Here is a 50103-nt window from a genome sequence, read left to right as displayed (position 1 = left end):
GCCGCCCTGCGTTCTTCAGGCAGGTTTTCCTTGTGTTTTGCGGATGGGCTCTGATGGTCCTTCATTATTTTGCTCCAGTGGCTCAGAAAGCCGGCATAACGATATTATTGGCAAGTTCTGTGTGCTGCCAGATAGCGAAAGCCTGGATAATTTATGCACATCGTCGTAACTTGACCTCAACGTAACATCAGGTGTCGCCTGCGCCTCCCCCGAGATAAAAATAACTGTAAATTATTGAAAATAAAAATAAAATAAACTGGTTAAAAATTAACCAATCTGTAGGCTGGCGCGGATATCAAGGGTTCGACGGCGTTGCCCCGCAATTTTCAACAGGGTTATCCACAGATTCCGTGGAAAAGGTCACAACACCTTAACGCTACAGACATTTAGCTGTCATATAAGTGCAGTATGGCGATGCTGTGGAAAAGTTCCGGTATACTCCGCGTCATTCTCGATCAGGGAGATTCTGTATGTATGGCATTATGCGCGAATTGCTGTTCCGGTTGCCACCGGAAACCGCCCATAATCTGACCTTGTCCGGCCTGGACATCGCTGGAAAGTTCGGGATGCTGAAAGCCTTCGTTGCCCAGCCGCAATCCTTGCCCGTGCGGGTAATGGGGCTGGATTTTCCCAACCCTGTTGGCCTTGCAGCAGGCCTGGACAAAAATGCAGATCATCTGGATGCGCTCGGAGCTCTGGGCTTCGGGTTCATCGAGGTTGGCACGGTTACTCCGCTTGCGCAGCCAGGTAACCCAAAGCCGCGCATGTTCAGGCTTTCAGAGCACCAGGCGATTATCAACAGGATGGGTTTCAATAACCACGGCCTTGAGCACCTGTTGGACCGGGTGGACAGGCGTCATTACTCCGGCGTTCTTGGCATCAATGTGGGCAAGAACAAAATGACGCCCAATGAGGAATCCGAATCGGATTATCGTAAAGGTATCGAGGCCGTATATTCCCGAGCTGACTACATTACCGTTAATGTCTCGTCACCCAATACGCCGGGATTGAGGGATCTCCAGTTTGGCGACTCATTGAAAAGCCTTATGCACGCGATCAAGGACGAACAGGCCCGTTGTGAAAAAGAACACGGTCGCTATGTGCCGCTGGCGGTGAAAATCGCCCCGGACATTGACGATGCCGGTATTCGGTTTGTTGCGGCTGCATTGAAGGAGTCGGGGCTCGATGGAGTCATTGCAACGAATACAACCATCAGCCGCGACGCCGTTGCCGGGCACCGGCATGCCGAAGAGGCGGGTGGATTGAGCGGGGCGCCGGTGCGGGAGCCTTCAACCCGGGTGATTCAGGCACTTTATGCAGAACTGGGTGAGTCGCTGCCGATCATCGGGGTAGGGGGCATAACCGATGGCAACAGCGCAGCAGAAAAGATTCGTGCCGGGGCAAAGCTGGTGCAGGTGTACACAGGATTTATCTACCGCGGGCCAGCGCTGATCAGGGAGTCGGTGGAGGCCATTCGACGGCTAGGGTGAGAACTCCGTAAGTGCAGTGCCGGAACTAAAGTGGGCCCGCTTAGCGGGCCCGTGCGGGGAATGAACCCCGTGGCGTTTCATCACATGGTACGGGTCGGGAGGACCCGTTTGGGTTGCTCTGAGTACTGCGTCAAATTGTGTATTATCAAAAGATCAGATTAAAGATTCGGGGCTCTGGTAAACGTCGTCATGCCGTAACGTTCGCCAGCTTGTGGATACCGGAAACGCCGGTCATGCCCTCCCATTGATCTGTGCGGCCTTCTCGCCACCCGTTCAGCCATTCCTGGCGAACTTCCGGTTGTTCCAACGGGCAGCTGTCTTTTGCTTTACCGGACACGCCGGCCAGATAACCCCGTTTGAATGCACGAGCGTACATATCTCTTTTCTGTCTTTTCATGCCGTTCCTCACTAATGGATTAACAGAACAAGCGTGTACACATCTGCAGTGGCCGAGACTCGGAGCAACCCTTCCGGGGTAACCCACTATTGTCAGGTGTGGCCAGAGCAGTCAGGATCCTGTTAACAGAGAGCCTTTTTTTCGGCTCCCCGGAACGACGCGTCACTTACAAGGTAAGACTAAGCCAGCGCCCTTGTACACTAATTATTTCATCTAGATGAAGCTTCTCTTATAGTTCTGTGACATAACAAATCCGTGAAAACCGGGAAGCCGTGCTTAACCACCGGCCCCAGCTACAAAAGAAACGACTCAGGAGTCGCACTTGTCAGACCTTAACTTTTTCGTAACCTGCCCGAAGGGCCTGGAGTATCTGCTTGAGGACGAACTGCAGACCTTCGGCATGGACCCGGTCCGCAATGCCCCGGCAGGCGTCTGGACCAATGGTACTCTTGAGAGCGGCTATCGTGCCTGCCTGTGGTCGAGGCTGGCAAATCGGGTCATTCTTCATCTTGCAGACGTGGATGCCACCTCTGGCGACCAGATGCTTGGCGGTGTTACCGATCTGGATTGGCAACAGCATATTCCGGTCAACGGCAGTTTCCGCGTCAACTTTGTGGGCCAGAACGAGGCCATTCGCAACACCCAGTTCGGTGCCCAGCGGGTCAAGGACGGTATTGTGGACCGTTTGCGCAGCGCCAGCGGCCAACGGCCTTCGGTGGATGCGAAAAATCCGGACGTTACCGTGTCTGCTCGCCTGAACCGCGGCACACTGTCAGTGGGTATTGACCTGAGCGGTGACAGCCTTCACAAGCGGGGCTATCGCACAGAAAAGGGCGCAGCGCCGTTGAAGGAAAACCTGGCGGCAGCCTTGCTGACAAGGTGTGGCTGGCCAGAGATAGCGAAGACAGGTGGTGATTTCATCGATCCCATGTGTGGTTCCGGCACCCTGGTGATTGAAGCGGCCATGATGGCCCTGGACCTGGCACCGGGCCGCAAGCGCGAGCGCTTCGGGTTTGAGCGCTGGCCGGGGCATCAGCCTGACATGTGGCTGGCGCTTCGCCAGGAGGCCGAGAAGCGTGCTTACGAAGGTAAGCAGGGCGTGGATGGCCGGATGCCCTTGTTCCTCGGTTTTGACCAGGACAGGGGTGTAATCCAGACCGCCAGGAATAACCTGCAGCGCGCCGGGCTCGAGAGCATCGTGACCGTTGAGCAGCGTGCCATCAACGAATTCAGCCGAGGCCAGCACTGGGCCAGCAATGGCCTGGTGTTGGTCAATCCGCCTTATGGTGAGCGCCTGAGCGAGCGCAAGGAACTTGGCAGTCTGTATCGTCACCTCGGTGAGGCGGTCAAGGGTGCCTTACCTGGCTGGCGGCTGGGCGTTTTTACCGGCGCGCCTGAATATGGCAAATCCATTGGTTTGCGTAGTTACAAGCAGTATCGCCTCTATAACGGTAAGTTGCCTGCACAATTGTTGCTGTTCAACGTGGATGACGTCAGTTCCATGACGCCCCGGGAGCCCGACGTACCCGGCGAGGTTGCGCCTCGGATAGCCAATGAAGAGCGTGCCGCCATGTTGCGCAACCGGCTGAAGAAAAATCTGAAGACAGTTGGCCAGTGGGCCCGCAAACAGGGCATTGGTTGCTACCGCCTGTACGATGCGGATATGCCGGAGTTCGCCCTCGCCATCGATATTTACGAGGGGCGCGTTCACATCCAGGAATATGCGGCTCCCAAGTCCGTGGACGAGCGTTCTGCGCGGGAGCGGCTGGCCGAGGCACTGGCAGTGATTCCCGAGGCGATAGGCGTGGAGCGGGAGACGATTATCTGCAAGCAGCGCCAGCGGCAGGCGGGCACCAGCCAGTATGAGAAACAGGCCGTCAGCGGCGAGTTCTTCAACGTCCATGAGCATGGTTGCGTGCTCAAGGTGAACCTCAGGGACTACCTGGATACGGGGTTGTTCCTGGATCACCGGCCGGTGCGGCACTGGATTCAGCAGAATGCAGCGGGCAAACGGTTTCTGAATCTGTTCTGTTACACCGGCGCTGCCACGGTTCATGCGGCAGTGGGCGGAGCGACCCGTTCACTGAGCCTGGACATGTCGAGGACCTATGTGAACTGGGCCCAGGAGAATCTGGCCCTCAACCGCGCCGATGCCTCCCACCACCGGGTGGAGCAGGTGGATTGTCTGGCATGGCTGGCAGCCAAACCAACCAGTGACCAGCGGTTTGATCTGATCTTCATGGACCCGCCCACCTTCTCCAATTCAGCCCGCATGGCCGGGGTACTGGATATCCAGAAAGATCACGGCCGGCTTATCCGGCAGGCGATGCAGCGGCTAACCTCCGAGGGGCTGTTGATTTTCTCCACCAACTTCAGACGCTTCAAGCTGGATGAGAGCCTGGAAGAAGAGTTTGCCATTGAAGAGGTAACCAGAGACACGCTTGACCGGGATTTCCAGCGCAATACGCGGATTCACCGCTGCTGGCATATCAGAACTCATATCTAGCGGGAAAATCCGAAATGGGCATAAGCGTTGGCGTAGTCAGTAATGGGATAATACACGCCGATGTACCAGCTGGCGAAGTACTCGATGTCCAGCTCCAGCTCGTTGTCGAACTCGCTGTTTGTGGTGCCGGCGCCAGCGCGAATTTCCACGTCGAGGGCGGTTGTCAGCACCCCGGCATGGGTCATGCCTTCGCGGGGCTGTTTATTCTGGGCGCTACTCGATCAGGCCCTCTTCCCGGGCAATCAGCAGCAGCGCATAAACACCGTTCTCCGGCAGTTGGGGTTCGAGGCCCTCGTCGGAAAGCAGTTGCCGGCGACGATCGTCCAGGTCTTCCCGGGGCATGGTGGTAATGAGTTCTTCCACGCCGGCGATCTCGAAGGGCGCGTCCATGCTGACAGCGGTGAAAATAAGGTCCACAAGGATTTCATCCGGGTCCATGCCGTCCACGTAGACGGTCTGGTCGGGCAGGTCCTGATGAAGTTCCTGTGCCAGCTCAATCAGCGGAACGCCCTGTTCTTCCAGGTAGAGCAGGTCGATGTCGCCCAGGTCGGCGTCTTCCGGTATCCATTCGTCGGCCGGAGCGATCACGACGGTTTTCATCTGTCCGTCTTCCAGTGACCAGGCCATGGCTACGGGAAACAGAACGTCGTCGGTCTGGCAGTATTCGATATCGAGAAAACGTGGTGCGGGCAAGGTACACTCTCCGGTTAACCGGGCTGCGCACTGGCAGCCGTTTTGTACGGATATGACGTCCGGCGTCATCATGCCATACTGGCGCCGCAATTATCAGTTTATCAGGGACACCATGGAACACGCTGAATTTAACAACGATCTGCTCGAATTTCTGAATGCTTCACCCACCCCCTGGCACGCTGTCGCTAGCATGAAACAGCGGCTGGATGAGGCCGGGTTCCAAGCACTCGATGAGAGAGAGGACTGGAACCTGCAGGCCGGTCAGGGCTATTACGCCATTCGTAATGGTTCCTCCATCATCGCCTTCCGCGCCGGTAGGCGCGATGTGGCCGAGGCGGGCATACGCATGGTGGGTGCCCACACAGACAGCCCTTGCCTGAAGGTAAAGCCGAACCCGGAACTGCGCCGCAAGGGCTTTTTCCAGTTGGGCGTAGAGGTTTACGGCGGCGTTTTGCTGAATCCCTGGTTCGACCGGGACCTGTCACTGGCTGGCCGGGTCACCTACGTCGATCAGTCGGGCCACGTAAAGGACACACTGGTCGATTTCCGCAAGGCCGTGGCCTACATTCCCAGCCTGGCTATTCACCTTGACCGGGAGGCCAACAGCAATCGTACTGTGAATCCGCAAACGGACCTGCCTCCCGTACTGATGCAGGTACCCGAGGACGACACGACCAGCTTCGCGGACCTGCTCACTGAACAGCTGGTTGATCAGCAGCCAGGTATCAGTGTTCGCAAGATCCTGGGCTATGAACTGGGCTTCTACGATGCCCAGCCTGCGTCAATCGTGGGGCTGCGGGATGATTTCATCGCCTCGGCAAGGCTGGACAACCTGTTGAGCTGCTACATCGGATTGCAGGCGCTGATCGAGTCGTCGGGGAACGAACCTGCATTGCTGGTATGCAACGACCACGAGGAAGTCGGCAGCATGTCCGCAGAAGGCGCCCAGGGGCCATTCCTGTCGACGGTTCTGGACCGTTGGTGTGGCAAGGGCAGGGCGCGTGCCATTGCCCGCTCGATGATGATTTCGGCAGACAACGCCCACGGCATTCACCCCAATTACATGGACCGACACGATGAGAATCACGGCCCCATCCTGAACCGGGGCCCGGTGATCAAGGTCAACCATAACCAGCGTTATGCCACCAACAGTCGTTCCGCAGCCGTGTACCGTCATATCAGCGATGAACTGGATCTGCCATACCAGACCTTCGTGGTACGCAGCGACATGGGATGTGGCAGTACGATCGGTCCATTGACCGCCGGAAATCTGGGCGTGACAACGCTGGATATCGGCGTGCCGCAGTTTGGCATGCATTCCATTCGGGAGATGGCTGGAACCGGGGACAGCGTGACGTTGTTCGGGGTTCTGCGGGAATTCATGCAGCGGGGGGAAGTGCTGTAAGTGGCTCCCCGAGCTGGGCTCGAACCAGCGACAAACGGATTAACAGTCCGTTGCTCTACCAACTGAGCTATCGGGGAACAAAGTCGGAATGGCGCGCATAATAGGGGCTTTCCCCGGTGCCGTCAACCCCATGAATTGAAAGGTTAAATTTTGCACTACCCGTTGATGGATTACAAACCACCGCTGTGGCTGCGCAACGGCCATATACAGTCGATATGGCCGACACTGTTCCGCAAGGTGACCATTATGGAGCCAGAACGGGAAGTGCTTTCTACCGATGACGATGATGAATTACACCTTGACTGGTATCGCCAGGGTAGCGACCGACTGGCGGTGTTGTCCCATGGCCTGGAAGGGCACAGTCAGCGCCCCTATATGCAAGGGTTGGCCCGCGCACTGCTGAATGAAGGCTGGGATGTGCTGTCCTGGAATTTTCGCTCCTGTGGCGGGGTGATGAATCGTCAGCCCCGCTTTTACCATAGTGGCGCGACAGGTGACCTGGACCGGGTGGTTACCCATGGCTTGGGAAAGGTGTATAAAACGGCCTTCCTGTGCGGTTTCAGTATGGGTGGGAATCTCACGCTGCTATACCTGGGTCAGAAGTCCGAGCAGTTGGACAGCCGCATCTGCGGCGCCATTACCTACTCCGTGCCCTGTGATCTCGCAGGTAGCGCCGATACCCTGGCATTGCCCAGCAGGCGCATCTATATGCGGCGCTTCTTGCGGGACCTTCAGGTCAAGATGGAAGAGAAGGCACGGCGTTTTCCTGACCTGATCGACGTTAATGGCTTTGAGAACATTCGCAGTTTCCATGAATTCGATGACCGTTACACGGCGCCACTGCACGGGTTCCGTGATGCACAGGATTATTGGGCGAACTGTTCGGCTCTGTGGAAACTGAAAGACATCCGCGTGCCGGCGCTGATTATCAATGCGGCCGATGATCCTTTCCTGTCCCGACAATGTTTTCCCGAATCGCGCGCGCAGCTCGGGGCTCACGTTCGGCTGGAATCGCCGCGCTGGGGGGGGCATGTGGGTTTCGTCGAGCATGCCCGGGATGGCTACTACTGGTCTGAGCGTCGGGCCGTGGCCCACGCTGCGGCGCTTTTGGCATAAACCGGGAAATTACTGTCGCAGCATGGGTTCCAGTACCGGCCAGACGTTGTCAAGCAACTGGCCCTGGGCCTCGGCCGTCGGGTGGATGTCATCATCCTGCATCATGCCTTCCTGATCAAAGATGCTGTCCAGGAAAAACGGGACCAGCTCGGTTTCGTGCTCCTCGGCCAGCTCCGGGTAGATGTCCGCGAAGGCACGAGTATAGCGTTGGCCATAGTTCGGAGGTATCTGCATCCCTACCAGCAATGCTTTGGCGCCAGACTCATTCACCTGTTCGATCATGCCGGCCAGGTTGCTGCGGATAACGTCCGGCGGAAAGCCCCGTAGCCCGTCGTTGCCACCAAGCTCGAGTATGACAATGTCCGGCTGGTTTTTATCCAGCAGGTCCGGCAGGCGACGCAGCCCACCATCGGTGGTTTCACCGCTTATACTGGCGTTTACCACCTGCCACTGATCAAGGCCTTCTTTGTCGAGGCGCTCCCTGAGTAGCGCGACCCAGGCTTCCTCGGTTTGCACGCCGTAGGCTGCGCTGAGACTGTCGCCGTATATCATCAGTGTGCTCTGACTGGCCTGTACTTGCAGTCCGATACAAATTAAAGCTAGGAAAACTATTGATCTCAGGCGTAAAAATACCGTATGCATAGAGGTCCTGTTGCCAATAAAACCGTTGTGGAGAACCCGTGAACGACCTAAGTGATCACAAACCGGATAGCCGGCGCCCCATGCTGAAAGTCAGTAATCTGACCCACAAGGTTAGCCTGGAGACTGATACGTTGACGATCTTGCAGGGGGTCAGTCTGGAAATCAACCGCGGTGAATCCGTGGCGATCGTCGGGCGCTCGGGTTCTGGCAAAACGACCTTGCTGGGCCTTTTGGCGGGGCTGGATACCCCCTCGGAGGGCACGGTTGAACTCGACGGCTCCGTGATCAGCCAGCTCAGTGAAGACGAGCGGGCAAAACTCAGGTCCCGCCGGGTCGGTTTCGTGTTTCAGTCATTCCAGCTGTTGCCGGCACTGACGGCGCTGGAAAATGTCATGCTGCCCCTGGAACTGGGCGGTTTCGACAGCCCGGACGCAAAAGCACGGGAGCTGTTGCAGCGGGTGGGCCTCGGTGAGCGGCTTTATCATACCCCCAGACAACTTTCGGGCGGCGAGCAGCAGCGTGTAGCCATTGCCAGAGCCTTTGCCTCAGAACCTGCCATCCTGTTTGCCGACGAGCCCACGGGTAACCTGGACAACCGAACCGGCGCGGATGTATCAGATCTGTTGATGACGCTGAACCGTGAGCAGGGCACCACGCTGGTCATGGTGACTCACGACGAGCGTCTTGCCGCCCGTTGTGGTCGCCAGTTCAACATCGAGGCGGGTATCCTTACGGAACCCTCAACATCTGAACAGCCGGAAGCGGTAAACTGATGGCTGCATCGAAGAAGCTGATGTCAGTCAGGCGCGACTGGCGCGAGAGGGACGTGCGGGTTGTCCTTTCGGCGCTGATTATCGCAGTTGCCACTGTTGCTACCATTGCGCTGTTTGCCAGCCAGTTACAGCGAACGCTGGTTTCCTCAGCCAGTTCGTTTCTCGCTGCTGACCGGCAGCTGGAAGCGGAGAATGGCCGCCCGGTTCCGGAAGCCTGGATGCAGGAGGCCCAGCAGCGGGGCCTGGAAACTGCTCGCATGGTTGAGTTTTCCACCATGGTCTACGGCGCTGACAATTTTCAGTTGGTATCGATCAAGGCGGTCAACAAAGAGTACCCGTTGCGTGGCCAGGTGGAATACCAGGAGGGCGCGGACGCACCCAGGCAAACGGTGTCCAATGGGCCTGCGCCCGGAGAGGTGTGGATAAACCCGCGCCTGTTGCGGTTACTGGAACTTGAGATTGGTGACAGTCTGGAGGTGGGCAACCTCGAGCTGAGCATTTCGGGCCTGCTGGTTCGCGAGCCTGATGGCGGGTTCCGCATGTCGTCACTTGCACCCAGGGTGATGATGCACCTGGACGACGTGGAATCCACCGAGGTGATTCAGGAAGGCAGCCGGGTGGAGTATGTCTATCTCTTCGCTGGCGAAGAGCCTGCCCTCGACGACTATTACAGCTGGCTGCAACCGCAACTGGAGCCCAGCCACGAATGGGAAGGGGTGCGTGACGGTGAAACCTTCTCCCAGTCCCTCGAGCGCGCAGAGCGTTTCCTCCTGCTGGGTGGCAGCCTCGCAGTAATGCTGGCGGCGGTTGCAGTGGCGGTGGCCAGCCGCCAATATGCGCTGTCCCAGAGGGATACGGTGGCCTTGCTGAAAACCCTTGGCGTAAGCAGCAAAGGCATTGGCAGGTTATACATCCGCCGGCTGGCTCTCTGGGGTATCGTTGGCGCTGTTGGTGGACTTTTTGTTGCACTGCCACTGTACTGGCTGCTTTCCAGCGTGCTGGGGGATGTGCTGGAGCAGCAGATCGATTACCAGCTCGATCCCAATGCACTGGCGCCGGCACTTCTGACCGCACTGGTGTCCCTGTTCGCGTTTGCCTATCCGCCAATCCGCCGATTGCGCAATGTGCCTGCCATGCGGGTGTTGCGAAGCCAGCCCGGTGAATCCGGCCGCGAGGCTATCCCCGATCTGATCATTGCAGTGGTGGCGATATTCGGCCTGGTGTGGATGTATGCCCGCGAGATTTCACTGGTTCTGTCGCTTCTGGGCGGGCTTGCTTTGCTGCTGGGTACACTCGCTCTTCTGGGGTGGCTGATGGTAAGTACGCTGCGCAGGATAAGTGGTGGCGGCAATGCCTGGCGGCTTGCGCTGGTCGGGCTGTATCGCCATCGTCGCGCCAGCCTGTCCCAGATTGCCGTGTTTGCCATGACGCTGATGCTGGCGGCCACACTGATTCTGGTCAGAACGTCGCTGCTGGACGACTGGCAGGCGCAGTTACCAGAGGATACTCCCAACCACTTCCTGATCAATATCTCACCCCAGGCGGTGGAGGAGGTGGATGAATTCTGGTCAGAGCGCGGGCATCCACTGGAGCAGTTGTACCCCATGGTTCGCGGTCGGCTGACAGAGCTCAACGGGAAATCCGTCAGGGAGGCCGTGACCAAGGAAGAACGGGTTGGAGCCCTCAACCGCGAGTTAAACCTGACCTGGATGGATGAATTGCCCGACGACAATGAGATTGTGTCAGGCGAATGGTTTGAAGAGGGCCAGACCGATGGCGTATCCATCGAGGCGGAGCTCGCCGGCAAACTCGGGGTCAGCGTGGGTGATGAGCTTGGCTTTACCATCGGTTCCGACAAGGTGACCGAAACGGTTACCAGCATACGGACTGTTCAGTGGGACAGCATGAAACCCAATTTCTACATGGCGTTTCCGCCTGGAGGCGGGCTTGAGGATATGCCCGCCACCTGGATCACGGCCTTTTTCCTGCCCGGGGATATGAAGGGGGAGCTCAACGACTTTTCCCGTAACTTCCCCACGGTTTCGGTACTGGAAATCGATCACGTGATTGAGCGTATTCAAGAGATTGTGCGCCAGGTAACCCAAGCTATTGAGGCAATACTGGCGCTGATTCTGGCGGCGGCGCTGGTGGTGATGGCTGCCGTGGTCAGTGCCACTATGCAGGATCGGCAACGGGAAGGCGCCCTGTTGCGAACCCTGGGAGGCAGGCAATCGCTACTGGTGAGAAGCACCATGCTGGAATTTGCCCTGCTGGGATTCTTTGCCGGGATTCTGGGTGTTGCGGCCGCGGAAGGTGCTGTATGGGCTCTCCAGTTCAGGATGTTTGAAGGTGAGTTCCGCTGGCACTGGCAGGCCATTCTGCCAATTCCGCTGCTGAGCGCCCTGGTGCTGGCGCTGTTTGGTCGCTGGCAGCTGAAGCCGGTGCTGAGTGTGTCACCAATGCTGCTGCTCCGGCGTCTGGAATAGTCAGCGGGGCAGCGCAGGCGGGTTAACGGTATTTGGCCAGAATCTTGTCCAGTTCGCCGCTCTCCCTCATGGCTTCGAGTTCGCGGTTGAAGGATTCGGCAAAGCTCGCCCAGTCTTTTCTGAGCATCAAACGGAATCCGTATTCACTCAGTGTCGTTGACGTGGTGCGGAACTGGTTCTGCATGCCTTCGTTCAGCAGAATCCACCTGCCAACCAGCCGGTCGGCAACGGCGGCGTTCATGTCATTGCCATGCAGGACATAGTTGAACATGTCTTTGTCACGGGATACATCGAAACGAGTGATGTTTCCTGATTCGAAATGGGTCTCCAGCGCCGGATAGTGATAGCCCAGATGGGTTACCAGTGTGCGCGAAAAAAGGTCCTCGGGCGTTTCGAATTGCAGGTCTGATCCTTCGGGCACAAACAGCACTTCTTCAATATTTACTACCGGATCGGTAAAAGCGAACTCATCAGGATTGTCCGTCCATTCCTTCGCGCGGGTCGTGGCATCGATGTAACCCTGGGCAAGCATCTGATCAACGCGCTTTCGTGGAATCTTCTCGGGAACAACCTCGTAGTCCAGCCTGTCGGCGATCACGGTGACTACGTCCCACATGATGCCGGACTGCTCTCCCTCCTCGTTGATCAGATAGGGCGGGTAGCCGTTGGGAGAGACGTTGAACCGGAAAACCCGGTCCGAATCCTGTGACGCGGCATTTTCCGCGGCGAGTGTACCTGTTGCTGACAGGGACGAAAGTACGAATGTCAGTGAGGCGATAGCTATCGGCAGGTGCAGGCTGGATGATGCGTGGCGCATAGATGCAAGGCTCTGGATTCATCAAAAAATTAACCCGGCTACATCCCTGCCAGTGTGAAGGAATTGTCACTTTTTCCTGTGTTGTTTTCAATGATTTGAATGGAATGTTTTGTAGCAAAGCGTCGCAGTTTTCACAGCCCGTAAACGGCTGACGCCCGGTGCTGTCCGGGCATCAGGGTCATCAGGTCAGGCCCAGGCTTTATTCAGGACCGCCCGCGCGTCCTCCAGTGTGACTTCTTTCGGATTGAACATCATGGAGCCATCGTCCATTGCCAGCTCGGCAATGGTGTCCAGCTGGTGCTCTTCGACACTTCCGGTTTCCTTGAGGGTACGGGGCAGCTTGCAGCGCTTGTACAGTTCATCGCGCAACTTGCGAAGTGCAGAGATACTGGCCTCGGCGCGCCGGCTGGCGGGTGTGGCGGCATAGACTTCCGGGCCTTCGAGATAAAGGAGCAGTTCGCCCAGCGGCGCACGGATGGCCTCCAGGTTGTATTCCAGCACATAAGGCAGGTACAGGCTCATACACAGCCCGTGGGGCAGATGACAGATCGCGCCGGTGGCATGTCCGAGGGCATGAACCAGGCCTACCATGGAATTGGAGAAGGCAATGCCAGCCATGGTGGACGCCTGCGCCAGCTCCAGGCGGTTATCGCTGTCTTTGGGGTTATCCATGACCTTCAGCAGAGAGGTGCTGACCTTTTTGATCGCCGCCGTTGCATAGGCGTCACTCAGCGGGTTCTTGGCCATGCAGGTGAAGGCTTCGGTGGCATGGGTCATGGCATCCATGGCTGTGGCGGCGGTTATGTGCGGTGGCAGTGTCAGGGTCATTCTCGGGTCGATTACCGCCGCGTTGGGCAGCAGGAACGAGGACGAAAATGGCAGTTTTACTGACTTGGCTGTATCGGTGATCACCGCAACCGAGGTGACTTCAGACCCGGTCCCGGCGGTGGTCGGAACCACCAGGAACGGCTTCAACGGGTGCTTGATAATGCCCGCGCCGCTGTACTCGGCGATGTTGTCACCACCTTCTGACACCAGGATATTCACCGCCTTTGCGGTATCGATGGCGGAGCCGCCCCCCACGGCAATGAGAGAGTCACACTTTTCCCGGCGATAGATTCCCGCAATATCCTTAACCACGCCGGTAGAGGAGTCCGGCGGTACATCATCATAAACACTGATGATTTCCAGCCCGCTTTCCTCGCAGGCCGCAATCACCGGATCAAGCAGTCCGGCGGCGCGCACGCCCTTGTCGGTCACGATCATCGGGCGTTTTGCGCCCAGGCCGGTGAGCTCATAGGGAATGTGTTCCAGCGCTGCTTTACCGGCAATCACCTTGACCGGGCAGAAAAACTCATAGTATTGGTTGCTCATTATGCTCTCACCGTCTCGACAAAATTGGTTGCTACCTTGAGGTAAATACGCGCCGCACTGAGGAGTTTCTCGGGCAGGTGCAGGTTCGAGGGGTATTCTTTTACCGCACGTTCGGCGACCAGTCTGGGCAGGATGAAGGTCTCAAGCCGGTTCAGGATCCGCGTCATTCGAATGGCATAACTGATATCGCCGTCCACCAGCATGCGGTCATTGGCGAAGGCGACCGACGTCTTTTCCTGAAACGAAAGCACCAGGAAGGCATGGGCGATGTGCTTGAACTGGATGGACAGGTTTACCGGCCGTGGTGCCGAATCGCCATGGTAGTGGAAACGGCCATCGCCAATATGTTCTATGATCAGGCGGGAGCCGTCTGGCATTACCATCATTTCAAACAGGAAGCCTTCGGGCAGGCCCCGGGCTTCCTTCTGTACCTGGTCATCAACTTCGCTGACGGCCTGAAGCGCGCGCCCCATGACCTGGAACATCAGCTCTACATAAAGCCTGCGGGCCTGGAAGACCATCGGCTGGATACGTTTCGCGAGCATGGCAATCGTCCGATTGTTGTTTCGATACCCCGATTTTTAGAGTTATTGCTCTAAAAGTCAATGCGAACGGTGACGTTAGTTCTGCGTCAGTTGGGCCAGCTTCTGTTTTGCCTCCTGCGCGATCTCACCTTCAGCCTCAGCCGCGGTGCTGTAATACTGGATAGCGTCGTCCCGGCGATTCTGGCTGACGGCAATGTCACCCAGGCGCAGATAGGCAATGGAAGTGGGCACGGTCTCGTTGGCCTTGCTCAGCCGTTCTTTCGATTTGTCGAGCATGTTCTGCTCCAGCGCGTTGAGGCCGCTGTGAAGCTGGTAGGTAAACATTTCCGGATAAAGGGACGTAGCCTTGTCAAAGTCTGCACCGGCTTTTTCCGGATTGTCCTGTGCCTTGTAGATCCGGCCGCGCAGCGAGTAGAAAGCAGCTTCTTCCGGCTCGATCCTGATGGCCTCGTTTACCTTGGCCAGTGCCTCATCAAGTTTGTCGTCACTGGCCAGCTTCATGGCTTCATCGTGGGCGTCGTAGGCGGGCTGCAGGCTGCGCAGAAACTCAGTTTTCTGCTGGTACTCTTCACGGCCGCGAAATCCGCCAGCGCCAATCTCGTCCACCAGTTCCTGGTTTTCCCGGACCCGTTTCCGTGACGGCGGGTGAGTCGCAAACATGCCTTCGATAAAGCTGGTTTCCCGGCCCTCGGAGAGTTTCACGAAGAGTTCCTGAAGTTCCACCGCTGCCTGTGGGTCGTAGCCAGCTTCTTTCATGTAGCGTATTCCGTAATGGTCCGACTCAAGTTCATCCCCCTGACTGTACTGTGCCAGGGCAAGCTGGGCGCCCATGGCTGCGCCACCCATGATCAGCCCGGCCCATTCGTTATCTGAGAGCGCAAAGCCCAGTCCCGCGACACCGGCACTGATCAGCATGCCCTGCTGCATTCTTTGCACACTGTGGCGTGCGGCTGCATGCACAATCTCATGGCCAAGAACCGAAGCCAGTTGGGCCTCATCGTCAAACTCTGTCAGCAGGCCGCGGTTGATCGCGATCTTGCCGCCTGGCAACGCCCAGGCGTTTGGCACGCTGCTGTTCAGAACCACAAATTCGTAGGGGAGGTCAGGCCGGTCGCTGACCTTCGCCAGCTTCTGACCCACTTCCTGAACGTATTGATTGAGATCCGGGTCGAGATAGAAACGGCCACCCTGGGTCTGCTGGGTTGGCTTGTACTGTTCACTTCCGATAGACAGTTCCTGGCTTTCAGGGATCAGTGAAAGCTGCTTTTTCCCGGTAACCGGATTGACAGCACACCCGGAAAGAATAACCAAGAAAATAATAAAGGTCAGGTATCGAAATCCAGCATGGGTATTCACGGATAAAACTCCTTGGTCGGTTTCCCTGGGCGAGCCTGCCGGCTGCGTCATCTTTTCTACAGATCTGTTACGTTTATACCATATCGCCACCGGAAGCTGTGTTACCACAGTACGGAGCCCTCCGTATGGAGGTGGCCCTGCCATTACGTTAACATTGGTCCCCGTTAATCCTCTCTATTCATCGATATCCGGACCCCTCATGGGCATTTACCTGGAGCTGATAGCACTCGTCTGGTTTCTGGTTTGCTGGCTCGGTTACACCGAGTACTCCAAGCGCAAGGCCAATGACCGTCCGTGCCTTTCCAATACCCTGGATCTATACCGGGAAGACTGGATGCGGGTGATGCTGAGGCGGGATAACCGTATTTCCGATGCGTCCGTGGTAGGCAACCTGGAGCGCAACGGTGCCTTCTTTAAATTCACCTGGTCCATGAGGATGTATAACTTCGTGGCAGTGCTGATCGGTAGCGCGCCTCTGACAACTGACACCAAGGCCAGCCCCGCCTCGCGGGAGGCATTCGCCAGGAGTGCCGGTCAGGTCTGCAACATGGCGGGGGACGCTTTCAACCTGGGCTTGCGCTCTTACTATTACGCCCTGGCTGTTGTGTCCTGGTTTATCCATCCGGTGGTATTCATGGCTGCCTCCACACTGGTTGTGATCGTCCTGTACCGTCGGGAATTTCGTTCAGCCGCACTGTTGGCACTGCGCTCAGGCAAGGTGTTCGAGGAGCCTGCGCCAAAGCAGGAAACCGACAAAGAAACTCAAAGCTGATCTGACGAGCCAGACTTTATGAACGACGCCATGAGAATGGACCGGGTCCGCCGTTTTATAGAAACACTTAACCAGGGCCGCGAACTGGGCCCACTTTCTTCTGGAAGACTGAGTTGCTGAAACTTTTGGCCTTGAAAACCCCGAGCCCGCCCCCAATTCCTGCCCAGACCTAAAAATTTCGTGCAAGAACGAGCGCAGATTGTAAGTAACGCCGGGCACATTTGCAGTGCCCAGATGCAAATTCGGGAGAAAAGAACGCTATGACGGTTGAATCGCAAAAAGAAACTCTGGGTTTTCAGACGGAAGTTAAGCAGCTGCTTAACCTGATGATTCATTCCCTGTATTCAAACAAGGAAATTTTTCTTCGGGAGCTGATTTCCAACGCGTCAGACGCGGAAGACAAGCTCCGTTTTGCCGCTCTGAAAGACGATAGCCTGTTTGAAAATGATCCGGAGCTGAAGATTCGCCTGGATTACGATGCAGAGAAGAACACCGTCACTCTGTCGGATAATGGCATCGGCATGGGCCGTGATGATGTCGTCCAGAACCTGGGCACCATAGCTCGCTCTGGCACCGCGGAATTCCTCAAGCAGCTTTCCGGTGACGAGAAAAAAGACAGCAAGCTGATTGGTCAGTTTGGCGTCGGTTTCTATTCATCCTTCATCGTGGCGGATGCCGTGGAAGTCTTTACCCGTCGCGCAGGTGCACCGGTGGAAGAGGGAGTGCACTGGGAGTCCAAAGGCGACGGTGAGTTCACCATCGAGAACGTGGATCTGAACGAGCGTGGCACGACAATCGTTCTGCATCTGAAAGATGACGCCAAGGAGTTTGCTGATGGCTTCCGCTTGCGCAACCTGGTGAAGAAGTACTCCGACCACATTTCGTTCCCGGTGGTCATGAAGTCCGAATCCGAGGAAGAGGGCGAGAAGGGCAAGGACGAAACCGTCAATGATGCGACGGCCCTGTGGACTCTTTCCCGCAGTGAGATCAAGGACGAAGAGTACAAGGAATTCTACAAGCACATCTCCCACGACTTTGAAGATCCGCTGACCTGGTCCCACAACAAGGTGGAAGGCAAGCTGGATTACACCAGCCTGCTGTATATCCCCGGCCGTGCGCCGTTTGATCTTTACAACCGGGAAGCGCCCCGTGGCCTGAAGCTTTATGTGCAGCGCGTGTTCATCATGGACGATGCCGAGCAGTTCCTGCCGCTGTACCTGCGCTTCACCAAGGGTGTCATCGATTCCAACGATCTGTCGCTGAACGTTTCCCGTGAGATCCTCCAGAACGACAGCACCGTGGACAGCATTCGAACCGCCGTTACCAAGCGTGTTCTGGACATGCTTTCCAAACTGGCGAAAAAGGAGCCGGAACAGTACCAGCAGTTCTGGAATGAGTTCGGTACTGTGCTGAAGGAAGGTCCGGCTGAAGACTTCAGTAACCGCGAGAAGATCGGCGGTTTGCTGCGGTTTGCTTCCACTCACACTGGCGAAGAAACCCAGAATGTGTCGCTGGACGAGTACATTGGCCGAATGAAGGAAGGCCAGAGCAAGATCTATTACATTACTGCTGACAATTTCATGGCGGCCAAGAGCAGTCCCCATCTGGAAGTCTTCCGCAAGAAGGGTGTTGAGGTGCTTATCCTCTCCGACCGGATTGACGAGTGGATGATGGGCTACCTGAACGAATATGATGGTAAGCAGTTCCAGGACGTTGCGCGCGGTGATCTGGATCTTGGTGAAGTGGAAACCGAGGAAGACAAGAAGCACAAGGAAGAGGCAGCCGAGGAGCACAAGAACCTGCTGGAGCGTATCAAGACGGCTCTGGGCGACCGCGTTCAGGACGTAAGGGTCACCAATCGCCTGACAGATTCACCGGCCTGCCTGGTCGTCGGGGACTTTGACATGGGCGCCCAGATGAAGAAAATCATGGAAGCTGCCGGCCAGAAAGTGCCCGACAGCAAGCCGATTTTCGAGATTAACGTTGACCACCCGCTGGTACAGCGCCTGGAAAGTGAGCAGGGCGAAGATCGATTCAATGAGCTGTCGGCAGTCCTGCTGGACCAGGCCACACTGGCAAGTGGTGAGCAGCTGCAGGATCCGGGCGCGTACGTAAGCCGCCTGAACCGCCTGCTGCTGGAACTGGCCAACTAGGGCCAGCTTACGTCGGTCGGATTAGCGAAGCGTAATCCGACCGACGTTTTATGTAACCTGCGACTGCAAAGGTGCCATGCATCAGATCATCGTGGACGTCGAAATCAGCCCGGATGAGTGGCTAAAGCTTTATCAGGGCGTTGCTACTGATGTCCGCACCACGGCCCGGGACGGCCGCTCCGTCCGTTTTCCGGCCCGTATTCTCTCTCGTTTCTATCTTAAGGATGGTATTCGCGGCAGCTTCCGGATTCTTTTCGACGATGCCGGGAAGTTCACATCCATCGAACGACTCTGATCTTTTTTGCCCTGCCATTGGCAAAACCTTTCAAGAATTTATTTTTAATTAATTGTATCAAGCCTTCCACATCGCGTTACTGTGAAAGTGTTCCCGTCAGGCAGGAGACGTCCCTTTGTTAATCTGCGGGAAATTCAATAGGCATACACTATCTGGGGCATAACTAATACTCAGAGTAGAGCGCTTTTTTTGACCTATAGTTAGTGGTGCAATCGTAAAATTAGTGCCGTATTGCCAAATCGAATTAGGAGAGAGAAATGACAGAGAACAATAGCTCAGGCGGTAAGTGCCCGGTAATGCACGGGTCGAACACGCAGGAGAAGGCCGATGTGGTGTCCTGGTGGCCAGAAAACCTGAAGCTGGACATCCTGCATCAGCACGACAGCAAAACCAACCCGATGGGCGAAGAGTTTGACTATCGCGAAGAGGTCAAAAAGCTCGACTACGAAGCTCTCGAGAAAGACATGCACGAGCTGATGACCAACAGCCAACAATGGTGGCCTGCGGACTGGGGTCATTATGGCGGCCTGATGATCCGTCTGGCATGGCACGCAGCTGGCACCTATCGTGTATCCGACGGCCGCGGTGGCGCAGGTACAGGCAACCAGAGATTCGCGCCTCTGAATTCCTTCCCTGATAACGGCAATCTCGACAAAGCACGTCGTTTGCTGTGGCCTTTGAAGAAAAAGTACGGCAATAAGATCAGCTGGGCCGATCTGTTTATCCTGGCTGGCAACGTTGCATATGAATCCTTTGGATTCAAAACCTTCGGCTTTTCCTACGGCCGCGAGGACATCTGGCACCCTGAATACGACATCTATTGGGGTGCGGAAAAAGAGTGGCTGGCTCCATCCGATAGCCGTTATGAGGATGTGGATAAGCCGGATACCATGGAGAATCCGCTGGCAGCAGTCCAGATGGGCCTCATTTATGTGAACCCGGAAGGGGTGAATGGCGTTCCCGATCCGCAGAAGACCGCTGAGCAGGTTCGTACAACCTTTGCACGCATGGCGATGAACGACGAAGAAACCGCCGCTCTGACTGCTGGTGGCCACACCGTTGGTAAGACCCACGGTAACGGTGATGCTGAGACTCTTGGCCCGGATCCGGAAGGCGCTGACGTTCATGAGCAGGGGCTTGGCTGGATCAACCCGAATCTGGATGGCAAAGCAACCAACGCCATTACTTCAGGTCTCGAGGGTGCCTGGACTACCAACCCGACCCAATTCGATATGGGATACTTTGACCTGCTGTTCGGCTATGAATGGGAGTTGAAGAAGAGCCCGGCTGGTGCGAACCAGTGGGAGCCGATTGATATTAGGGAGGAAGACAAGCCGGTCGACACCACCGATCCTTCTGTCCGCCGCAATCCGATGATGACCGATGCGGATATGGCCATGAAGGTGGATCCGAAGTACCGCGCAATCTGCGAGAAGTTCATGGCAGATCCGGACTACTTCAAGGACTGTTTCGCCCGCGCCTGGTTCAAGCTGACTCACCGGGACATGGGGCCCAAAGCCCGCTATATCGGTCCGGACGTTCCGTCTGAAGATCTGATCTGGCAGGATCCCTGCCCGCAGGGCGAGACCAATTACATCGAGGAAGTGGTCAAGGAAAAAATCGCTGAAGCCGGCCTGGGCATCAGCGAGCTGGTATCGACAGCCTGGGATAGCGCCCGTACCTTCCGCGGTTCTGATATGCGCGGTGGTGCCAACGGTGCCCGCATCCGTCTGGCTCCCCAGAAAGACTGGGAAGGCAACGAGCCGGATCGTCTGGCCAAGGTACTGAAGGTCTACGAGAAGGTCTCTGCGGATACCGGTGCCAGCATTGCAGACGTTGTCGTTCTGGGTGGCAACCTGGGTATCGAGATGGCCGCCAAGGCAGCGGGGCACGAAGTGCATGTGCCGTTCCTCAAAGGTCGCGGTGATGCAACGGACGAGATGACCGACGCCGAGTCTTTCGAGCCGCTGGAGCCGCTGGCTGATGGCTTCCGTAACTGGCAGAAGAAAGACTACGTGGTCAAGCCGGAAGAGTTGCTTCTGGACCGCGCCCAACTGATGGGTCTGTCAGCTCCTGAAATGACTGTCCTGCTCGGTGGCATGCGTGTGCTGGGTACTAATCACGGTGGCACCAAACATGGTGTGTTCACGGATCGCGTTGGCCAGCTGACCAATGACTTTTTCGTAAACCTCACTGACATGGCAAACGGTTGGGAGCCGACTGGCAAGAACTCCTACAACATTGTGGATCGCAAGAACGGCAACACCAAGTTCACCGCGACCCGTGTTGACCTGGTGTTTGGTTCCAACTCCATACTGCGTGCCTACGCAGAGGTTTATGCCCAGGATGACAACGAAGAGAAGTTTGTGAACGACTTCATTGCAGCCTGGACCAAGGTCATGAACGCTGACCGTTTTGACGTCAAGTAAGACCTGCCAGTGAATGGGCACCCCGGTAACGGGGTGCCCTTCATGGCCATTTTATAGTTCCTGGCTACCAACTCCCCGCCAAATTCCTTACAATCCGCCCAGCCCGAATTCTGAACACGCTTGACCTGAGCGAGTCCCTCTTTTTGCTGGAGCATCCATGCGAATCATCCTCGCCCCGATGGAAGGGCTGGTCGACGCCCCTATCCGTGAAACCCTGACCAGGGTTGGCGGGATTGACCGGTGCGTGACGGAATTCATTCGCGTGACTCACGGCATGCTTCCGCCAAGAGTGTTCTATAAGTACGCGTCGGAACTGCACAACCAGTCGCTGACTGAAGTGGGCACGCCGGTAGCCATTCAACTCCTCGGCTCAGATCCTTATCAGATGGCCCGTCATGGCGTAAAAGCGGCGGAACTGGGGGCAACCCAGGTGGACATCAACTTTGGCTGCCCCGCAAAAACCGTGAACAAACACAAAGGTGGCTGCGTGCTGATGCGTGAGCCAGAGCTGATGCACGCAATTGTGGCTGCAGTGCGCGAGGCTGTGCCGAAGGAAGTGCCGGTGACCGCAAAAATGCGCCTCGGTTATGACGACCGTTCCATGGGCGTCGCCTGTGCCCAGGCACTGGAAGCTGCCGGCGCCGAAGAAATTGTTATCCATGCTCGCAGCAAGGTGGATGGCTACAAGCCGCCGGCCTATTGGGAAGAAATTGCCCGTGCCCGGGAAGCGGTGAAAGCCCCTGTCATTGCCAATGGTGAAATCTGGACCGTAGCGGATTACTGGCGCTGCCGGGAAGTGTCCGGGTGTGACGATGTAATGATCGGCCGAGGCCTGATTGCACGGCCGGATCTGGCGCGGCAGATCAAGGCAAGCCAGAAGAGTGTAACAGTACCGGACATGACCTGGCCGGAAGCCGTGGCGCTGGTTCTTGAGTACGCCACCGTTCTGCAAGGCTGGCTCGAAGACCGCTATGTAACCGGTCGTATCAAGCAGTGGCTCAACTTCCTACGCCAGGGCTTTGCCGAGGCCGAGGCACTCTGGCCGGAAGCTCGGAAGCTCCGCCAGGTTGCACCCATGCTGGCCTGCCTCGAACAGCCGGTAACCGCTGCCGATTCACGGGCCGCCTGAAGGCTGCCCCTTTCGGGTCAACCCTCCATATCTGCTGAGTACCGCCCCAGGGTTGCCAGGCTGTTGAGTTTTGCCCGCTTCAGCAGGGCGTCCTGGGCAGAATCTCTGTTGGAGGATATGCCGGCCCAGGCTTGCTGCGCTGGCTCCTGCAGGGCACGGCCGTAGGAAAAGCTCAGGACCCATGGCAGTGAGGTACCGCTGTTCATGGCGTTAAGGTTCAGCGTTGCTTCCTCGGGTGTCTGTCCGCCGGAAAGGAAGTTGATCCCGGGAACCGCTGCCGGAACCACCCTGCGAAATACCCGCAGGGTGTGCGCGGCAACTTCCTCCGGGCTGGCCTTCTGGCCGGTGGCATTGCCTGGAGTAACCATGCTGGGTTTGAGAATCATGGTTTCCAGTTCAACCCGGTGGCGCCTCAGGGCCCGGAATACTTCACTGATAACGGCTTCGTTGACATTCGCACTGCGTTCAATGGTGTGGCTGCCATCGATGAGCACCTCTGGCTCAACGATCGGTACCACACCGCAGGACTGGCAGATCGCCGCATAGCGCGCGAGAACCTCGGCATTGGCCTCGATCGCGGCCTGGCTGGGGTTGATGTCAGTGATATGGTAAACGTTACGCCACTTGGCAAATCGCGCCCCCAGCTCCTTGTATTGCTCAAGCCGGTTGGCCAGTCCGTCCAGGCCTTCGGTAATCTCATCACCTGGTGCATTCACCATCGGGCCCTTGCCCTTGTCCACTTTGATGCCCGGAACAACGCCCTGGCTGGCGGCAACTGAGGAGAGCAGTCTGCCATCGTCTGATTTCTGGCCCAGGGTTTCTTCAAACAGAATGACGCCACTGACGTAGTCGCCCAACCCTTGCGTTTTCAGCAGCAGGCTGCGGTATTCACGACGTTTTTCTTCGCTGGACTCCACACCAACCGCATTGAACCGCTTGGCAATGGTCGGGTGGCTTTCATCCGCCGCGAGAATTCCCCTGCCGGGCTGAACCATTTCGTGGATCGTAGCGTTCAGTTCTTCCTGAGTGGTCATCATGAGCTCCTTGTTGATCTGTGACGGACTGAGTATGCATGCGCGCTGTCATCTCATTGTAGACTGAGATTTGCGCGCCGGAATTTGATCTGCGCTAAGGCAAAAAGCGATGCCATGAATTAGTCTGTAGATGATAACAACAAGGAAGGGGGAATGCCTGAAAATGAAAACCGTTGTCAGTATCAGCCAGGGATCTACCGAGCACGACTACGAACTCGAAACCGAGTTTATGGCTCAGCCTTTTCGTATCATCCGTATCGGCACAGACGGCGACCTCTCCAGGGCAGAAGCGGCGCTGGAATCGGTCCGATCCGAGGCAGACGCTATCGGCCTGAGCATGATTCACGACCACTACGAAGTGGGGCGGGAACAGCTGGAGCATCCGGACACCGCGCGGCTTGAAGCCTGCGTTCCCGACAAGTCGGTGACCACTGGTGCCGGCCTGCGTGCCATCCTCCAGGAGTGGGCGGTGCGCCACACCCAGTCGGAGCTGGGCCACTTCTTCGACAACGCCCGGGTTCTGTTCATGAATGGCCAGGCAGGGTATCGCATTGCCAGGGCGCTTTCCGAGCATACCGACAACCTGTATTTCGCCGACCCATACACCGATTTCGGTGTGCCCAGATTGCTGACATCGCTGAAGCAGCTGGAAACCTACACCTCGATTACAGCGCCCGTCATGTTCCGGCCCGGCGCTGTGAAAGCCGTAGAGACGCTTCTGCGGACCCCACTGTACCGGCTTGGCGAGGGTCTTGTTCACGGGGCTCTGCACCGCGCCGTTTCAGAGTCCCACGTGATTGTTGCCGCCATCGGAGACCTGGAGCACTTCACCCACAAGGAGCTGGACGGCAAGACCGTCATCACTTCCCGAGTGACGGATTCAGCCCTCGACTGGATGCGCTCCCGCCGTGTTGCCATGGTGGTGGACTACAGCCCCTGGCTCGAAGGCCGGCCTGTCGGTGTCAATGTGATGGAAGCGATGATCAGCGCAGCCCTTTCCCGGACACCGGGGCAACTGGGGCCGGACGACTATCTGGAGGTCATTCAGAATCTCGGCATCGAGCCCCGAATTCTATACCCGAACGGCTATCGCCGGATTAACCGGTTCGCTTTCGTGATCCATCCGCTGTCGCAGCAATACCTCACCAAAACACCACCCCTGGACTGGATTGCCAATGTGTCGCCGCCGATGGTGATGAACCTGGTTGAGAAGGCGGTGGCCTATACGCCACCGTTTATCTACTCGAAAGTGTCCGGCATCCGCTCGCCCACCGGGGATGAGATTGAAGGCTGGCTGATTACCGTGGGTGGCACTCCGCGGGAAATCATGGCCCACGGCCCGGAATTTACCTACGCCAGGCTGCTACAGGCTGCAAAACTGGCGAAAAAGATGGGTGCGCAGATTATGGGCCTTGGTGCCTTTACCAAAGTGGTGGGCGATGCCGGCATCACCGTGGCGAAGCGGGCGCCGCTGCCTATTACCACAGGTAACAGCTACAGTGCCTCCGGCGCTCTCTGGGCTGCCCACGACGCCATGAAGAAAATAGGGCTTGTGACCATTGGCCCGAGCGGGAAAGCCGCCGGCAAGGCCATGGTGGTCGGCGCGACCGGCGCCATTGGTTCGGTTTGCGCCCGCCTGCTTGCCAAGGCCGTTGATGAAATCTACCTGGCCGCGCCAGAGCCAGCCAAACTGCTGTCGCTTAAAGAAAGCATCGAACAGGAAACGCCGGAAGCCATTGTGCATATTGCCGGCTCTGCAGACCGGGATCTGGCCGAGATGGACATGATTGTCACCGCCACCTCAGGTGCCGGCAAGCGCATCCTGGACATCATGAAAGTAAAGCCCGGTTGTGTGATTACCGACGTTGCCCGGCCGCTTGACATTCCCGCAGAGGACGTGGCGAGGCGCCCGGATGTTATGGTGATCGAGTCCGGCGAGATCCAGCTTCCCGGCGAAGTGCATATGAAAGACATAGGCCTGCCGAAGGGAATTGCCTATGCCTGCCTGGCGGAAACCATCGTGCTTACTCTGGAAGGGCGGTTCGAGAACTTCACCCTGGGCCGGAATATCGAATGGGAAAAAGTACGGGAAATCTACAAGCTTGGCCTGAAACACGGTATGAAGCTGGCGGCCATTTCGGGGGTCAATGGCGTATTCAGCGAAGAGGACTTTGAGCGGGTCAGGGTATTGGCAGAGCAGGAGAGATCCCATGCGCCTGCTTGAGGTATTGTGTAGGTTGGCATTAAGCCAAAAACGCCAGGGAGGCCTTTCAGATGACCTGTATATTGTTGGGTGTGGCGGCAGTGATATCGGATATTGCCGTGGACTCGGTTGTAGCCCCTGCAGGTCGCCAATGTCCTTACCCCCCCCCCAATCGCAATAGCGAAGGGCTGAGCCGTCAGGTGCGGGAACAGGAAGATTAAAAAATCGTCCTGCTCCCAACGCTAATCCTCAGGAGGAAGGGTCCATCAGGCCCGCGTAGCGAACACCGCTCAGTAACGCCATTTCCCGATGCCAGGTGGCCAGATCCTCTTTGCTGAATTTGCTGAGGCTGTCGTGCCCGCATGCTCTGGCCATTACCTGCATAAGAGACACCGACGCCTCGAGAAAATTCTTCAGCTGTCTGGATGCCGTATCGACATTCAGCCTGTGCCGCAAATCTTTTCGCTGGGTCGCGACCCCGGCAGGACAGTTGTTGGTATTACAGATTCGCGCGGCCACACACCCGATGGACTGGATGGCGCTGTTGGCAACCGCAATGCCGTCTGCTCCCAGTGCCATCGCCTTGACGAAAGCAATGGGAACCCGCAAACCGCCAGTGACGATAAGCGTCACCCGGCCGCTCGCCCCCTGATTATCCAGGTAACGCCGGGCACGAGCCAGGGCGGGAATGGTGGGCACGCTGATGTGGTCCCGGAACATTTCTGGAGCAGCGCCGGTGCCTCCACCACGGCCGTCAAGGATGATGTAGTCGGCGCCGGCCTCCAGGGCAAACTGAACATCCCGTTCAATGTGGTTGGCACTGAGCTTGAAACCCACCGGAATACCGCCGGTGACCTCCCTTACCCGGCTGGCGAACTGGCGGAAGTCTTCCGCCGACTGTAAATCCTCGAAGGTGGGCGGTGAGGTGAAAGGTTCTCCTTCCTTGATGCCCCTTACCTCGGAAATCCTGCCGGTATTCTTGTTGCCGGGCAGGTGACCACCCGTTCCTGTTTTTGCACCCTGTCCGCCTTTGAAATGGAATGCCTGAACCTGCTTCAGGAGTTCCTCGTCATAACCGAATTTGGCGCTGGCCAGTTCGTAAAAATAGCGGGAATTCTCTTGCTGTTCTTCCGGCAACATTCCGCCTTCACCAGAACAAATACCGGTACCTGCCATCTCAGCGCCCCGTGCCAACGCAATTTTGGCTTCTTCAGACAGCGCACCAAAGCTCATGTCTGACACGAACAGGGGCATACTCAGGGTGAGGGGTTTTTTGGCTTTCGGGCCGATGACAAGTTCGGTAGACACCTCAGCGTCTTCCATCAGCGGTTTGCTGGCCAGCTGGGCCACCATTAGCTGCAAGTCGTCCCAGTGGGGCAGGGTATGACGGGGAACCCCCATTGCTGTTGTCGGGCCATGGGGGCCCATATCATCCAAGCCTTCGCGGGAAAGCTGGTGGATGAAAGCAACGGTTGGTTCCTCCTGTGTGGCTTTTGCCTCGGGTGCCTTCGCGGAATCTCCGTCATCCTTATCCGACTCATCACCCCCATCATCATCCTCAGGCCCTTCCTTGCCCACCTGCTCCTTGTCGAACCGGGCATGGGTGCCATCGCAGAAGGGGGCGTCTCCGGTGTACTTGCACTGGCAAAGCACGGCTTGTTCGTCTTTTTCGGCAACGAAGCTTTTGGGAGTGAAATCGGTATCGGCGTGGGAACCATCGCAGAAGGGCTGGTCATCGGAGCGTCCGCAGGTGCAGAACAGATACTCCTCGCCTTTCTTCAAGGTGACTTTTCTGGGTTTGTTGTCCGCGATAACGGGATTGCTCATAGATCCAGCTCCTTGATTAGCTAGAGGAGTTGCGGCAGGGCCCATGATGTGGATTGGCCAACCGGGCGTCGCCACGATTGGCCCGGCAGGTCAAAGTCCCTGGGCACCCCGGCGCAGCCATTCATGTACGAAAGCAAGTTTGTGGCGCGCGAAACTTGATAATACAAACGGATACAGGTCCGACAGGCCCATGGATCGGTTGACGTGATTCACGCCTACAGCGATCGAAGCGGCGATCTGAATCAGCCGTTGGGCGTCCGGCTCGGAATAGGGATCCCAGTTGGGGCCGGGCACATCCGCAGAGGTGAGGCCTCCGGCCACAAAGCTGTCTGTAAGGTCCGTCAGGTGAAGCAGGTGGGCAGCCGTTTCGGCCCAGTCTTCGTGGGGATGAGCCGAGGCATAACTGGTCAGGTAGTATTGTTCCCACTCCGCCGGAGGGCCATTTTCATAGTGGTGCTGCAGCGCCCCGGGATAGCTGATGCGTTCATCGCCAAACATTGCCCGAAAGGCTTCAAGGAAGTCCTCGCGCAGGCTCAGGCGCCACCAGAGCATGTGGGCGATCTCATGGCGCATGTGGCCAATCATGGTGCGGTAGGGTTCTTCCAGAGCTTCGCGGCGCGTTGTTCTAAGTACCGGGTCTGCCTCGGCCACACTGATGGTCACCACGCCCTGGGCATGACCCATGGGCACCGGGGTAGGGCCTTCGGCAAGCATGTGGAAAACCGGACGTGCACCCGGGTCCTCGGGGCGGAACCAGTGCCAGCGGCCCAGGTTATCCAGTGCCCAGCGTTTGGCCGCTTCGGTTTGCGCCCAGTTGGGCATGGCATTGGGAATGGAAGGGTCTGGTGCCAGCGCTGTCATAGCGCAGGAGCGGCAGAAGGCGCCCTGTTCGGGCGCAATCCAGTTACAGCCGATCACATCCCGATTGGCGCAGAAAGGTGGCATGGGCAGGAACGACCGTGCCTGAGGATCGTAGGCGACGGGTGTTCCGTCAGCAGTGGTCAGATTGTCAAACCAGAGTGAGCCGGAACCAACGGGGTTGGCGAAAACGCGCATAGGTGAAGTCTTCCAGCTGAATGAACTTCGAGTATAGAAACCATCGGCGCGCGGTGTCCAATCCCTAGCTTACCGATTTTCTTGACCGCCAGAAGCGCGCGATCGCGGGCTTTACGCTTACACCATGAACGAGAATCGACAAGGCCACCACTACCAGGGTCAGGTGAATCAGGTCCAGTGCAATAGCTCCGGGTAGTCCGTGCTGGATAGCGTACATAAGGTAGTACAGTGAGCCGATACCGCGTACCCCGAACCAGCCTGCAAGGTTACGCATACGCATGGGAGCGTTGGTTCCGAGCAGGCCGATATGGACGCTGATGGGACGCGCCACAAAGAACAGGAAAGCGGCAAATCCGACGGCGCGCCAGCTCCAGGAGTCCCAGAAAAGTGACCCGCCAATCAACAGCACCAGGACGATTTCGGCCAGTCTTTCCAGATGTTCATTGAATATCAGCGAGCTCTGGTGAACATGGGCGATGGCCCGCGGTGCGTCACCCGGTTGAGTTTCTCCGGACGTGGAGGCTTCATAGCGCTGCTTCAGGCCGGCCAGCTTCAGCTCCGTATGCCGTAACGCCACCGCTGCACTGAAAACCGCCAGAAATCCCCAGGCGCTTAGTAGCAGGCTGATACCATAGGCAGAAGCGATCAGTCCCAGGCCCAGAAAACTCTCAAGGAACTCGGAGTTGGTATAGGTGGTGCGCAGTTTCTGCACCAGCCAGCCAACGGCATAGCCGGCCAGCACACCAATGCCAATGCCCGCGCCGGTGGCCCAGACCACATCGACCGCCAGCCAGCGCAGACCGTCGTCACCGAGATCGTGCAGGCCCAGCAGGCCCAGCCCGAGCATGACAAAGGGAAAGGCGCTGCCATCGTTGATTCCGGCTTCGCAGGTCAAGGCAAATCTCAGGCGGTCAGGGTCATCGGCGTGGCGAACCTGCACCTCCGTTGCGAGCACGGGATCCGTGGGTGCCAACACCGCACCCAGAAGAACAGCGGCGCCGAAGGGCAGGGCGAGCCAGTAATACCCGAATATCGCGACCAGGCCTACGGTCAGCGTCATTGAAACAACCGCGAGTTGAAGGGGATTGCGCCAGCGTTTAAAAGTCACGGGTGCGGGCATCTTCACCCCGGCGCAATACAGCGAAATCAGCACCGCAATTTCGGTCATCAATTCCAGCAGCGCCGACTCTTCCAGCGGATTGAAGTGAAACAGGCCAAAGCCCATGGGGCCAACCACGAAACCGATGAACAAATAAACCATGGCGGATGTTGCGGGCACGGTTTTGATGTAGGAGGCGGTGAAGCCCACTACCAGCAGTAGTGAGCCAAGTAATATAAACCAGGTGGCAGTGGTCATGGATAGCTCATCGCAGAGTGATGGTGTGCCGGTAGTTTTTCACGACTATTGGCAGCCCACGGTGCACTCTTCGATGACCGATTGCCATTTCGTCCCTATTAAATCGCAGTAAAGGAACCCTCTTTGTCGGGTGCATCGGCTGCTCGGAATCATCACTGGTCTCGGTTCTCCAGCCGGAAGCCGGCTTTTCATAGCCGAACGAGCGCCTGCTCGACCGCCTGGGCAGCATGAATCTCTGTTGTATCGTAAAGCGGAACGGACGTATCGGCCTGGCGGATCAACAGGCCGATTTCCGTGCATCCCAGAATAACCGCCTGCGCGCCCTGCACTGAAAGTGAGGCGACAATATCGAGATAGGCCTCACGGGATCCAGGCTTGATCTGTCCCCGGCACAGTTCCTCGTAGATTATCTGGTGAACCACGTCCCGCTGGGCCTCGTCCGGTGTGATTACCTCAATGCCGGATGCTTCCAGGCGCTCGCGATAAAACGCCTGTTCCATGGTAAACCGCGTGCCAAGCAAGCCCACGCGGGTAACGCCATCCCGGGCCAGAACTTTCGCAGTGGCATCGGCAATGTGAAGCAGGGGAATGCGAATGCCCTGTTCAATTTCAGGTGCCACCTTGTGCATGGTGTTGGTGGCGATCACCAGAAAATCTGCACCTGCGCTTTGTAATGAGCATGCAGCATCCGTGAGAATCCGGGCCGTGGCCGGCCAGTCACCCTGATGCTGAAGGGTCTCAATCTCCGCGAAATCAACACTGTAAATTACCAGCTTTGCCGAGTGCAGCCCGCCCATCCGGGCTTTCACGCCTTCATTGACCAGCCGGTAATAGGTTTGCGTGGATTCCCAGCTCATGCCGCCCAGAAGGCCAATGGTTTTCATAGGTCTTGTCCTGTTTTCAGTTCAATCGATCGCAAACGATTTTTGCTTCTTTGGATCCGGTTCTGCGTACCCCGCGTATTACCCGCTGTTAACTCTTGAAAGACATCAAGGTGTGACCACATGCGCTGGTGATTGTCGAGGTATTAATCGGAGGCCTGACCATTACCGCGTGATCTGATTTCAAGGCTCAAAGGACGATAACAATGCTTAGTATTGAAACTCTATCGTTGGATCAGTATAGCTTTGTAGGCAATGCTTTTTCTTTCGGTCTGGCCGTCATGGCTTCGACGACTCTATTTCTCTGGCTGATGCGTTCGTCAGTCGCTCCCGGTTACCGGATGGCGATAACGATTACCGGTCTGGTAACAGCTATCGCTGCCTATCACTATCTGCAGATCATGCTGTCCTGGGACAAGGCCGTGGACGTCTCCTCCGGTGAACTTGCTGCAACCGGCGAACCTTTCAACCAGGCATACCGATATGTGGATTGGCTCTTGACAGTGCCACTTCTGCTCGTAGAGCTCATCCTGGTAATGAAACTTAGTCAGGACGAGACCTGGAACAGAGCTCTCAAACTGGGTGGTGCTGCCGCTCTGATGATTGTTCTGGGTTACCCGGGTGAGGTCGCTGACGGCGCCGGAACGCGCTTCCTGTTCTGGATCCTGTCGATGATTCCGTTCATCTACATTCTGTACCAACTGGTTGTGGGTCTTAAAGAGTCTATTGAAAAGCAGCCTGACAATGTCAAGCAGTTGATTCATTACGCAACCTATCTTGTCATTGCCTCCTGGGCGTTCTATCCGATCGTCTATCTGCTGCCGCTGCTGGGAATCACCGGTGGTTCCGCAATCGTCGCAGTTGAAGTGGGCTACACAATTGCGGACATCGTAGCGAAAGCCGTATTCGGCCTGGTGATCTTTACCATCGCGGTGCGCAAGTCTGCAGCTGAGGGCTATAAAGCGGCCACAGAGTCTTAGGGTTCAATGGGTACTTTGTAGCGGTGGATGGTGCAGAAGGAGAAGATTGCATATAACTTGTCAACGTCCTGTGCACGGCAGTTCACGGACCGGAGATGAGTATGACGCCATGGAAGGCGCACATCCGCGGCGAACTCGGTAAAAGAGGAACCCAACAATGACAACCTCTTGTGGACCAACCGTTATGCCCGCAGCCTTAATGAAAGAAGCAGGAGACGTTTCACCCGAAACCGGTGGCGACCTTAGCGAGACCGGGGAATTAGCGCTTGTCCAGACACTCATGGCAGATCACCTCAACCGCCTGATGTCGGGGCCCGCCAGATCGGCAAGCCGCTATCAGGTGCAAACGGGGGGAAGCCTTCTGAGAGCCCGTCTGGCACTGGCCAGCGGAAGGGCTTTTGGCAGTTCCAGAAATTATCGTGTCGTGGCAGCCGCAGCTTGCGAGCTTGTCCATAATGCATCTCTGGTGCACGACGATCTTATAGACAGGGATACCATTCGTAGGGGTGCGGCCAGTGTCTGGACGCAATATGGGGATGGCATTGCTCTGTGCGCAGGCGATTTGTTGCTTTGCGCGGCCTTTGGCGTTGCGGCAGACCTGGATGATCCCAGCGAGTCGCGGCTTCTGAATCAACACCTTGCAAAAATGACCGGCCGAATTATTGTTGGGCAGAGCGTCGAGATCGCTCGTCCAGAAAACCAGTCATTGCCCAGTTTGCGTGCCTACCTGGACGCTACCACAGCGAAAACGGCACCCCTGATAGAGCTACCTTTGATAACAGGCGCGGCCGCAGTCGGTGCAGACCAACTCACCCAGGATTGCATCAGGCAACTGGCGTCTGCCATTGGGCTGGCTTATCAGATCATCGACGATCTGGATGATTTGAAATCGAAGCGTCATCCGCTGCACCCCTTCCATGCCTGGCATCATCACCGACAGGGGCAAAGGGAGGCGTCCGAACCACGAATCCGGCGAGCAACACAGCATGCCATCGCGTCCCTCAACAGGGGCAGGCGGTTATTGGTAAAACTTGAAAACAGGGAAAAGATTTCTCTGGGTCTTACAATCGATCCGTTGCTTGCAAAGCTGGAGCAGAGAGCGTTGGCACATCGCCGCAACCACCAATCGGCCGGAGCGCCAGAAGGTTATGACAGCATTATCGCAGGTTAACTCAAAGCTACAGGCCGTGGTTGTGGGCGCAGGTTTCGGCGGGCTCGCCGTTGCCTTGCGGCTGTTGGCCCGTGGTTATGCTGTAGACGTTCTGGAGAAGCATGAGGATCTGGGGGGCCGGGCGCGGACTTTCGAGCTGGACGGACACAGGTTTGATGCCGGGCCGACGGTCATCACCGCGCCGTTTCTGTTTGCCGAACTGTTCGAGCGTTTCGGCGAAAAGCTGGAAGACCATGTCACGCTGTTGCCCGTGGCTCCGTTCTATCGCATGGAGTTTGTTGATGGCAGCCATTTTGATTATGGCGACACCACAGACGCCATCGTAGCGGAAATAGAGCGTTTGTCCCCTGGCGAGGGAACCTGCTATCAGGAATTCCTCACCGCCGCCGAAGCCATGTATGAACGGGGGTTCGTGGAGTTGGCGACAAGGCCCTTTACCAGGGTTTCCGACATGCTGGAAGTGCTGCCGGATCTGGTGCGTCTTCGGGCTGACCGGAGTATTTATCAGTTTGTCTCGCAGTTCTTCAGGGATGAGCGTTTGCGGAAGGCTTTTTCGGTGCCTTCATTACTGGTAGGCGGCAATCCCTTCCGCACGTCGTCGCTCTACGCCCTGATTCATGCTCTTGAGCGCAAGGGTGGCGTCTGGTACGTCCAGGGTGGAACAGGTGCACTGATTGATGCGCTGGCGAAGCTGTTTGAGCGGCATGGCGGGCGGCTGTTTACCGGGCAATCCGTAGAACGCCTGGAAATGACAGGCCTGAAAGTCAGTGCCGCACTGACCGAACAGGGTGAGCGTTTTGGTGCCGACCTGTTGGTCAGTAACGCTGACCCGTTGTACGTCTATGACAACTGGATTGCCCGGACAACGGTGCAGCGACTGGCGGACAGTCACCGAGGCCGCCTCAAGCAATCCATGGGTCTGTTTGTGCTGTATTTCACGACGCATCGGACCTACCCGGATATCGAGCACCACACCATTGTATTCGGAGACACATTCAGGGAGATCCTTACCCAGATTTTTGACCAGCACGAGGTGCCGGGAGACCTGAGCCTGTATCTTCATCGCCCCGGGGCGACAGATCCCTCCATGGCGCCTGACACCGGCGATGCCTTCTATGTGCTGGCACCGGTACCGAACCTCCAGGGTGACCAGGACTGGGAGAAATTGGCCCCCGTTCTTGAGCAACGAATCATCGAGATTCTCGCGACGCGTCTGATGCCGGACTTACGTCAACAGGTGCGGGCAACGCGCAGCATCTCCCCTGTCTACTTCCGGAACGAGCTAAACAGTCCCTATGGCAGTGGATTTTCCATCGCGCCCACACTGACCCAGTCCGCGGGGCTGCGGTTTCACAACCAGTCCCCCCGTTACCCAAATCTTTTCTTCGTGGGGGCGGGTGTTCATCCCGGTGCCGGCGTGCCCGGTGTGGTCTGTTCGGCTGGTGTGGTTGAGAGGCTGGTCGACCGGGCTTTCCCGTTGCAACCTATGACTGAGGTCCAGCCTGACGACATTGCGATGAGCGGTGCCAAATGAAACAGACGGCTCTGCATTCAGACCAGCATTCTGACCGGCAGCCTGGTTACCAAACGGACCGGAGCGGGCCAGGCACTGACGTCCTGCGCCGCCATGGTCGAAGCTTTTATTGGGCCGGGCAACTGCTGAGCGGCGAGCAGTTGTCGAAAGCTGCCAGCCTCTACAGCCTGTGTCGCGGCATTGATGACCTGGCAGATGATGCTCTGACGGAGTCAGAGAAGGCACAGGCGCAACAGACACTTTCGGCGCTGGATCAGGCACTTTCCGAACGCCGCTTGCCGGAAGGGGAACTTCGGGCTGTTTACCTGCAGGCGCAGCAGCTACTCTCAGAAGAACCACTTGCTCTGGGGGCGCTGCGGGATATGATCGCAACAGTACAACTGGACCTGCAACCGGTTCGGGTATCGAGCCAACGCGAGCTGCTGCAGTACGCTTACGGCGTCGCAGGTACCGTCGGTGTCATGATGACCTGCCTGCTCGAAGCTCGTGATCCATTGCGGGCGTTGCCCCACGCGATCGACCTGGGTATTGCCATGCAGCTTACCAACATAGCACGTGACGTTCTTGAAGACGCTCACCTTGGCAGAGTCTACCTGCCGGCTGATGGCGCTGCCGGCACGCTGACACCCGCGGCGCTGGTGCGAGGTTGTTCAGAATCAAGGCACAGGGCCTGGCAGGGAGTCAGTGAGTTGCTCACACTGGCAGAGCGTTATTACACCAGTGGGTGGCAGGGCCTGGGCTATCTGCCGTTTCGAGCCCGGCTTGCGATTGCAGTGGCGGCGCGGGTATACCGGGAGATCGGAAGGCAGATCCTGCGGCGGGGCGAACAACGCTACTGGCAGCATCGCAGTGTGGTGAATTCGGCGCTCAAGCTCAGGGTTTCTACAAAAGCGCTGGTACAGTTGATGGCTGAGGCGATGGGTCATCGACAGACTGCTCACGACCCCAGCCTGCACAGGGGGCTTGATACCTGTCTGACCCATCGGCAACATCGGTTCTGATCGATGGCAGGCGAGCAGGAATTTGATTGTGACCTGGTGATCATCGGGGCTGGTCTGACTGGCCTTAGCCTGGCCTGCTGGCTATTGGAACTGTCCGCGCAGAAACAACAGCCGCTGCCTACCGTGCATCTGCTCGAACCTAGAGAGGAATACCATAACGACCGCACCTGGTGTTTCTGGGACAGCGAGTACCACCCTTTCCGCCACCTGATCAGCCATCGCTGGTCGCACTGGCAGGTGAGCAGGGGAGAGCGTTCGGTATCGCAATCGAGTGAACAGGCACCCTATGCAATGCTGCCTGCCGGCCGTGTTTACCAGCATGCGGTGGAGCGCATTGAATCCTGCTCCCGGCTCAGCCTGCGGCAGGGGATCACCGTTGAGGAAATCAGGGACTCTGACGATGGCGTGCTGATATCCACAGCTGCCGGGCAGTGGAGAGCCAGAGCGGTTATCGACACCCGCCCGCCGGACGCGACTCGAGTCGATCAAAAGCTCGGTTTCTGGCAAGTGTTCACAGGATACGAGATCCATTGTCCCGGCCACCGGTATGATACGGGTATGGCGAGGCTGATGGATTTTCAGCGGTGCAATGAGCATATCTGTTTCGTCTACCTGCTGCCTCTCGATCAGGATAACCTGCTGGTGGAGTGGACCGAGTTTGATCCGGGCGGGGAGTGGCCTGACTGCCAGGCCCGGTTGGAGGCCTGGCTGGATGAACGGGGCTTCGCAGATTATACGGTGAAACGCTCGGAATCCGGAAAATTGCCAATGATGCCAGTCAGCCAGTCGCGTCAACAGGGGCGGATAGTCAGGGCGGGCGTTGGTGCTGGCTGGATGCGCGCCGCCACCGGCTATCACTTTGCCACTTGCCAACGGAACTGCTCAGAGCTGGCGGGCCAGATTCTTGCTGCCGCTGCCAGCGGGCACTGGCATTTTCATTCAACCGAGGCGCGCAAACATTGGCTGGACTGGATGGACAGGGTTTTTCTGCGGGCGCTGCGCCGACACCCAGAAACCGCACCCGACTGGTTTCTGGATCTTTTTTCCGCCACCACAGCTGAACAGATGGCGCGTTTCATGAATGACCAGCCTCGCTGGGGTGATGCGGTTGCCGTGGCTGCAGCACTGCCGGCAATGCCGTTTCTACGGGCGGCCTTGCCATGACTGCGAACGCGAGGCAGACGGTGGGTGGCAATCTCCACAGAAGCTCCCGAGGACGCTGGCACCAAGGCTGTGTGCTTGTTGCTGCAGCGGTTGCGGTTCTGGCCGCCCTGGTGCTGCCACCATTATCACTGGAACAACAGTTCTGGATCATACTGGTGCCGGTTGCGGTATTCGGCCTGTCCCATGGCGGCGCCGACCCGCTCATTCTGAAACGTCTGACCGGCAACCGGCCCGGGGCCATGCCCTATGCACTGACTGCCTATTCTGCGGCTGTGCTCGGGTTCGTGGGCCTGATCTGGTTTTTTCCGGTACTTGCGCTTTTCGTGTTCCTGATGCTGTCTATCTGGCACTTCGGTTTTACCGATACGGCTTACCTCAGCTCATGCCGCAACTCCCTGTTGATCTGGGTGAGTGGCAGCCTGACGGTTCTGGGCCCGATGATCGGGCATCCTGAGCAGACCAGTGAACTTTTTGCCTGGCTGGTGAACCGAGAGACGGAAACGGTACTTGCCGTGGTCACCATTGCCGGGCCGGTGCTGGCCTCGCTGTGGCTGGTGGCCTTCGGGACGCTGGTCTGGCGCCATAATGACCATCTGGCTGCCCGCGTTTTCACAGAGCTGGTGCTGGTGGCCGCAGCCATGATTCTGCTGCCACCGCTTCTCGCGTTTACCTTTTATTTCTGTATTGTTCACAGCATTCGCCACTTCCTGTCGATTGCGGAATATCGTCTCGGGGAAGCTGAATTCAGGCAGGTGGTGCGTTTTCTGCTGCGAAAATCCGCGCCGGCAACGCTGGGTGCCATTGCTATTGCGCTGGTTGCCTGGGGTGCGCTGGTGGTGTGGAGCCCGGCTTCAAGTCTGCTGGTAGAGGGAGTGAGAGTGATGTTCTGGGGGCTGGCGGCCCTGACCGTGCCTCACGGTTTTGTTGTCAAGATGTGGTGGGACCGCCCCGTCAATGCGCCAGGGGGGTGACGGGGCAGCTTGAATCCCCAACGTAAAGACAGTGTAAAATCGGATACGCGATGGCGTTCCGGTAAATTTTCCGGCCGTATGCGTGGTATCGTCGGGCCAGACGTAATTCTCGGCACCAGACTTTAACCGGTTCTCCATGACCAGATTAACGACAAAGCTTCGTTTACGGCTGCTCCCGGCAGTTGCCGTTATCTTCCTTGCTGCCTGCGCCAGCCAGCAACAGCCTCCGCAAGTCCCGATAGAACTTCCTGCTGAATTCACCCGCACTGGAGAGCCGGTTGTTCCCGATACATGGTGGACGTCTTTTGAGGATGAACAGCTCGATAACCTGGTTGCCCGGGCCCTGGAAGATAATCTGAGTCTCCAGGCCAGCTACCAGAGGTTGCGCCAGGCGCGGGCGCTGGCAGACAGGCAGGGTGCGGCGCTTTTCCCTTCTGTGGATGCGAGCGCCGGTGCGGAGCGACAGGAAACCGACACCACTGACACCGATACCTTCAGCGCCGGCCTGAGTGCCAGCTATGAGGTAGATCTCTGGGGCAGGGTACAATCCCTGAGCGAAGCAGAGTCATTGCGTGCCTCCGCAACCCTGGCCGATCACCAGGCCGCTGCCATTTCCCTGAGTGGAGAAATTGCCAACACCTGGTTTCAGCTGGTGGAACAACGGGCGCAATTCGCATTGGCGGAAACCCAGCTGGAGACCAACAGAAATGTGCTGACCGTGATTGAATCGCGGTTTGCCACCGGGCAGAACAACAGCGCAGACGTGCTTCGTCAGCGTCAACTCGTCAGTGCCTCCCGGGAACGATTGAGTAACGTCAAGGGAGAGACCCGTGTCCTCCGGCATCAACTGGCGGTATTGCTGGGTCAGTCGCCGGGCCGCAGGGACCTGCCTGAAGACAAGTCATTGCCGCAATTACCGCCTCTGCCGGAAACGGGTGTTCCTGCCGAACTGGTCCAGCGCAGGCCGGATCTCCAGCAGGCGTGGCGAGTGGTCAGGGCCGCAGATCAGGACCTGGCGGCCGCCATCAGTAACCGTTTCCCAAGATTCTCAATCGAGGCGTCGGTTAATTCCCAGGCCAACGATACCGGGGATCTGTTTGATAACTGGCTGGCAACCCTGGCTGGCAATCTACTGGTTCCCCTGGTGGATGGTGGTGAGCGCCGCGCTGAGGTTCGCCGCTCCGAGGCGGTACTTGAAGAGCTCGTTCAGGAATACGGGCAAGCGGTTCTTGTTGCCATCCGGGAAGTTGAAAACGCTCTCGCTCAGGAACAGCAGCAGAGCCGGCGCCTGCAGAGTCTCGAGGAGCAGAGTGAACTGGCCGATACAACCTATCTGCAGCTGCGCAACCAGTATCTGAACGGCACGGCCAGTTACATCGAGGTTTTGACCGCCTTGCAAGACAAACAGGACCTTCAGCGCACGATTCTGAATACCCGCCAGCAACTACTCACTACCCGTGTTGCACTTTACCGGGCACTGGCCGGAAGCATCGAAACGTCGCGAACAACGGAGAATAACGAGGCATGAGCCAACCCATCGATGAGAATGCAGTCCGTCCTGAGCGTGGCAAAGCCGGTCCCCTTAAAACTGTGTTTGTGTCACTGATTATCCTGATGGTGGGTGTTGGCCTGATCTGGATGATTTTCAAGACCGAACCCACCGCCACCCGCAAGGATGCCGCCCGAGAAACTGCCATGCTGGTTGATGTCCAGACAGTCAGCCGCGGGCGCTTCACGCCCACCGTTGAGGCGATGGGGCAGGTTGTCCCCGCCCGGGAGGTCACACTTGGCTCGCGGGTGGGAGGCGAAGTCGTTCACCAGGCTGACGCCTTTACGCCGGGCCGGCGGGTTGAAAAGGGGGCAGAACTGCTGCGCATCGACCCGGCAGATTATCAAGCCACACTTCTTCAACGGCGCAGTGAACTGGAGCAGGCAAGGGCAGATCTTGAGCTCGAGCACGGCCAGCAAACCGTTGCCCGTCAGGAATTCGAGTTGCTGGGTGAAGACATCGATGTCGTCAACGACGCGCTGATACTGCGCAAACCCCAGCTGCAGCAGGCCAAAGCCAGGGTGGCAGCTGCTGAAGCTGCCGTGAAGCAGGCAGAAACGGATCTTGCCCGCACCCGGATTCGCGCTCCGTTCCCAGCCCAGGTGCTCAGCCGTGAAGTGGCCCTGGGCTCCCAGGTCAGCGCCGGCCAGTCCCTGGGCCGGTTGGTGGGAACAGGCCAGTACTGGGTAGAGGCGACGGTGCCACTGTCAAAGCTCCAGTGGCTGACCTTTAACGCCGCCCCGGGCTCCCCCGGAGCACCGGTAACCGTTCATCACGACACCGCCTGGCCAGAGGGGCAGACCCGAGAGGGAAGGCTGGCACAACTGGTTGGCGATCTGGACGGCAATGCGCGCATGGCACGGGTTCTCATTACCATCGAAGATCCGCTTGCACTGGATCAGTCCGAGGGCCAGCCTCCCCTGATTCTCGGGGCCATCTTGCGGGTCGAGATCGACGGTGTGCTCCTGGACGACGTGATAAGGCTGGAGCGGGATCTGGTGCGCAGGAATAACACCGTGTGGGTCATGGAGGATCGCGAACTCGCCATCCGCGAGGTGGAAATTGCCTTCCGTGACGATGATCATGCCTTCATACGGAGTGGCCTCGAGGACGGTGACCAGGTCATTACCAACGATCTCTCCTCCGTTGTGAGCGGTGCTCGCCTGCGACTGGAAGGGGATACCGATGAGTGAGTCGCCTAAAGGCCAGGGCTGGGTCGGCCCCATAGAATGGATGGCCCGTAACTCCATTGCTGCCAACCTGATGATGATCCTGTTGCTGTCCGGTGGCTTCTGGATGGCGACCCAGGTGCAGAAGGAGGTGTTCCCGGAGTTCCAACTGGACATGGTGCAGATTTCTGTCAGCTATCCCGGCGCCGCGCCGGAGGAAGTCGAGAAGGGCATACTCCTGCCCGTTGAAGAGGCGGTCCAGGGCATCCACAGTATTGAGCAAATGACCTCCACCGCCCGCGAGGGCGGCGGCAATATCCAGCTAGAACTGGTTTCCGGAACCAACCGCATGCAGGCCCTGCAGGATATAGAGCAGGCTGTGGACCGTATCCGCACCTTTCCGGAACAGGCCGAGGAACCCGAAGTCCGGCTGGTGACGCCAACCCGCGACGTCATGGAACTGACGTTGTATGGCAACGTGGACATTTGGACTCTGCGCCAGCTCGGTGAACAGGTGCGTAACCGTCTGCTTTCCGAAGATGCGATCACCCAGGCCGCTATAGACGACGTGCCGGGCTACCTGACCAGTGTGGAAATCCCCCAGGAAACCCTTCGCAAATACAATCTGACCCTGTCGGAGGTAGCCAACCGCATCGAACAGTCCAGCGAGGACATTCCGGCCGGCTCCATGGCGACGGATAACGGCGACATACTGCTCAGGCTCAATGAACGGAAGCAGTGGGCGTCCGGCTTCGAGAATATTGTGATCCTCAATGCGGATTCCGGCGGTGCCGTCACCCTCGGCGACATTGCAACGGTTCGCGATGGTTTCGAAGAGGACGGCTTCCACTCCCGCTTCAATAGCCTGCCTTCGGTGGAAATCGAGATCTTCCGCACCGGGGATCAGTCGCCCCTGGACATTGCCGAGTCCGTGGAACAGGTGATGGCGGAACTGGAAGAGACCCTGCCGGACGCGGTGAAACTGCGAATCGACAGTAATCGGGCCGAACATTTCGAAGAGCGCATGGATATGCTGCTTGAGAACGGCGTCATGGCCATGGTGATTGTGCTGGTGATTCTCAGTCTGTTCCTGGAGTACCGGCTGGCGTTCTGGATCATGATGGGCATGACCATCTCCTTCGTGGGCAGTGTGCTTTTCCTGCCGGTGATGGACGTTAGCATCAACATGATCTCCATGTTTGGCTTCCTGATGGTTTTGGGGATAGTGGTGGATGACGCCATAGTGGTAGGTGAGAATATCTACGAATATCGGGAACAGGGCATGGGCTTCATGGAGGCGGCGATTGAGGGCGCCAAAGACATTGCCGGGCCGGTTACTTTCAGTATCCTGACCAACATTGTCGCCTTCCTGCCGCTTCTGTTCATTCCTGGTGTCACTGGCAAATTCTGGTGGCCGCTGGGTGTGGTGGTTATTCTTGTGCTGGCCATTTCACTCATCGAAGCTCTGTTCATCCTGCCTGCTCATTTGGCCCACAGCGGCAAAGGCAGTGTCACCATCTGGGGTCATTGGATACACAGTGTCCAGAGAGTTTTTTCCCGGGGTTTCCAGGCCGTGGTGGACCGCGGTTACCGGCCGCTGCTGGATATGGCCCTGCGCTTCCGCTATGTCACGCTTTCTGCGGCGCTTACCATAATGGTGGTGTCCGGGGCTTATGCAATCAGTGACCACATGGGCATGATCATGATGCCCGAGGCACCGGCGGACGAAATCGAGGCGGGCCTCAGGCTGCCCGTTGGCACCACCGCCCGTCGCGCTGGTGAGATGGCTATGGCCATTACCGAGGACACCCAGCGGATGTTCGAGGAGAACAACCTGTCCCGCAACGTGGAAGGTATCAAAACCAACGTAAGAGGCCAGCGTTTCATCGATGTGGAGCTTGTACTTCTCCCGGGGGACGAGCGTGACATGACTGTCAATGACATCATCGAGCTCTGGCGTAACGAGCTGCGCGACTTCAAGGGGGTCGACCAGATTACATTCGAGGCAGAACAGGGCCCAGGAAGCTGGCGCGACGACCTCAGCGTGGACCTGAGCCACACCGACATCGACATTCTTGCCCGCGCCAGCCAGCGTTTCGTTGAAGAACTGAAGCAGATCAGCCAGACCCGCGGCGTCAACGACAACTACACCACCGGCAAACCCCAGTTTGACATCAGCCTGAACGACGAGGGCAGGGCGCTGGGGCTCACCGGCGCCGCCGTCGGCCGCCAGTTGCGGGACGCCTTCTACGGCAGTATCGCCCTGCGCCAGTTACGGGGCATCAACGAAAACGAAATCCGGGTGCGGCTGCCGGAATACCAGCGCCAGGATCTTCACTACCTGGATAACTTTGTGATCCGCGCGGAAAACGGACAGGAAGTCCCGCTGATGGACGTGGCCGAGGTAACGACCAGTGAATCGCTGCGCTCCATCGACCGCCGTGATGGCCGACGTGTGATTACCGTTGGCACCGACGTGCAGCCCAAATCCGCAATCAGCCAGGTACTGGAACTGATCCAGACTGACATATTGCCGCAATTGCGCGCGGACTTCCCGGGCCTGACCTGGACCTTTCAGGGCAGCCAGGCAGATCTGCGGGAATCTACCACTGCCCTGTGGGGCGGGTTCGGGCTGGCCATGGGTGCTATCTTCGCATTGCTGGCGGTGGCTTTCGGCAGTTACCTGCAACCGCTGGTGGTCATGCTGGCGATTCCGTTTGGTGCCGTCGGTGCCATCATCGGGCACATGATTCTGAGCATGGAGCTGTCGCTCGTCAGCATCATGGGCATTGTTGCCCTGTCCGGTGTGGTGGTAAATGACTCGTTGATCATGGTGTCCTATGCCAATCGGCAGCGTGAACGTCTGGGCCCGGCCCAGGCCATATATGAGGCCGGCCTGCGACGATTCAGGCCCATAGTGCTGACCACACTCACTACCTTTGGTGGCCTGACGCCGATTATCATGGAAACCTCCCTGCAGGCCACCTACCTGATTCCCATGGCGGTGTCTCTGGGATTCGGTATCATCTTCGCCACGGCCTTGATCCTGTTCCTGGTGCCCTGCCTTTACCTGGTGCTGGAGGATGTAAAAGCGTTATTCGGAAGCAAGCAGGCGGCCACGGCTGCGGGTTAGCGCAGCACTTTCTTCACAAGAACCGGTCCCACCAGCTCGAATACAATGGTAGAGGCAACCACTACTGGCAATATCGAATCGCGGAATTCGGGAAACCGTTCCGCCGCCAGCAGCGCCATACCGATTGCCACACCTGCCTGTGGTGTCAGCGCCAGGCCAATATTCCGGGGCAGGGCCTCGTGCCTTGCCGGGCTGAACATCACCGCAAAGTAACCGCCCAGCACCCGGCCGGCCAGACGCAGTACAACGTAGGCGAGAGTCAGCAGGATGGCGTCATCCACCTTGTACAGATCAATGCTCGCGCCGGAAAGCACAAAGAAGAACACCAGGAAAGGCCACTCAATATGCTCGATCTCGCGGAATGACCGGGTATGGTGATGGGCCAGATTGGCCACCAGGCTACCGGCAATCATGGACGCCAGCAGGGCAGACACACCCAGCAACGACGAGAGCCCGGCCAGTAAGAGTATTATTGCAATGGCTTCCACCTGGGTGGGCTCCCCGGACTTGAGTCGCCCGGTCAGCCACGCTGCTGGCAGGCCAACGGCAACACCGATCAGTATCGCGCCGCCCAACTCCCACATGGCATGCAGCAGTGCCAGCTGGCCGTCGCCGCCGATCACCCAGCCGAGAACAGACATGCTCAGCCCGAAAACGACAATACCCCAGGCATCATCAATGGCAACGATGCCCAGCAGAATCCTGGGCACCAGCCCGGCACTACCTCTTTCGCGAACAGACTCGCTCACAGCGGCCGGGTCCGTTGCCACTGAAATGGCAGCCAACGATACCGCGACCACGAGTGGAAATCCCAGCGCCAGCAACCCGGCGCCAACAAGGACTCCACCTCCGATAATCACAAAAAGGGAGATAACAAGGATCAACGGGCCGGTGTTGCGAAGCCGGCGTAACTCCAGCTCACTTCCCAGCATAAATGCCACCATCACCAGCGCCAGCTGGATCAGCGGCTCACTCAGCCCGCCCAGCACATCATCGTTCTGATTGCCCATCCACACCTGTTGAATGAAGGCAATGCCGATACCTACCAGCATCAGGATGGAAATCCGCGGAATCCTTGTGCGGTGGGCGATGGCGTCAGCAAAAATGCTGGTGGACAGAATAACGCCCAGCAGGATGATGTTAATGGTTGCCTGGGACGCTTCAGCCGGCATCCAGTGCGGGAGGTTCTCAGTCATTGGCGTTTTTCACCATTTAACAAACTCTACACGATAAAAAACAATCCTTTAGATCGAAAAGCAAGTCTGGCATTCACCGTCTACCGTAAAGAACACTTCAAATACATAAACAGATTAGTACTATGCTTCAACTATTGTCCCGTTTTTTTCCCCATTCCCGATCTGCACTGGCGCTGGAGCAAGCCCCTCAGGCCGTCCTGACCATCAACCGGCAAAACCGGATAACCTTCTTCAATGCCAGTGCTGAACGACTATGGGCGATCAGTAAGGACCGGGTGCTGGGTCAGTCTGCTTCCACTCTTTTTTCAGCAACCGTGCTGAAGCGTATAACAGCCGGCAACGCTGAGCCCAACGAAGTACATCTTGAAGACAGTCAGGGGCGTGGATTCTGGGCTCATATCGCGGTAGCCGGTTTCGGGGCCGGTAAAAGGGTGGAGAGCACGGTTTTCGTGCGCGACATCAGCGAGGAACGCTACAGCCGCGAAATGATGAACCAGACTCTTGAACAGGCCATGGACGCCGTGGTCTCCATCGACCAGCACAACAATGTCACGTTCTTCAATAAAGCCGCCGAGCAGATGTGGGGCTACCACCGCGATGAAGTTCTGGGCGAGAACGTAAAGATGCTGGTGCCTGAGGCTATCCGCTCGCAGCATGACGGGTTTGTCGACCGTAATCGCCGCACTGGTGAAAATCGGATCGTCGGCAGTTACCGGGAACTGACCATTGAGCGAAAGGACCACTCCCGAATCTGGGGCCAGGCAGCCATCAGCAAGATTGAGTTCGATGGGGTGATCACCTACACAGCGTTAATAAAAGACGTCACCGAAGAGGTGGAAAAACGCGAAAAAATGGAAATGCTGTCCCTGGTTGCCGATCAGGCCAACAGTGGCATCATCATTACCGACCGTGACGGCAAGATTGAATATCTCAATGCCGGGTTTGAAAAACTGACGGGCTACAGCCTGGAAGAGGCACGGGGTAAAAAGCCGGGGCCGATGCTCCAGGGTGAAGGTACAGATCCTGAAACCGTCAGGCAGATCCGCACGCATCTCGACCGCCAGGAGCCGTTTTACACCGAGATCCTGAACTATCACAAAGACGGCACTCCTTACTGGGTGTCGCTTTCAATTGCTCCGGTTTTTGACGATAACGGCCGGGTGAACCGGTTTATTTCCGTTGAAGCCGATATCACCCGCAGCAAGCAGGAAACCGTGGACTTCACCCGCCGGTTGCAGGCGATTGAACGATCCATGGCAGTTATGGAATTCAACCCGGACGGCGGTTTCCTGGCCGCTAACAAACTGGTCCGTGACAAAGCCGGCAGTGACGACAAGGTGGCACAGAGCGCCAGGGCAATATGGTCAACGCTGAGCCGCGAAGATCTTGAAACTTTGAAGAAGACCGGGGAATTCAGCGGCAAGGCTTCGATTGAACTTGAAAATATGTCCAGGCTCGCCCTGGACTACCAGGTTGTCGCCCTGAAAGAATTCAATGGGGATGTGCGCCGGTACGTATTGTTCGGCATCGATATCACCGATCGCGACGTGGCGGTGCGCGAAACCCAGGGCGCAATGGACTCGGTGCTGTATGCCAGCAAAAAGATAAGTGGCATCGTCTCCACCATTAACGATATTGCAGACCAGACTAACCTGCTGGCCCTCAATGCCGCGATAGAAGCCGCTCGTGCCGGTGATGCCGGGCGCGGCTTCTCGGTAGTCGCCGAAGAGGTTCGTTCACTGGCTCGTAAATCCAGCGGTTCCGCAGGCGAAATTGATGCCCTGGTTGGCGAAACCAATCAGAGGGTGGCCGCTCTGGCGTCGTCGCTGGACAAAATTGAGGGTTAACGCCTGCCGCCATCGGCAGGGATATCGGTAGGAATGAATCCGGAGTAGGATTGTGACCACACAACAGAGCTACAAATGGGTGTAGTGCCATTCGATGCTCTCCCCATCGCGGCTTACCGTGAATAAGGCTGCCTGCGGCTTTTACCACTTGAATACATAATCTGGCCTCCCCAGCATTGACCTGTCAATCAATTTGGAAGGGGAAAGCCAGATTCCATGGAACCTGTCACCAAGAAGCCCTGCATCGACATCTGCAAGTTCAACAAGAAATCCATCTGTAAGGCCTGCGGCCGAACCAAACAGGAGAAAAAGGAGTGGAAACAGCTGTCTCCTGATGAAAAGCAGGCGATCTGGACGCGCATTCTCGAATCTCACGGTTCAGGTAAGGGCAAGCAACCCAAAGCCCTGCGGGAGCTATACGAGAGGGCCAAACGCAAGAAACGGAAGAAAGGCTGAGGGGGCACAACACGGCCCGCCGGCTATCGGTGTTTCCGTGCATACAGCCTGAGAATCCCCCGGACCGTCACATCCAGCTGGCTGCCGGTGGTGTAATCACCGGGCACCACATAGCTTGCTCTCTCTTCGGAAATCAGCTTCTCGATCTTTTCCTGGGTGTGCTGTTCGCCCCATTTATCACTGTCGAATACCGCAATGCTGCATCCTCCCTGAGTCTTTACCATCTTCATGGCCGGAATATCGGTGTCTCCGTCGCCAAAGTAGATGACCCGGTCGAACGGAAAGGGGCGATCTCTGGGTTCGGTATATTCGTTGATTTTTACGTTATCCCAGCTGTTCTCAATGCCTTTGTTGATACGAAACAGGTACTGGGTTTTGGTGGTGTAGTCGATGGCAACGGCCGGCCATTTGGCAAAGCCGGTCTTTTCATCGTAGTGGTAGCGGCAGCCGAATATTTTCCTGAAATGTTTTGCCACCGATGTCCCGTGAATCATTTCCTCGAGCCCACTTGATACAACGTAATGGTTCAATGCAATTCCGTGGTCACTGGCAAATCGGTTGATAGCAGCAAACCAGTCCTCCACACCTGGGAACAGTGGTATGGACTCCCCATGCATTCGCAATCTTTCGGGGGTCAGCTCAGCCTGTTTGTATACATCGCGGGCCCTCAGGGCCAACTCCCCCAGATAGGTGAGAATCTCGTCCCCATCCCGTTCAAAGTTCTTTCGGTGGACTTCTGGCCAGAAGTCTTCCTTGTCACTCAGCCCTAACGCAGGCATGAGACCGTGTTCGGCGCAGTTGCCTTTTGCAAGGGTACCGTCGAAGTCGTAAACCAGAGCGCATTGCATAGACAGTCTGCCTTGATTCTCGTGGATTTTTGGGCGGGCGACCTGTTAGTAGGGCGGGCCCTTGTTTGCAGGAAGATACCAATGCAAGTCCTGCCAGCGGCGCGCCGGTTCACCAGTGGGTGGCGCTCTCGCCGCTTGCCAGTCAGTTGCCACGACGCCCTCCGATCTGTGGGTCAATTTCCGTCTGAACAGGACAATGTACAGCGCCCATAAACACAGCTTATCTGATAACCTAGCACACTGCAGTCTGACCTATATGGGGCATCAGGATGAAAACTGCCTGGCTTTTTCTCGTGCTGTTCGCTACCTACGGGTGCTCCGCAAAACCCAATGTCGTCGAGCCGGATGCCGGGGCCGACAGTTCCCGCTCGAGCAAGCTGTACGTTGTGAGCCATGGCTGGCATGTGGGGATTGCTATCGCCGCTGAAGAACTCAACGCTGTAATCCCGGAACTTGCGGAGCGGTTTGTCGGAGCCGAGTATTACGAACTCGGCTGGGGTGATGCGGGGTTCTACCAGGCTGGGGAGACCAAAGCGGGCGTGACTCTCCAGGCGATTGTGTGGTCGCGTGGCACTGTCGTACATCTTGTGGCTCTGCCGGATTCCCCGGCTGGGTACTTTCCCGCAGATGCCGTACTCCACACCTGTATCAACACTGAAGAAGCAGAGTCTCTGGCGCAATACCTTTCCAACAGCCTTACCCGCGATGAAGACGGCAACCTGATTGAACTCAAGCGCGGGCTCTATGGTGACAGTCAGTTCTACGATGCCGAAGGCCGGTATCATTTGCTCAATACCAGTAACAAATGGGCCGCCAAGGCGTTAAGGAGCGCTGGAATGGAACTATCGCCAACCTTCAAGCTGACGGCGGATAGCGTGATGGGATTTGTCGGGGAGAATCGGCAGGACTGCGAACAATAGCCTCTACACCTGATTTCAGACACGGCCAAACACCCGGCTGGCCTCTTCCACGACAATCCCATGCCGCCGTGCCAGTTTCGTACGGTCATCATCGTAGCCGCCGCCGATCACTGTAGCCACGGGAATACGGCGCCGCTTCAGTTCACTGAGCACCTGATGGTCCCGCTGTCGTATGCCTGCCTCCGAGATGTTCAGCCTGCCAAGGGGGTCGCCTTCAAACACGTCCACGCCTGCGTCGTAGAGCACTATGTCTGGCCTTGACAGCGCCAGAGCCTGTTGCAGTGTTTCACTGACCACTGCCAGATAGTCTTCGTTGCCCATGCCGTCCGGCAGGGCAACATCCAGGTCGCTGACTTTTTTCTGGAACGGGTAATTGCGCTCGCAGTGGATAGAGCAGGTGAAAGCTCCAGGCTCATCGGCCAGTAATGCGGCGGTGCCATCTCCCTGGTGCACATCCACATCGAAAATAAGCACTCGCTCGATGCCATCCTGCCGGAGTAGCACGTTGGCAGCGATAGCAAGATCGTTCAGGATGCAGAAGCCTGCTGCATAATCAAAATGGGCGTGATGAGTCCCACCGGCAAGATGGCAGGCAATGCCATGTTCCAGGGCCAGTTGCGCTGTCAGAATCGTACCGGAAGGCGCCAGAAATGTGCGCCTGACCAGGCCCTTGCTCCAAGGGAGGTTCATCTGCCGGGTTTCCCGGGCAGAGAGCTGATTGCCGGCAAAACGGGCGAGATAGGCCGGGCAGTGGGTCCGGGTCAGCCAGGCTTGCCGACACGGCGCGGGGCGGAAGCTGTTGGCCGGAGTCAGCAGCCCAGTTGAGCGCATGTAATTGGCCAGCAACCCGAACTTCTCCATGGGGAAACGATGTTTTTCCGGGAACGGAAAACTGTAGTCAGGGTGGTGCACCACGGGTAAGGGCATGCCGGTTTCCAGTTAAGATGAGCCTGGCAGGAATGTACGGACTGTGTTGCAGACGGGATTGCAAGTCGCTCACAGTGCGCCAGTGTGGAAAACTACTCGTACTTGAACTCGTTCGCCACTCCCCCCATCCGATAAAAGGTGCCGTAGTGTCCACCAGCGTCCAGATGAGCGATATTCACCTAGCCTACCCGACAGAGTCAGGCACCGTTGCGGTGCTCAACAATGCCTCAACGGCCGGACTCGCCATTGCGGGCCACGCTGCTGCGAGCGCTGGAAACCACCATACCTGCGGATTCGCCCGCGTTGATTCTGTACGAGGTCTTCCAGGATCAGATGGACTCACTGGAGTCCGGCCTTGAGTCCCTTGACGCCTGCAGCAAAGTAGAACTACTGCCACTGGCTCTGCTGGGTGGGCTGTTGCCAACACTCAGGGCCATGCGGCTGAACCCGGCGGAATTATTGCGGGATGGGTGATTGATTCAGCCGCTCGCCTTGCCTGAA

41 protein-coding genes and 1 tRNA gene are annotated in these 50103 nt (G+C 57.4%); 25 read left to right on the top strand and 17 right to left on the bottom strand.

Annotated features, from left to right (window positions below):
• Positions 1-470 precede the first annotated feature (470 nt).
• Positions 471-1490 (top strand): quinone-dependent dihydroorotate dehydrogenase, encoded by a 1020-nt coding sequence (locus ACESMB_RS07115; RefSeq protein ID WP_372971202.1) that lies wholly within the window; start codon positions 471-473, stop codon positions 1488-1490.
• 187 nt (positions 1491-1677) lie between these two features.
• Here the strand turns inward: ACESMB_RS07115 and rmf are convergent, their stop codons facing one another.
• Positions 1678-1887, bottom strand: coding sequence for a ribosome modulation factor (gene rmf / locus ACESMB_RS07110; RefSeq protein ID WP_027831734.1), 210 nt, complete (start codon positions 1885-1887; stop codon positions 1678-1680).
• Positions 1888-2209: 322 nt separating this feature from the next.
• Between rmf and rlmKL the strand changes: the two genes are divergently transcribed.
• Positions 2210-4393 (top strand): bifunctional 23S rRNA (guanine(2069)-N(7))-methyltransferase RlmK/23S rRNA (guanine(2445)-N(2))-methyltransferase RlmL, encoded by a 2184-nt coding sequence (rlmKL, locus tag ACESMB_RS07105; RefSeq protein ID WP_372925412.1) that lies wholly within the window; start codon positions 2210-2212, stop codon positions 4391-4393.
• On the opposite strand, the gene ACESMB_RS07100 is transcribed toward rlmKL, so the two are convergent.
• Both ACESMB_RS07100 and ACESMB_RS07095 read right to left on the bottom strand, forming a co-directional pair.
• Complete coding sequence (locus ACESMB_RS07100; RefSeq protein ID WP_372971201.1) at positions 4390-4578, bottom strand: hypothetical protein; 189 nt, start codon at positions 4576-4578, stop codon at positions 4390-4392. The two genes, rlmKL and ACESMB_RS07100, sit on opposite strands and share 4 nt — an antisense overlap.
• 28 nt (positions 4579-4606) lie before the next feature.
• Complete coding sequence (locus ACESMB_RS07095) at positions 4607-5086, bottom strand: hypothetical protein (RefSeq protein ID WP_372925410.1); 480 nt, start codon at positions 5084-5086, stop codon at positions 4607-4609.
• A 112-nt stretch (positions 5087-5198) separates the two neighbouring features.
• Between ACESMB_RS07095 and ACESMB_RS07090 the strand changes: the two genes are divergently transcribed.
• Positions 5199-6491, top strand: a complete 1293-nt coding sequence (locus ACESMB_RS07090; protein WP_372925433.1) for a M18 family aminopeptidase — start codon at positions 5199-5201, stop codon at positions 6489-6491.
• Position 6492: 1 nt separating this feature from the next.
• Here the strand turns inward: ACESMB_RS07090 and ACESMB_RS07085 are convergent.
• Positions 6493-6568: transfer RNA gene (locus ACESMB_RS07085), tRNA-Asn, on the bottom strand.
• Between the two features lie 88 nt (positions 6569-6656).
• Here ACESMB_RS07085 and ACESMB_RS07080 point away from each other — a divergent pair.
• On the top strand, positions 6657-7607 hold the full coding sequence (locus tag ACESMB_RS07080) for a YheT family hydrolase (protein ID WP_372971200.1): 951 nt from the start codon (positions 6657-6659) through the stop codon (positions 7605-7607).
• Positions 7608-7616: 9 nt separating this feature from the next.
• Here the strand turns inward: ACESMB_RS07080 and ACESMB_RS07075 are convergent, their stop codons facing one another.
• Complete coding sequence (locus tag ACESMB_RS07075; protein ID WP_372971199.1) at positions 7617-8249, bottom strand: arylesterase; 633 nt, start codon at positions 8247-8249, stop codon at positions 7617-7619.
• An 80-nt stretch (positions 8250-8329) separates the two neighbouring features.
• On the opposite strand from ACESMB_RS07075, the gene ACESMB_RS07070 reads away from it, so the two are divergent.
• On the top strand, positions 8330-9022 hold the full coding sequence (locus tag ACESMB_RS07070; RefSeq protein ID WP_372925432.1) for an ABC transporter ATP-binding protein: 693 nt from the start codon (positions 8330-8332) through the stop codon (positions 9020-9022).
• Positions 9022-11508, top strand: coding sequence for an ABC transporter permease (locus ACESMB_RS07065; protein ID WP_372971198.1), 2487 nt, complete (start codon positions 9022-9024; stop codon positions 11506-11508). The genes ACESMB_RS07070 and ACESMB_RS07065 overlap by 1 nt, the downstream gene beginning before the upstream one ends.
• Positions 11509-11530: 22 nt before the next feature.
• Here the strand turns inward: ACESMB_RS07065 and ACESMB_RS07060 are convergent, their stop codons facing one another.
• The 4 genes from ACESMB_RS07060 to ACESMB_RS07045 form a co-directional block, all read right to left on the bottom strand.
• Positions 11531-12325, bottom strand: a complete 795-nt coding sequence (locus tag ACESMB_RS07060) for a substrate-binding periplasmic protein (RefSeq protein WP_372971197.1) — start codon at positions 12323-12325, stop codon at positions 11531-11533.
• A 186-nt stretch (positions 12326-12511) separates the two neighbouring features.
• Positions 12512-13699, bottom strand: a complete 1188-nt coding sequence (locus tag ACESMB_RS07055) for an iron-containing alcohol dehydrogenase (RefSeq protein WP_372925405.1) — start codon at positions 13697-13699, stop codon at positions 12512-12514.
• Positions 13699-14244: a hypothetical protein gene (locus ACESMB_RS07050; protein WP_372925404.1), complete on the bottom strand. Its 546-nt coding sequence runs from the start codon at positions 14242-14244 to the stop codon at positions 13699-13701. Before ACESMB_RS07050 ends, ACESMB_RS07055 begins: the two co-directional genes overlap by 1 nt.
• Before the next feature lie 75 nt (positions 14245-14319).
• The gene (locus ACESMB_RS07045) at positions 14320-15600 is read right to left on the bottom strand and encodes a M48 family metalloprotease (RefSeq protein ID WP_372925403.1); all 1281 of its coding nucleotides are present in this window, start codon (positions 15598-15600) and stop codon (positions 14320-14322) included.
• A 199-nt stretch (positions 15601-15799) separates the two neighbouring features.
• Here ACESMB_RS07045 and ACESMB_RS07040 point away from each other — a divergent pair, with 199 nt between their 5' ends.
• The 5 genes from ACESMB_RS07040 to ACESMB_RS07020 all read left to right on the top strand — a co-directional run bounded on the left by ACESMB_RS07040 (position 15800) and on the right by ACESMB_RS07020 (position 22378).
• Positions 15800-16372 (top strand): DUF599 domain-containing protein, encoded by a 573-nt coding sequence (locus tag ACESMB_RS07040; RefSeq protein WP_372971196.1) that lies wholly within the window; start codon positions 15800-15802, stop codon positions 16370-16372.
• A 260-nt stretch (positions 16373-16632) separates the two neighbouring features.
• A complete protein-coding gene (gene htpG, locus ACESMB_RS07035; protein ID WP_372971195.1) occupies positions 16633-18525 on the top strand; it encodes a molecular chaperone HtpG in 1893 nt (630 codons plus the stop codon).
• A gap of 76 nt (positions 18526-18601) precedes the next feature.
• Positions 18602-18820 carry a DUF2835 domain-containing protein gene (locus ACESMB_RS07030; RefSeq protein ID WP_372925399.1) on the top strand — a complete coding sequence of 73 codons (219 nt, stop codon included), beginning with the start codon at positions 18602-18604 and terminating at the stop codon, positions 18818-18820.
• Positions 18821-19077: 257 nt separating this feature from the next.
• Positions 19078-21249, top strand: coding sequence for a catalase/peroxidase HPI (katG, locus tag ACESMB_RS07025; RefSeq protein ID WP_372925398.1), 2172 nt, complete (start codon positions 19078-19080; stop codon positions 21247-21249).
• A 157-nt stretch (positions 21250-21406) separates the two neighbouring features.
• Positions 21407-22378: a tRNA dihydrouridine synthase gene (locus ACESMB_RS07020; protein ID WP_372925397.1), complete on the top strand. Its 972-nt coding sequence runs from the start codon at positions 21407-21409 to the stop codon at positions 22376-22378.
• A 17-nt stretch (positions 22379-22395) separates the two neighbouring features.
• Here ACESMB_RS07020 and ACESMB_RS07015 read toward each other — a convergent pair whose 3' ends face one another.
• Positions 22396-23412 (bottom strand): class I fructose-bisphosphate aldolase, encoded by a 1017-nt coding sequence (locus ACESMB_RS07015; RefSeq protein ID WP_372971203.1) that lies wholly within the window; start codon positions 23410-23412, stop codon positions 22396-22398.
• Between the two features lie 163 nt (positions 23413-23575).
• Between ACESMB_RS07015 and ACESMB_RS07010 the strand changes: the two genes are divergently transcribed.
• Positions 23576-25636: a dehydrogenase gene (locus tag ACESMB_RS07010; RefSeq protein WP_372925396.1), complete on the top strand. Its 2061-nt coding sequence runs from the start codon at positions 23576-23578 to the stop codon at positions 25634-25636.
• A gap of 228 nt (positions 25637-25864) precedes the next feature.
• On the opposite strand, the gene ACESMB_RS07005 is transcribed toward ACESMB_RS07010, so the two are convergent.
• The 4 genes from ACESMB_RS07005 to ACESMB_RS06990 all read right to left on the bottom strand — a co-directional run bounded on the left by ACESMB_RS07005 (position 25865) and on the right by ACESMB_RS06990 (position 30739).
• Positions 25865-27442, bottom strand: a complete 1578-nt coding sequence (locus tag ACESMB_RS07005) for a glutamate synthase-related protein (RefSeq protein WP_372971194.1) — start codon at positions 27440-27442, stop codon at positions 25865-25867.
• Positions 27443-27532: 90 nt separating this feature from the next.
• A complete protein-coding gene (locus ACESMB_RS07000; protein WP_372925394.1) occupies positions 27533-28498 on the bottom strand; it encodes a putative zinc-binding metallopeptidase in 966 nt (321 codons plus the stop codon).
• Positions 28499-28562: 64 nt separating this feature from the next.
• Positions 28563-29855, bottom strand: a complete 1293-nt coding sequence (locus ACESMB_RS06995; RefSeq protein ID WP_372925393.1) for a cation:proton antiporter — start codon at positions 29853-29855, stop codon at positions 28563-28565.
• Positions 29856-30043: 188 nt separating this feature from the next.
• A complete protein-coding gene (locus tag ACESMB_RS06990; protein WP_372971193.1) occupies positions 30044-30739 on the bottom strand; it encodes an aspartate/glutamate racemase family protein in 696 nt (231 codons plus the stop codon).
• 203 nt (positions 30740-30942) lie between these two features.
• Here ACESMB_RS06990 and ACESMB_RS06985 point away from each other — a divergent pair, with 203 nt between their 5' ends.
• The 9 genes from ACESMB_RS06985 (at position 30943) to ACESMB_RS06945 (ending at position 43408) form a co-directional block, all read left to right on the top strand.
• Positions 30943-31716, top strand: a complete 774-nt coding sequence (locus ACESMB_RS06985) for a bacteriorhodopsin-like (protein ID WP_372925391.1) — start codon at positions 30943-30945, stop codon at positions 31714-31716.
• A 157-nt stretch (positions 31717-31873) separates the two neighbouring features.
• A complete protein-coding gene (locus ACESMB_RS06980) occupies positions 31874-32887 on the top strand; it encodes a polyprenyl synthetase family protein (RefSeq protein ID WP_372971192.1) in 1014 nt (337 codons plus the stop codon).
• Positions 32865-34421 (top strand): phytoene desaturase family protein, encoded by a 1557-nt coding sequence (gene crtI / locus ACESMB_RS06975; protein ID WP_372925389.1) that lies wholly within the window; start codon positions 32865-32867, stop codon positions 34419-34421. Before ACESMB_RS06980 ends, crtI begins: the two co-directional genes overlap by 23 nt.
• On the top strand, positions 34418-35422 hold the full coding sequence (locus tag ACESMB_RS06970) for a phytoene/squalene synthase family protein (protein WP_372925388.1): 1005 nt from the start codon (positions 34418-34420) through the stop codon (positions 35420-35422). The genes crtI and ACESMB_RS06970 overlap by 4 nt, the downstream gene beginning before the upstream one ends.
• 3 nt (positions 35423-35425) lie before the next feature.
• Entirely contained in the window at positions 35426-36586 is a 1161-nt protein-coding gene (locus ACESMB_RS06965) for a lycopene cyclase family protein (protein WP_372971191.1), read from the top strand.
• Positions 36583-37557, top strand: a complete 975-nt coding sequence (locus ACESMB_RS06960) for a Brp/Blh family beta-carotene 15,15'-dioxygenase (RefSeq protein WP_372971190.1) — start codon at positions 36583-36585, stop codon at positions 37555-37557. The genes ACESMB_RS06965 and ACESMB_RS06960 overlap by 4 nt, the downstream gene beginning before the upstream one ends.
• 136 nt (positions 37558-37693) lie before the next feature.
• Positions 37694-39085 carry an efflux transporter outer membrane subunit gene (locus ACESMB_RS06955; protein WP_372925385.1) on the top strand — a complete coding sequence of 464 codons (1392 nt, stop codon included), beginning with the start codon at positions 37694-37696 and terminating at the stop codon, positions 39083-39085.
• Positions 39082-40299 carry an efflux RND transporter periplasmic adaptor subunit gene (locus tag ACESMB_RS06950; protein WP_372971189.1) on the top strand — a complete coding sequence of 406 codons (1218 nt, stop codon included), beginning with the start codon at positions 39082-39084 and terminating at the stop codon, positions 40297-40299. The genes ACESMB_RS06955 and ACESMB_RS06950 overlap by 4 nt, the downstream gene beginning before the upstream one ends.
• Entirely contained in the window at positions 40292-43408 is a 3117-nt protein-coding gene (locus ACESMB_RS06945; protein WP_372971188.1) for an efflux RND transporter permease subunit, read from the top strand. Before ACESMB_RS06950 ends, ACESMB_RS06945 begins: the two co-directional genes overlap by 8 nt.
• Here ACESMB_RS06945 and ACESMB_RS06940 read toward each other — a convergent pair.
• Entirely contained in the window at positions 43405-44604 is a 1200-nt protein-coding gene (locus ACESMB_RS06940) for a cation:proton antiporter (protein WP_372925382.1), read from the bottom strand. The two genes, ACESMB_RS06945 and ACESMB_RS06940, sit on opposite strands and share 4 nt — an antisense overlap.
• Positions 44605-44726: 122 nt before the next feature.
• On the opposite strand from ACESMB_RS06940, the gene ACESMB_RS06935 reads away from it, so the two are divergent.
• Both ACESMB_RS06935 and ACESMB_RS06930 read left to right on the top strand, forming a co-directional pair.
• Positions 44727-46451, top strand: a complete 1725-nt coding sequence (locus tag ACESMB_RS06935) for a PAS domain S-box protein (protein WP_372971187.1) — start codon at positions 44727-44729, stop codon at positions 46449-46451.
• Between the two features lie 216 nt (positions 46452-46667).
• The gene (locus tag ACESMB_RS06930; protein WP_372925380.1) at positions 46668-46907 is read left to right on the top strand and encodes a DUF1289 domain-containing protein; all 240 of its coding nucleotides are present in this window, start codon (positions 46668-46670) and stop codon (positions 46905-46907) included.
• Between the two features lie 23 nt (positions 46908-46930).
• Here the strand turns inward: ACESMB_RS06930 and ACESMB_RS06925 are convergent, their stop codons facing one another.
• On the bottom strand, positions 46931-47755 hold the full coding sequence (locus tag ACESMB_RS06925; RefSeq protein ID WP_372971186.1) for an HAD family hydrolase: 825 nt from the start codon (positions 47753-47755) through the stop codon (positions 46931-46933).
• Between the two features lie 269 nt (positions 47756-48024).
• On the opposite strand from ACESMB_RS06925, the gene ACESMB_RS06920 reads away from it, so the two are divergent.
• Positions 48025-48675 (top strand): TIGR02117 family protein, encoded by a 651-nt coding sequence (locus ACESMB_RS06920; protein WP_372971185.1) that lies wholly within the window; start codon positions 48025-48027, stop codon positions 48673-48675.
• A gap of 15 nt (positions 48676-48690) precedes the next feature.
• Here the strand turns inward: ACESMB_RS06920 and ACESMB_RS06915 are convergent, their stop codons facing one another.
• Complete coding sequence (locus ACESMB_RS06915; RefSeq protein ID WP_372971184.1) at positions 48691-49602, bottom strand: histone deacetylase; 912 nt, start codon at positions 49600-49602, stop codon at positions 48691-48693.
• Positions 49603-49824: 222 nt separating this feature from the next.
• Between ACESMB_RS06915 and ACESMB_RS06910 the strand changes: the two genes are divergently transcribed.
• Positions 49825-50076, top strand: coding sequence for a hypothetical protein (locus tag ACESMB_RS06910; protein ID WP_372971183.1), 252 nt, complete (start codon positions 49825-49827; stop codon positions 50074-50076).
• The last annotated feature ends 27 nt before the right edge of the window (positions 50077-50103 follow it).

This window comes from Marinobacter sp. (assembly GCF_041686475.1).
Taxonomy (GTDB): domain Bacteria; phylum Pseudomonadota; class Gammaproteobacteria; order Pseudomonadales; family Oleiphilaceae; genus Marinobacter.
This window is presented reverse-complemented; position numbering and strand designations above follow the sequence as displayed.

What these genes read in the sequence shown, in the direction of transcription:
- ACESMB_RS07030 (WP_372925399.1), top strand. Translation starts at nt 18,602, where the DNA reads ATGCATCAGATCATCGTGGACGTCGAAATCAGCCCGGATGAGTGGCTA.
- ACESMB_RS07090 (WP_372925433.1), top strand. Translation starts at nt 5,199, where the DNA reads ATGGAACACGCTGAATTTAACAACGATCTGCTCGAATTTCTGAATGCT.
- ACESMB_RS07055 (WP_372925405.1), bottom strand. Translation starts at nt 13,699, where the DNA reads ATGAGCAACCAATACTATGAGTTTTTCTGCCCGGTCAAGGTGATTGCC.
- ACESMB_RS06990 (WP_372971193.1), bottom strand. Translation starts at nt 30,739, where the DNA reads ATGAAAACCATTGGCCTTCTGGGCGGCATGAGCTGGGAATCCACGCAA.
- ACESMB_RS07070 (WP_372925432.1), top strand. Translation starts at nt 8,330, where the DNA reads ATGCTGAAAGTCAGTAATCTGACCCACAAGGTTAGCCTGGAGACTGAT.
- ACESMB_RS06920 (WP_372971185.1), top strand. Translation starts at nt 48,025, where the DNA reads ATGAAAACTGCCTGGCTTTTTCTCGTGCTGTTCGCTACCTACGGGTGC.
- ACESMB_RS07015 (WP_372971203.1), bottom strand. Translation starts at nt 23,412, where the DNA reads ATGACCACTCAGGAAGAACTGAACGCTACGATCCACGAAATGGTTCAG.
- ACESMB_RS06985 (WP_372925391.1), top strand. Translation starts at nt 30,943, where the DNA reads ATGCTTAGTATTGAAACTCTATCGTTGGATCAGTATAGCTTTGTAGGC.
- ACESMB_RS07005 (WP_372971194.1), bottom strand. Translation starts at nt 27,442, where the DNA reads ATGAGCAATCCCGTTATCGCGGACAACAAACCCAGAAAAGTCACCTTG.
- ACESMB_RS06945 (WP_372971188.1), top strand. Translation starts at nt 40,292, where the DNA reads ATGAGTGAGTCGCCTAAAGGCCAGGGCTGGGTCGGCCCCATAGAATGG.
- ACESMB_RS07065 (WP_372971198.1), top strand. Translation starts at nt 9,022, where the DNA reads ATGGCTGCATCGAAGAAGCTGATGTCAGTCAGGCGCGACTGGCGCGAG.
- ACESMB_RS07010 (WP_372925396.1), top strand. Translation starts at nt 23,576, where the DNA reads ATGAAAACCGTTGTCAGTATCAGCCAGGGATCTACCGAGCACGACTAC.
- ACESMB_RS06960 (WP_372971190.1), top strand. Translation starts at nt 36,583, where the DNA reads ATGACTGCGAACGCGAGGCAGACGGTGGGTGGCAATCTCCACAGAAGC.
- ACESMB_RS07080 (WP_372971200.1), top strand. Translation starts at nt 6,657, where the DNA reads ATGGATTACAAACCACCGCTGTGGCTGCGCAACGGCCATATACAGTCG.
- ACESMB_RS06980 (WP_372971192.1), top strand. Translation starts at nt 31,874, where the DNA reads ATGACAACCTCTTGTGGACCAACCGTTATGCCCGCAGCCTTAATGAAA.
- ACESMB_RS07000 (WP_372925394.1), bottom strand. Translation starts at nt 28,498, where the DNA reads ATGCGCGTTTTCGCCAACCCCGTTGGTTCCGGCTCACTCTGGTTTGAC.
- ACESMB_RS07115 (WP_372971202.1), top strand. Translation starts at nt 471, where the DNA reads ATGTATGGCATTATGCGCGAATTGCTGTTCCGGTTGCCACCGGAAACC.
- ACESMB_RS06910 (WP_372971183.1), top strand. Translation starts at nt 49,825, where the DNA reads ATGCCTCAACGGCCGGACTCGCCATTGCGGGCCACGCTGCTGCGAGCG.
- ACESMB_RS07040 (WP_372971196.1), top strand. Translation starts at nt 15,800, where the DNA reads ATGGGCATTTACCTGGAGCTGATAGCACTCGTCTGGTTTCTGGTTTGC.
- ACESMB_RS06925 (WP_372971186.1), bottom strand. Translation starts at nt 47,755, where the DNA reads ATGCAATGCGCTCTGGTTTACGACTTCGACGGTACCCTTGCAAAAGGC.
- ACESMB_RS06995 (WP_372925393.1), bottom strand. Translation starts at nt 29,855, where the DNA reads ATGACCACTGCCACCTGGTTTATATTACTTGGCTCACTACTGCTGGTA.
- ACESMB_RS07075 (WP_372971199.1), bottom strand. Translation starts at nt 8,249, where the DNA reads ATGCATACGGTATTTTTACGCCTGAGATCAATAGTTTTCCTAGCTTTA.
- ACESMB_RS06915 (WP_372971184.1), bottom strand. Translation starts at nt 49,602, where the DNA reads ATGCCCTTACCCGTGGTGCACCACCCTGACTACAGTTTTCCGTTCCCG.
- ACESMB_RS06965 (WP_372971191.1), top strand. Translation starts at nt 35,426, where the DNA reads ATGGCAGGCGAGCAGGAATTTGATTGTGACCTGGTGATCATCGGGGCT.
- ACESMB_RS07020 (WP_372925397.1), top strand. Translation starts at nt 21,407, where the DNA reads ATGCGAATCATCCTCGCCCCGATGGAAGGGCTGGTCGACGCCCCTATC.
- katG (WP_372925398.1), top strand. Translation starts at nt 19,078, where the DNA reads ATGACAGAGAACAATAGCTCAGGCGGTAAGTGCCCGGTAATGCACGGG.
- ACESMB_RS06935 (WP_372971187.1), top strand. Translation starts at nt 44,727, where the DNA reads ATGCTTCAACTATTGTCCCGTTTTTTTCCCCATTCCCGATCTGCACTG.
- crtI (WP_372925389.1), top strand. Translation starts at nt 32,865, where the DNA reads ATGACAGCATTATCGCAGGTTAACTCAAAGCTACAGGCCGTGGTTGTG.
- rmf (WP_027831734.1), bottom strand. Translation starts at nt 1,887, where the DNA reads ATGAAAAGACAGAAAAGAGATATGTACGCTCGTGCATTCAAACGGGGT.
- ACESMB_RS06940 (WP_372925382.1), bottom strand. Translation starts at nt 44,604, where the DNA reads ATGACTGAGAACCTCCCGCACTGGATGCCGGCTGAAGCGTCCCAGGCA.
- ACESMB_RS06955 (WP_372925385.1), top strand. Translation starts at nt 37,694, where the DNA reads ATGACCAGATTAACGACAAAGCTTCGTTTACGGCTGCTCCCGGCAGTT.
- ACESMB_RS06930 (WP_372925380.1), top strand. Translation starts at nt 46,668, where the DNA reads ATGGAACCTGTCACCAAGAAGCCCTGCATCGACATCTGCAAGTTCAAC.
- ACESMB_RS07100 (WP_372971201.1), bottom strand. Translation starts at nt 4,578, where the DNA reads ATGACCCATGCCGGGGTGCTGACAACCGCCCTCGACGTGGAAATTCGC.
- ACESMB_RS07050 (WP_372925404.1), bottom strand. Translation starts at nt 14,244, where the DNA reads ATGCTCGCGAAACGTATCCAGCCGATGGTCTTCCAGGCCCGCAGGCTT.
- ACESMB_RS07060 (WP_372971197.1), bottom strand. Translation starts at nt 12,325, where the DNA reads ATGCGCCACGCATCATCCAGCCTGCACCTGCCGATAGCTATCGCCTCA.
- ACESMB_RS06970 (WP_372925388.1), top strand. Translation starts at nt 34,418, where the DNA reads ATGAAACAGACGGCTCTGCATTCAGACCAGCATTCTGACCGGCAGCCT.
- ACESMB_RS06950 (WP_372971189.1), top strand. Translation starts at nt 39,082, where the DNA reads ATGAGCCAACCCATCGATGAGAATGCAGTCCGTCCTGAGCGTGGCAAA.
- htpG (WP_372971195.1), top strand. Translation starts at nt 16,633, where the DNA reads ATGACGGTTGAATCGCAAAAAGAAACTCTGGGTTTTCAGACGGAAGTT.